Source organism: Plantactinospora soyae (genome assembly GCF_014874095.1).
In the GTDB taxonomy this organism is placed as follows: Bacteria; Actinomycetota; Actinomycetes; order Mycobacteriales; family Micromonosporaceae; genus Plantactinospora; species Plantactinospora soyae.
On record NZ_JADBEB010000001.1, the window covers coordinates 2,528,267 to 2,584,839 of the forward strand.

A 56,573-nucleotide genomic window follows, 5' to 3' on the forward strand; every position below is an offset into this window, starting at 1 on the left:
CAGCTCGTCGGCGAGGAACGACTGTACGGCCGGAGCCAGCCCGACGTCCCGACCGGCCCGTTCGGACAGTCGCCAGCGGTGCTCGATGACCTGCACGAACAGCTCGGCCGGTTCGAGTTTTCCGCGCAGGTGCGGCGGTACGGCCCGGACCACCGGCTCGAAGACCTCGGTCAGCCAGCGGTGCGCGGCCTGCTGCTCGTCGGTCAGGTCGCTCTCCGCCCGGTAGGTGTCCAGGTCGTTGAGCAGTCGCCGGGCCTGGTTCTCCTCGGCGTCCAGTCCGGTCAGCCGGAGCAGCCGGCGGGTGTGGTACCCGGCATCCACCACCTTGGGGCGGACCAGGTAGCGGCCACCGTCCACCAACGACATCGCCACCTCGGCGACGTCGAAGCCGAGGTCGTTGAGGCGACGGATCCGGCCCTCGATGTCGTGCCGGGCCTCCCGCTCAATCTGCTGCTCGTAGGTGATCTCGTGCCACAGTCGTTCGTAGCGCCGGACCACCTCCTCGCAGACCAGCTCGGGATCGATCGAGTCGTGCAACAGCCCGGCGGCCTGGAGGTCCAGCGCCTCGCCGAAGATGTTGACCCGAGCGATCTCCAGGTCCTCGTCCCGCTGCCCGTTGGAGAGTTGGCGATGCAGGGCGCCGGTCTCGGCGTCGACCAGGTACGCGGCGAACGCACCGGCGTCCCGCCGGAACAGGGTGTTGGACAGCGAGCAGTCGCCCCAGAAGAAGCCGGTCAGGTGCATCCGGACGATCAGTGCGGCCAGCGCGTCGAGGAGCCGGTTCATCGTCTCGGGGCGCAGCGTGTGCGAGAAGAGCGCCCGGTAGGGGAGCGAGAACTGGAGGTGCCGGGTGACCAGCACCGGGTCCAGCGGCTCACCGTCCTCGGTCTGCCGGTCCGCCACGATGGCGATCGCCTCCACGGAGGGGAAGTCGATCCGCTCCAGGGCGCGGAGCAGGTCGTACTCCCGCTCGGCCACCCGCTCGCCGGTCTCCTTGACCGCGTACACGGTGCCGGCCAGGCGGACGAAACGCACGATATGCCGCGAGATGCCCTGCGGTAGTGCGACGAGTTGATCGGCGGGCCACTGCTCCAGCGGAGTCGACCAGGGAAGGTCGAGCAGCGCCGGGTCGACGAGGGCCGAGGTGATCCGCACGGAGACAAGCATGCCGGTCCGGGCCGCCGACCGCCGCCTCACGTGTGCGGACACACACCGCCCCGGACCGCCCGGTAGCGTGGGCGGATGCGGCAAACCACGACGGTACGACGCTTCCCGCGACTGCGTCCGGTCCATCCGACCGGCTGGTGGCTGGACGGCGTACTCGTCGCGGCGGTGGTCGGGTTGACGGTCGCGCTCGCCGCCGGCCAACTCCTCGGGTTCGACCTGGCGGTCCGGGACTGGGTCGACGCGCACCGGCCGGATCCGGCGTACTGGGTGGCGCGGGTGTTCAACTCGCTCGGCCAGGGCGGCTGGTTCCTGATGCCGATCGCCTTCGGGCTGGGCGCACTGGTCAGCCTGCGTACCCGATCGGTCCGGCCGCTGCTGGTGCCGGTCGGCGGGTTCGTGCTGACCTCGTTCACCATCGGGCCGATGAAGCTGCTGCTCGACCGGGGCTACCCGCACAACTGGGAGCTGCCACACCCGGAGGAGCTGTTCAGCGATCCGGTGAACGGCACGGCGTACCCGTCCGGGCACGTGGCCAACGCCATCGTCTGGTACGGGGTGATCGCGCTGCTGCTCGCCGCGCTGCTGCGTACGCTCGGCAGGCCGGACGCGCCGGTCGGGGTGTACCGGGCGATCCGGGTCGTACCGCCGGCCATCGTCTTCTGCACCACCACCTACCTCGGCTGGCACTGGATCACCGACTCGGTCGCCGGCCTGCTGCTCGGGCTCTTCCTCGACCGGCTGCTCGCCCGGGTGCCGTGGGACGACGTACCGCTGCCGGCCCTGCCCGGCGGGGTGCAGCGACACGGGGTGTTCACCAGCGACGCCTAGGCTCGGCCGGATGCAGACGTTGGAGCGCCGGCTCGGCGTGACCGACGCCGTTGTGATCGGTCTCGGGTCGATGCTCGGCGCCGGGATCTTCGTGGTCTTCGCCCCGGCGACCGCCGCCGCCGGCAGTGGATCCGGCCTGCTGATCGCGCTCGCCGTCGCCGGCCTGGTCGCCTTCTGCAACGCCACCAGCTCGGCGCGGCTCGCCGCCCGGTACCCGGAGTCCGGCGGCACCTACGTCTACGGGCGGGAACGGCTGGGCCCGTTCGCCGGGTTCCTCGCCGGCTGGGGCTTCGTGGTCGGCAAGACGGCGAGCTGCGCGGCGATGGCGTTGACCATCGGGGCGTACCTGTGGCCGGGGCAGGCCCGGCCGGTCGCGGTGACCGCCGTACTCGCGCTGACCGCCGTCAACCTGCGTGGCGTACAGAAGACGGCCCGGGTGACCCGGTGGCTGGTGGCGGCGACGCTGGCCGTACTCGCCCTGGTGGCGCTGGCCGGGCTGTTCGGCGGGGCGTTCCGGCCGGCCAGGATCGGCAACTCCGTCGGTGCTGACGGTGGCGGTGTTCATCCCGGTGATGTCGACGGGATCGTCCCGGTCGGTGTCCTCACCGCCGCTGGACTGCTCTTCTTCGCCTTCGCCGGGTACGCCCGGATCGCCACCCTCGGCGAGGAGGTACGCGAACCGGAGCGGACCATCCCCCGGGCGGTGCCGATCGCGCTCGGACTGGTGCTGCTGAGCTACCTCGGCCTCGCCGTGGTCGCGCTGTCGGTGCTCGGCCCGGCCCGGCTGGCGTCCTCGACGGCACCGCTGGCCGAGGTGGTGGACGCCGCCGGGCTGCCCGGCCTGGACTGGCTGGTCCGGGCCGGGGCCACGGTCGCGGTCACCGGCGTACTGCTGGCCCTGGTCGCCGGGGTGGGCCGGACCGGGCTGGCGATGGCCCGGCGACGGGACCTGCCCGGTGGGCTGGCGGCGGTGCATCCGACGTACCGGGTGCCGCACCGGGCCGAGCTGGCGGTCGCCGCCGTGGTGATCCTGGTGGTCGCGCTCGGCGACGTACGGGACGCGATCGGCTTCTCCAGCTGCACCGTGCTGGTCTACTACGCGATCACCAACGCGTCGGCGTTGACGCTGCCCCGGGAGTCGGGGCGACGGCTGCCGGGGCGGACGCTGGCCGTCCTCGGCCTGGTCGGCTGCCTACTGCTCGCCGTCGCCCTGCCGATCGGCAGCGTGTTGGCCGGATTCGCCGCGCTCGCCATCGGCGCCCTCGGGTACGCCGCCCGCCGGTTCGTCCGGCACTCGGGGGGCGCCGACGGGTCGCGGTGACGCCGTCGCCCGAGCGGCAGGACATACCCTGGTACGACGTCGACGGTACGACCCCGGGTTGATGTGGAGATCCGGACCTCTTTTCTACAGTCGAGCGTATGAAAAGGGCTCTTGGCGCGGTCGGAATCGTGGTCGGCTTCTATCTGATCGTTCGTGCTCTGGTCGAGCCATTCGTGATCGATATGACCGATCCCGCCACCTACCGGCAGGACTGGGGCGGGCCGAGCCTGGCCGGTGTCCTACTGGTCCACTGCGGTCCGGGCGTCGTCTCCGCAGTGCTGATCGGGCGTGCGGTGCGAACGTGGCGGCGACGCCGGGCGGCACCAGCCGGGCCGGGAAGCTGAGCACAGGCTCAGTCGATGTGGTCATCCGGCGAGGTCTGTAGCAGCCATGCCAGCGGCATCCTCGCCCGCTCCTCGTATCCACCCTGTCCGGTGCGGCGATGCAGGGTGACCGTCTGCGGGCCGTCCCGCTCGACCACCCAGTACTGGGGGACACCCGCTGACGCGTACTCGAGGACCTTTGTCACCGAGTCCATGGCCTCCGAGCCCGGCGAGACGATCTCTATCACGAGCGCGGTATCGGTCACCGTCAACCAAACGGCACGCGGTGGCGGTTTCCGCCAGACGCTCATGTCGGGAATCCGCCCGCCGTCTCCGGACGGGCCGGGGATGCGGAGACCGGCCACCTGTAGCACCTGTTCGGCGGGCCACCCCGCCATGATGAACCAGGCAAAGAGGCGACTGGCGATCATCGCGTGCTCGGAGTCGGGCGGCGGCATGACCGACAGGACCCCCTCGGGGCTGGTCTCGTAGCGGTGACCGTTCGCGTCGGCGGCGTTCATGGCAGCAACGTCGTCGAGCGTCACGACGGCGGGCATGTGCATGCCGACGGCCTCAGCGCTCATGTGCCCATCGTAAGTGACGGCGGGGCTTGAGCTGCTCATCCGACCACCGACGGGTGCGCCGCCACGGCGGCTTCCTGGCGTCGTGCCGGAGCGACCGTTCCCCTGCTCGCGGGCTACCCAAGACGTCGCCATTCCTGGCCGGGGTCGACTCGCTCTCGCGGGGTGGCCGAGGAGTAGGAGCCTCTTGTGAAGGCCTGGCGTTCCTACTCGGCCGCGCTCCGGTCACGGACGTACACGCCACGTCCCTGGTGTCCCTCGACCAGGCCCTCGGCGCGCAGCGTCAGCATGACGGACCGGATGACCTGGGTGGATACGCCGTACTGCGTGCACAACTCGGATGTTGACGGCAGTTTGTCGCCCGGCTTCAGCTCGCCGGACTTGATCCGGTCCCGGATCTCGCTGGCGATCCGCTACCCCGAAAAGGTGTACGCCTACCTGCGCCGGCTCGCCGACGAACTCGATCACCTGGTACGGGCCGAGAGCACCGCCCGCGCCGAGGCCGAGCTCGCCAGCCAGGAGCTACGGCAGTGGCGTATCCGGCACCACCGCTGCTGGTTCGTCGAACCAGGCCGGCGTACGCCCAACCGCGGCCCCTGGTGATCGGGCGCTGTTACTGGGTCGTGGTGATTCCGCCTCCGCACGGTGCCCCGGGCTCGATCGCCGCAGTCTCCCGGTAAGTCCGGATGAACTCGTCGATCCGCTCGTCGTCGGCATCCTCGACCGCGAGCTGGTAACCCCAGGCCTGGAGCGAGATCGGCGTGTTCTGCGCCGGGTGCGGGCTGAGCATCATGTGCGACTGCCCGCGTACCCGCTCGGCGAGGCGCTCCACGCCGGCGGCCGTCAGCCCCGGGGAGTACGTGATCCACACCGCGCCGTGTTCGAGGCTGTGTACGGCGTTCTCGTCCACGATGGGCGCGGTGTAGACATCGCCGTTGCAGTTCTGCCACTGCTGGAAGTGTGGTCCGCCGGCCGGCGGGATCATCGGGTACGAGACCGGCTCCTGGACGTGGTCCGGAGTGAGCGCGCCCGGGTTCGACTCGCGGTAGTTGACCACATCGGACAGATCGGCACCTGCGCCGTTGCTCGACCGGTACCAGACGAGGCCGCCGATCCCGCAGACCAGGAGCAGGAGCAGCGCTGCGGCACCGGCCACGATCCCGATGATCAGCCCGGTACGTCGGGCCGGTACCGATGGCGTGCCAGGGACTCCGGGGGCTCCCGGCGCTCCCGGGTACGGGTAACCCGGCTGACCGTAGCCCGGACTCGGGGCGGGCGGCTGGCCGTACCCCTGCTGGGGCTGGCCGTACCCGGGCTGGGGCTGGCCGTACCCCTGCTGGGGCTGGCCGTACCCGGGCTGGGGCTGGCCGTACCCGGGCTGGGGCTGGCCGTACCCGGGCTGGGGCTGGCCGTACCCGGGTTGCGGTGCTGGCCCGTACCCGGGTTGCGGTTGGCCGTACCCGGGCTGCGGTTGGCCGTAGTCCTGTTGGGGCGGTGCGTAGCCGGGGTGCGGTTGGCCGTACCCGGGGGTGGGCTGGGGTGGAGGCACGTAGCCCGGCTGGGGCGGTAGCGGGCCGGGTGGCGGCGACACCGGCGTCCCGGACTCCTGCGCCGGTGCCGGTGCCGGTGCCGGCGGCGGCGGCGGTTCCGATGGCGGGGCGGGTTGCTGCGGGTTCGGCGGTTCGGGATTGCCCATGTCTGCCTACGCCTCCGGGCCAGGGATCGGGGAGCCTGATCCTATCGAGGCCGGGTGTCGGAGCCGGGGGACGACCACCGCTTTTCCGTCCACCCCGCTGGCGCCCGGCAGACGCCGGGCCTCAGCCGCTGGTAGACCCGATCGTGGCCGATCCGGGCCTGGTTGGACTCCGTCCTCGCGGCCTGACCGGCCCATCCCCCGGCGATCGGGATCCCGCCCCCGACCAGCGGTGCGGCGTCCCCTGGGCAGAGCTGCCCAGGGGACGCCGCAGCATCACAGCGGATCGCCGGTCAGGGCAGGTCGGGCCGGGGGACGTACGTCCAGTTGGCGCCGTCCGGGGAGAGCCAGGCGCTGACCTCGTTGTTGTTGGTCGGGATCGCGTAGCCGCCGCCCGGTAGCGCATAACCCCGGTTGCCGAGCGACGGGCCGACCTTTGTGAAGGTCTGCGCCTGATCGGTGCTCCGGAACGTGGCGGTCGGGCTTTCGATGATCAGCGCCCCGTCGGCGGTCGGCAGCACCGAGAGAGCCGGCCCGTCGAGATCCAGCAACGCCCCGGCCCGCCAGGTCGCCGCACCGTCCGTGCTGACGTGCACCCGTACGCTGTCGCCGCGCTTCTCGGTCGCGTAGACGGTTTCGCCGTCTGCGGTCGCCAACCGAACGTCGTCGAGCCCGCCGGCGCCACCCTCTTCCCCGGCGATCGTCTCGGGAAGCCGGTGCGTGTCCCAGGTCCGCCCGCCGTCCCGGCTGACCATCACGACGAGCCAGCTGTCGAGATCGAAGCTCGTCGGCAGCGGGCTCGGCATGGGGGCGAACTCGACGGCGAGTCTCCAGATGCCGGCGCTGATCGGCACCGTTATTGGCGAGAGGGCCTTCTTTCCCTCAACCAGGCCCGAGGCTTCGCTTCCGGTGCGCACCATGTCGCCGGTCGCCGGGTCGAAGGCTGCCAGAGAATTGTTCTCCGGAAGGAGCGACCAGTCGACAGGCAGCGCGTCGACCTCCCGTACCGTCGGCTGGCGCCAATTGACGCCGCCGTCCGTGCTGGTCCAGTAGGTTGCGGGCGAGTCGGGGTTGCGTCCCAGGCTGTTCCGCGCCACCAGGGTCTTGCCGTGCGCCGCGGCCATCGAGGTGCCCCCCGGCGCGGTAACCAGGCCGGCGGGCATCTTCAGCTTGCGCCAGGTACGTCCACGGTCTGCACTGGTCGCGATCATCCGGGTGCAGTCGGAGCCCTTGCAGTTCTGGTACTCCAGGTAGAGATGGTCGAGGTCACCGGCGATCATCGCGGTCCAGAGCCCGGTGAACGGTGAGTTCCGCTCCGTCGGGTCGTAGTTGCCGGGAGCGACCTCGGCGTAGTTCGGTTGCGGGGCCGGTAGCCGCGAGCCGGGTGCCGGCGGTTGGGTCACCCACGGACCGGCGCCGGCGCTCGGCGTCGGGTTTACCGGTCCAGGTCCACCGCTGCCGGTCAGGGCGATGGTGGTGCCTCCACCGGCGGCGAGTCCGACCGTGACGATGGCGGCCCCGGCCGCGCGGGCGACGCCGCGACGACGGCCGGCTCGCCGCACCACGTCGGCGAAGTGTGGCTTGAAGGCCTGCCGTACGTCGGCGGTGAAGCCCTCGAAGTGGAAGACGCCGGGGTCGACGTCCGCGCGCTCGCGGTCAGGCATGGGTCTTTTCCCTCTCCGTGTCCGTAAGGTGCTCGGCGAGCGCTCGGCGCCCACGGACGAGCCGGGTCTTGACGCTCTCCACGCTGCAACCGAGGACGTTGGCGACCTCGATGACCGGGAGATCTCCGATGTGATGCAGCACGACGGTCTCCCGGATGGCGCGCGGCAGCCGTTGCAGGGCGGCGACGAGCGCGACGTGGTCGGTGGAGATCGCCGGGACCGTGTCGGCCGGCCGGAGCCGGCCCGAGCGGACGACCCGGTCGAACAGCATCCGGCGGCGGTGCCGGGACCGGGCGACGTTCATGGCCACCCGACGCAGCCAGGCCTCCGGATTGGCCACCCCACGCAGTCGGCTCGGCCCGGCCAGCGCCTTGGCGAACGCCTCCTGGACGGCGTCCTGCGCCTCGGCGAAGTCGCCGGTTATCCCATACAGCTGGGCGACCAGTCGACTGGCCGAGGCGGCGTAGATCTCGCGCAGATCCAGTTCCCGGTTCAATGGCACTCCCTGCCTGCGGTCGGTGTCACCAGGTACGACTCCCCGGGGAGCCGTCAGGTGACATCGGCGCCGGCGGACCCGGCGCCACCGTCCGCGACGAGGGCGGCGCTATTCGACCCAGGTACCGGCGCGCATCACCCGGGTCACGTTCAGGTCGTCGTCGAGTACCACCAGGTCGGCCCGCCAGCCGGGCATCAGGGCGCCGACCCGGTCGCCGAGCCCGATCGCCCGAGCCGGCGTGGTGGCGGCCATCCGGCAGGCGTCCACCATCGGAATGCCCGCCGTCACCGCCTGACGCAGCGCGGCATCCATCGTGAGGGTGCTGCCGGCGATCGCCCCCGGTGAGGAGTCCGACGTGGCCAGTCGGACGGTACCGTCGGCGACCACCACCGGCTGTCCACCCAACTCGTACTCGCCGTCCGGCATCCCGGCCGCGGCCATCGCGTCGGTGATCAGCGCGGCCCGGTCGGCACCGGCCACCCCGGCCGCGAAGGCGAGTGTTCCCTGGTGCAGGTGCACCCCGTCGGCGACCAGTTCACAGACCACATTGGGCGAACCGAGCAGTGCGAACACCGGACCCGGCTCCCGGTGGTGCGGGCCGCGCATGCCGTTGAACAGGTGGGTGGCCACGGTCGCGCCGGCAATCACCCCGGCGGTGGTCTCCTCGTACGTGGCGTCGGTGTGGCCGAGCGCCGCCACCACCCGCCGGGAGACGAGGAGTTCGATCGCGGCCAGCGCGCCCGGCAGTTCCGGGGCGAGGGTCACCATCCGGACGGTCCCGTCGCCGAGCGCGAGCAGTTCGGACAGCTCGTCGAGGGACGGGGCACGGAGGAACTCCGGGTTCTGCGCACCGCAGCGCACCGCCGACAGGTACGGCCCCTCGTAGTGGACGCCGGCCAGCACGCCCTCCTTGACCAGCGGGGCGTACGCCGCCGTAGCGTCCCGGATCAGCTCGTACGGCGAACTGACCAGGCTGGCCAACAGGCTGGTGGTGCCGTGGGCGAGATGGAACGCCGCGGCGCCCCGGGCCGAGTCGGCGTCGCCGGTGGTGAAGGTGTGCCCGCCGCCGCCGTGGGTGTGCATGTCCACGAAACCGGGGACGATCCAGTGGCCGTCCCGGATCGACGGGTACTCGGCGACGGCGGAGATCCGTTCGCCGTCGAGTTCCACGCAACCCTGCCGGACGATCCCGGTCGGAGTCACCACCTTGCCAACAACCCGCACGGTCACAGTGTCTCCAGGGTGTCGAGGGCGAGCAGGGCGGCGCCGAGGCAGCCGGCCTCGTCGCCGAGCGCCGCGCGCACCAGTCTGGGTTCGGTCTGGAAGGTCAGGCGCTGCCGTAGGGCGACCCCGAGCGGGTCGAGCAGGTCGGCGCCGGCCTCGGCCAGCCCGCCGCCGAGCACGATGACCTCGGTGTCGTACAGCGCCTGGGCGATGACGAGCCCGTCGGCCAGGGCCTCGATCGTCTCCCGCCACACCCGGCCGGCGGTTACCTCGCCGCCGGTCGCCCGGGTCACCACGTCGGCGGCGGTCGCGGAGATTCCGGCCAGTGCGGTGTAGCGCCGTCCGACGGCGGCTGCCGAGGCCACCGCCTCCAGGCAGCCGACCCGGCCGCAGCCGCAGCGGGGCCCCTCCGGGCGTACGACGATGTGGCCCAGTTCGCCGGCGGCGCCGTGTGCGCCCGCGAAGGCCGACCCGTCGATCACCTGCGCGGCGGCGATTCCGGTACCGATCGCGACGAAGAGCACGTGTCGGGTGCCCCGGCCGGCACCGAGCCGGGCCTCCGCGACCCCGCCGGCCCGTACGTCGTGGCCGAGCGCCGCCGGCAGGCCGAGCCGCGTCTGGACCAGTTCCCGCAGGGGTACGTCCCGGAAGCCCAGGTTCGCCGACCAGACCGCGCTGCCGGTGGTCTCGTCGACCACTCCGGGAACGGCCAGGCCGACCGCGACCGGGGTCAGTCCGCCGGCTCGGGCCTTTCCGACGAGTCCTTCGGCGACGTCGAGGATGGACTCGACCACGGCCGCCGGGCCGCGCTCGGCCCGGGTGTGGTGCCGCTCGGCGAGTTCGGTCGTACCGTCCGGCCGGATCAGGGCGCACTTCATCCCGGTTCCGCCGACGTCGAGCGCGACGACCACCTCGCCGGTCCGCTCACCGCCCCCGGTGACCGGACCGGCGCCGTCGGTGTCCGGTGGGACGGCCTTGGTCACGCCAGCACCACGGACCGGCTCAGGTGCCGGGGCGCGTCCGGGTCCAGCCCGCGTCCGATGGCGAGGGCCACCGCGAAGCGCTGGGCGAGGATCAGGTCGGCCATCGGGTCCAGCGGCGGCCGGCCGGTGGCCCAGCCGCCGATCACCGCGTGTACGCCGTTGGTCCGGCTGTGCACGAACGCCGCCCCGGTCGCCGAGATGTCCTCGGCCAGCCCGTCCGGGATCTCGCCGAACGCCCAGACCACCCGGCCCGGCGCGGCGATCGAGATCGGCCCGTGCCGGTAGTCCATCGCCGGGTACGCCTCGGCCCAGGCGGTGGCCGCCTCGCGGCACTTGAGGGCGGCCTCGTAGGCGATGCCGACGGTCCAGCCCCGGCCGAGGAAGGTGATCTGCTCGACCCGGGCCGGGTCGAACGGCAGCGGGGCGCGCACCGCCACCTCCGCGTCGGCGGCCAGGGCGGTGATGTCGGTGCCGAGGTGGGCCCGGAGCAGCGCGAGGGCGCTGGTCGCGAAGCGGGTCTGCACCACGGACCGTTCGTCGGCGAACGGCATCGCCACGGTGTCCCCGGCGACGGCCACGGCGGGGGAGTCGGGGTCGCCGACGATCACGGTGGTCGGCCGCCGTCCGGCCAGCGCACCGAGTACGTCGAGGACCTCGGTGGTGGTGCCGGACCGGGTGATCGCCACCACCCGGTCGTACCGGCGGTCGAGCGGGAACTCGGAGGCCTGGAAGGCGTCGGTCTCGCCCTGGCCGGCGCGTTCGCGCAGCGTGGCGTACGCCATTGCCATGAACCAGGAGGTACCGCAGCCGATCACCGCGACCCGCTCACCGGGACGGGGTAGCACAGCGGTGGACTCGGCGGCCAGTGCGGCGGCCTGTCGCCAGCATTCGGGCTGACTGCTGATCTCCGCGTCGACGTGCCCCATCGCAGCTCCTCGCGGGCGAAATGTCCCGCACCGACAGGGCACCGCTGGGCGCGGTACGGCCTGCGCAATACGGCTCAATTTGACGGTCTTTCGCGCGCCATTCTGCGCGAAAAACGGTGCTTGTGGCAACCGCGCGCAGCTTCGAGCAGAGTGGAGTTTTGCGGCCGGGCGTTTCGCGCACTATTGTGCACGCAATTCGTCACCGTACGCACCTGGAGGGTTCGCGGTGGACCGGTACGCGAGATGGAACGCCCTGCTCGAACTGCTGACCGACTCGGGCCGGGTCAGCGTGGAGGACGCGGCGGCCCGCCTGGACGTCTCGCAGGCCACCATCCGGCGTGACTTCGACCAGCTCGCCCAACAGCAGATGATCACGCGTACCCGGGGCGGGGCGGTGGCCAACGGCGTCTCGTACGACCTGCCGCTGCGTTACAAGACGGCCAAGCACTCGGCCGAGAAGCAGCGGATCGGCACCGCCGCCGCCGCGCTGGTCTCCCCGGGCACGGTGGTCGGGCTCAACGGCGGCACCACGACCACCGAGGTGGCCCGGGCGCTCGCCGTCCGGCCGGACCTGAACAGCAGCGCCGACGGTGCCCAGCTGACCGTGGTGACGAACGCGCTGAACATCGCCAACGAGTTGCTGGTCCGGTCCCGGATGAAGATCGTGGTGGCCGGCGGGGTGGTCCGGCCGCAGTCGTTCGAGCTGGTCGGCCCGCTGGGCGGGGCCCTGCTCCGCGAGGTCACCCTGGACGTGGCGCTGCTCGGGGTGGACGCCATCGACGTACAGCTCGGTGCGGCGGCGCACCACGAGGGCGAGGCGTCGATGAACAACCTGATGGTCGCCCGCGCGAAGCGGGTCGTCATCATCGCCGACTCGTCCAAGCTCGGCGGGCACGCCTTCGCCCGGATCTGCCCGATCGAGCGGATCGAAACCCTGGTCACCGACTCCGGCGCCGACCCGGCGATCGTGCAGTCGTTCCGGGACGCGGGCCTCACCGTCGTCTGCGCCTGAGGTGTTAGGAAGGGCCCCTTCCTATCGCTTTCTGTAGAAGAAGGGCCCCTTCCTAACACCTCAGACCTCTTTCGACGCGCCGGTAGCGCGTATAACGCGGTAGCACGCAAAGCGGTGGTACGGTGTCGGCGATATCGGACATTAGGAGAGAGGCCGATATGGCTGCCGTACTTGAGATCGAGGGTCTGCAGAAGACCTACCGGAGCAGACGTCGGGGGACCCGGCGTGCGCTGGACGGCTTCGACATGCGGGTCGAGGCGGGCCAGGTGCACGGCTTCCTCGGCCCGAACGGGTCGGGCAAGACCACCACGCTGCGTACCCTGCTCGGGCTGATCCGCCCGAACGGCGGCCGGATGGCGATCCTCGGTCAGGAGGTGCCGGCGGCGCTGCCCAGGGTCGCCCGCCAGGTCGGCGCGATCGTGGAGAGCCCGCAGTTCTTTCCGCACTTCTCCGCCCGGGACACCCTGTCGTTGCTGACCGGTGCCGGCGGGGTACCCGAGCGTCGGGTGACGGAGGTACTGGAACTGGTCGGCCTGCGGGAACGGGCCAAGGACCGGGTCAAGACCTACTCGCTGGGGATGAAGCAGCGGCTCGCCGTCGCCTCCGCCCTGCTGAAGGAGCCGAAGCTCCTGATCCTCGACGAGCCGGCCAACGGGCTCGACCCGGGCGGCATCCGGGAGATGCGTACGCTGATGCGCAACCTCTCCGCCTCGGGGATGACCGTGGTGCTCTCCAGCCACATCCTCGGCGAGGTGCAGCTGATCTGCGACTCCGTCACCATCATCTCGCTGGGACGCCGGGTCGCCTTCGGACCGGTCTCCGCGGTGCTGGCCCAGCACTCCGGTGGTGGGCTGCGGGTCCGGCTGGAGGCGGTCACCGACCTGCCGGTCGCCGCCGACCTGCTCACCCGGTCCGGCGTACGGGTCACTCCGCAGGACGACCACCTGCTGGTGTACGGCGTGGACAAGCCGTCCGCCGTCACCCGTACGCTCGCCGGCGCCGACCTGTTCGTCAGCGAGCTGGCCCCGGTCGAGGTCGACCTGGAGAGCGTCTTCCTGGAACTGACCGGCACCGCTCCGGTACCCGGCCAGCACCGTCAGGTGGACCAGTCCGTGGTGCTCGGCGAACGGACCGGCTCCGCCCCGTCCGACTCGGCCGCCGGGGGGTGGGGGGTGTGAACCTCTACACCACGGAACTGCGCCGGCTCCGCAAGCGGCGGTTCGTCCGCTACCTGACCCTGGCCGGGCTGCTGGTGCTGATCGCCGTCGCGGTCGGCATGTTCTTCACCAACCAGAAGGTCGGGCCCGCCCAGCTCGCCGCGGCGGAACGGGCGGCGGACCGGGAGTACGAGCAGAACCTCACCTTCACCCGGCAGCACCGGGCGGAGTGCGACAAGGCGAAGGCGGCCGGGAACGCCCCCGAGGGTGCGTTCCCCGAGGACTGTTCGCTGATCCAGCCGCCACCCCGGGAGATGTTCCAGGCCCAGTGGCACCTGCCGGCCACCTTCGAGTTCCGCAAGGAGTTCGGGGGCACCGTCACCACGCTCACCGCCGTACTCGCCCTGGTCGCGTTCATCGGCGGTGCCTCCTTCGTGGGCGCCGAGTGGAGTACCGGCGGCATGATGAACCTGCTGCTCTGGCGACCGCAGCGGATCAGGGTGCTGCTGACCAAGCTCGGCGCGCTGCTCTCCGCCGTGTGCGGCGTGACCGTGGTAGCCGCGGCGGTCTGGACGGCGTCGTTCTGGGCGACCGCCACCTACCGGGGCAGCACCGAGCGGATGACCTCCGGGGTCTGGCAGTCGTTCGGCCTGACCGGACTGCGGGGCCTGATCCTGGTACTGGTGGCCGGGGCACTCGGGTTCGGGTTGGCCTCGCTGGGCCGGCACACCGCACTCGCCCTCGGCGGGGTGCTCGGGGTGATGGTGGTCGGGCAGTTCGGCCTGGGCATCGTGCTGGACATGGCCCAGGTCAGGTTCGTCGAGATCTGGCTGCTGCCGACGTACCTGCTGGCCTGGATGAACAAGAAGGTCACGTTGCAGGACTACGACGCCTGCCAGGCGTCGTTCACCGGTGAGTGTCGACCGGCGACGTTCGACGTCACCTGGCAGAGCTCGTCGATCCTGCTCGCCGTCTCCCTGGTGCTGGTGCTCGGGGCCGCGATCTGGTCGATGCGCCGCCGGGACATCACCTGAGCCACGGCGGTATCCGGGGGGGTGGTGGTGTCGGGGGCGGCGGCCGGGGGGCGCCGTCCCCGACTTCCGTCTTCGCGGCGGGTGTCGAGCGGGCGCCCGCGAAGTGGCGGCCGGTGCGGTCTTGACGGGTCGTCGGTAGGCTGGTGAGCCTGTTCGCAGGTCGTGCCATCCAGCCCGGAGGAGCATCATGAGGAACGCCTCTGCTCCGGCCGACGACGAAGCGGGCGGCGCCGCCACCGAGGTCGGCCGCCCGGATCGGGGCAGCTACGTACCGCAGCCCCGCTCGGCACCCGCCGCCGATTCGGACGATGCGCCCGAGGCTCCCGAACCGCCCGCGCCGACGTCGCCCGCCGACCCCGCACTCTCCGATCGGGAGCGGGAGATCCTGGCCTTCGAGCAGCGCTGGTGGAAACACGCGGGTGCGAAGGAACAGGCGATCCGGGACGCTTTCGATATCTCCTCGACCCGGTACTACCAACTCCTCAACGGACTGCTCGACAACCCGGCCGCGCTGGCCGCCGAGCCGATGCTGGTTGCCCGGCTGCGCCGGCTGCGGGCGGCCCGGAGCCGCAACCGCCGCCGCTGAGCAGCCAGAACGCCGGCAACCGGGTCACTTCTCGTAGGTGCGCAGCCCGTTGCCCAGCGAGATGAAGGTGGGCGCCCACTCGCCGATGAAGATCCCCCACCGGTCGGCCCGGTCGATCCCGGCGCTCTCCATCTGTTTCGACAGCATCCAGCTCAGGAACGACAGCCCGATGCTGGCAACGCCGGCCATGTACATGTGGTCGGCCCGCAGGCCCATCCGATGCATGTGCTCCAACATTTGCGTTCCCCCCTCGCGAAAGCTCCCCGCAGCCGACGCTACCGCCCAGCTCAGCCGGGGGGTGCGAGGTTTCCCGGATGCGGTCGACGCGATCGGGCGACCCGGCCGGCGTGACTTGCGGGGGATGCCGACGGGCAGCGCGATTCGGGGTGGACCGGAGGTCGGTTCGCGGTAGACAGGAGGATGACCGACCCGTCACACCGCCGGGAGCCGCCATGACAGTGCCGGGCCTCGACCAGCCGGGACCGGGTCGATGATGCGGGTGTGCTCGGCCTCCGAGCCGGCGCCCGGCCGCCCCGACAACGAGGACCAGGTCTTCCGGTACGGGGAACTGGTCGGCGTACTCGACGGCGCGACGGTGCCGGACGGCTTCGACACCGGCTGCGTACACGGACCGGTCTGGTACGTCCGGCAGCTCGCCGCGCGGATCGGCCTGGCCGCCGCGGACCGTCCCGCCGCCGCGCTGACCGGCAACCTGGCCGCCGCGATTCTGGCGGTACGCGCCGACCACGGCGGCAGGTGCGACCTGGACCATCCGGGAACCCCGTCGGCGACGGTCTGCCTGCTGCGGTACGGCGGGGACCACGTCGACTACCTGGTGCTCTGCGACAGCCCTCTGGTGCTCGATCTCGGCGAGCGGGTACGGGTGATCTCCGACGACCGGTTGCGGACAGCAATGGCCGACCTGCGGCAGAAGGCGCTGACGGTGACCGGTACGGGCGGCGAACCGGACGACCAGGCGACCCGGTTCCGCCGCGCGGTGGCGCTGCAACGGGAGCAGATGAACCAGACGCACGGGTACTGGGTCGCCGCCGCGAATCCCGACGCGGCGTACCACGCGGTCGCCGGCAGCCTGCCGCTGGACGGACCGGACCGGGTCCGCCGGGCCGCGCTGCTCACCGACGGTGCCTCGATCGCGGTCGAGCAGTTCGGCCTCTTCGACTGGCGCGGCCTGCTCGACGTGCTCAGCGAGGCCGGGCCGGGCGAACTGATCCGACGGGTCCGGCTCGCCGAGGCCGGCGACGGCCAGCGCCGTTCCGGCTTCAAGCGGTACGACGACGCGACCGCCGTGCTGTGCGGCTTCGAGGACTGAGCGACTCCGGCCGGTTCGAGGACTGAGCGGCTCCGGCCGGTTCGAGGACTGCGCGACTCCGGCCGGTTCGAGGACTGCGCGACTCCGGCCGACCGGACGGAAACGTGCTGGTGGTTCTCCGGGCGACCAGCGAAGATCGGGTTCGTGTCAGTTCCGCAGCGGCAGGTCCGAGCCTCCTACACCGACGAGACGATCACGGTCTACCAGGCGTACCCGCCGTCGATCGCCCGGCCGGCGCTGGCGAACGACCGCTTCGTGGCGCCGTTCAAGCGGGAGCGGATGACCTGGGTCAAGCCGTCCTTCCTCTGGATGATGTACCGGTGCGGGTGGGCCAGCAAGCCCGATCAGGAGCAGGTGCTGGCGGTCGAGATCAGCCGCACCGGGTTCGAGTGGGCGCTGCGCCGGGCCTGCCTGAGCCACTACGACGCTGACCGGCACGAGAGCCGTACGGCCTGGGCCGGACAGCTCAAGGCAAGTCCGGTACGCGTGCAGTGGGACCCGGAACGCTCGCTGGACCTGCGACCGTTGTCCCACCGGTCGTTGCAGGTCGGCCTGAGCGGCGAGGCCGTCGGGCGGTACGTCGACGAGTGGATCGTCGGCATCGACGACGTCACGCCGACCGCGTACGCGATCCGGGAGCGGCTGCGGGACGGCGACCGGGCTGGCGCCACCGCGCTGCTCCCCGCCGAGCGGCCGTACCCGCTGCCGGCGGAGATCGCGACGAGCATCAGCGCTGGGTGATCGGATCGGCGCGGAACGGCGGCGAGTCTGACCGACGGGACTCTCGCCTGCCGAAAGGCGGCCAGGGCGCTCCGGCCGGGGCTGTCGACGGCACCGCCGGCCTCGGCGGGGAACCGGCCGGCGCCGTTCCGGCACGACCAGCCAGTCGGTCAGGTGGACACCCGGTCGAAAGGCGTGGCCCGAACGGAGCGGGTCTGCCAAACGGGTGGACGCGGCGCCGGCAGGGCGAGAAACATCGGTTCGTGACCCGTGAGGTCCGGCTGACGCCGGTAGACGAGCAGACTCTGGAGCCATTACTGTCGGTAGCGGTCGCCGAGACCGAGCCCGACGAGGTGATGCCGCCGGTCGTTGCTCCGGCCGGCTGGTCGCAGGCCCGGCGCGACGCGTTCCGGGCGTTCCACCGGGAGAACTACGCCGGGTTGGACGGACCGACCGGCAACCTGATGTACGCGATCGTGCAGGACGGCGACGTGGTCGGGATGGCCCGGCTGGGGCGACGCGCCGAACCGGGCACCCTGGAGACCGGACTGTGGCTCGGCAAGTCGACCCGGGGCCAGGGCATCGGACTGATCGCGTTACGCCTGCTGCTCGCCGAGGCGATCCAGGCCGGGGCCCGGAAGGTGGTGGCCGAGACCCGCGCCGACAATGCTCCGGCGCTCAACCTGCTGCGCCGCTGTGGCGCGGTGCTGGGACCGGACGGTACGGGGGTCCGGGCGGAGATCCGGCTCGGGGTCAACGAGGACGTGGCCGGCGCCTGGTGACGACCTCGCCGGACCCGACGGCAGCGGCCGGCTCTCGCCCGTGGTGCGAGTCCATCGGATCCGCTGGATCGGTCCCGCCGCCCGGGTCTGGTAATTTTGATCACGTGCCCGGCGCCGGGGCCCGCCCGCCCGCCGTGATGCGGGGGTGACGGACGTGGACTACCTCGAAATGGCCTGCCGGGTGCTGCTCGGGGTGGTCTTCCTGGTCTCGGCCGCCAGCAAGCTACGGAACCGTTCGGCGTTCGACGCGTTCGCGGTCGGGCTCCGGGACACCGGCCTGGTCTCCGCCGGCAACACCCGACGGATCGGTGTGCTGACGGTCGCGGCCGAGGTCGGGGTGGTGCTGCTGCTGGCGGTTCCGGCGACCGTACCGATCGGCTATCTGCTGGCCGGGGCGCTGCTGGCGGTGTTCGTCGGAGGCATCGGGCTGATGATGCGCCGGGGGGTCGACGCGACCTGCCCGTGTTTCGGGGTGTCGACCACCCGGCTGGGCGGCCGGCAGGTCATCCGCAACGCGGTGCTGCTGGCCATCGCCGGCACCGGCCTGGTCGCGGCGCTGGCCGGGACGGGAGTCGGCTCCGGTGAGTGGGCCGGTCTGCTGCTGGCGGCCGTCACCGGCGCCGTGGTGGCGCTGATCGTCGTACGGCTCGACGACATCGTCGACCTCTTCGCCTCGACCGCCTAGCGGGATCCGCCCCGCTCCGGCGCCAGCCGATGACCGGCCGGGGCTATTGCCGACGGGCCGCCGGACCCAGTCCCGCGAAGACGATGCCGAGGGTACGACGTTGCAGGTCGGCGTCCCAGCCGCCGAGCAGGGCCCCCTGACAGGTGCTGGCGAGCAGCGCCATGACCTCGGGCAGCCGTACCCGGTCGTCGACGGTGCCGGCGTCCTGTGCCTGCCGCAGCAGTCCGTCGACGGCCTGGGCGAAGACCTGCACCACCTCCGGGACCGTGATGCCGGCGCCCGTCGAGGTGATGAGGTCGACCACCGCCTTCTTCGTCGCGGCCTGCTCGACGAGGCGGCGGAAGAACGTGAACAGCGCGGTGCCGGGATCGCCGCTGCGGCCGAGCGCCTCCACCTCCCGGGCGAGCCGTTCGAGCAGGTTCTTCATGATGGCGGTCAGTAGGTCGTTCTTGGTCGGGAAGTGCCGGAACACGGTGCCGATCGCGACCCCGGCCCGGAGCGCCACCTCTTCGGTCGACGCCGACACCCCGTACTCGGCGAAGACCTGCTCGGCGGCGTCGAGGATCCGTACGCGGTTGCGCTGGGCGTCGGCCCGGATCGGTCGGCCGGTGCCGCTGGTGCCGGGCGTCATCCGGACGGGTCTCCTTCGCCAGGTGCACCGGGACCCGTTCGGTCAAGGTGAGTCACAACTCACTCTATCGCCGGACCGGTCCCGCCGAGGTGCTCAGCGCTGCGCCGCGTACGCCGCCAGCCAGGCGACCTGGCTCGGATCCAGCGAGGGCCGGACCCGGCCCCGGGCGGTCGCCACGTGCGCGGCGCTGACCGTGGTCGCCTCCAACGACTCGCGCATCGCCGCGAGCGCCGCCTCCCGGACCAGCGCCGCGCAGTCGGCGGCGGAGAAGCCGTCCAACTCCTCGGCCAGGGCGGCCAGGTCCACCTCGGCGTCGAGCGGTACCGAGCGGGAGGCCGCGCGGAGGATCTCGGCCCGGGCGGCGGCGTCCGGCGGAGGCACGTAGACGCCGCGCTCCAGCCGGCCGGGCCGGAGCAGTGCCGGATCCACCAGATCCGGCCGGTTCGTCGCGCCGATCACCACCACGTTGCGCAGCGGCTCCACCCCGTCGAGTTCGGTGAGCAGGGCGGCGACCACCCGGTCCGTGGTGCCGCCGTCGGTGGCCTGCCCGCGTATCGGGGCCAGCGCGTCAACCTCGTCGAGGAAGACCAGCGTCGGCGCGGCGTCCCGGGCCCGCCGGAAGAGTTCCCGGACCGCCCGCTCGCTCTCACCCACCCACTTCGACAGCAGCTCCGCGCCCTTGACCGACAACACGTTCGCCCGGCCGGTACCGGCCAGCGCGGTGACCAGGAACGTCTTTCCGCAGCCGGGCGGGCCGTAGAGCAGCACCCCGCGCGGCGGCTGCACGCCGAGCCGGGCGAACGTGTCCGGATAGTTCAGCGGCCACAGCACCGACTCGGTCAGCATCTCCTTGACCTCGACCATGTCGCCCACGTCGTCGAGGGTGACGTCGGCCAACTCCAACATCGAGGACTCGGCCATCGAGGTGGGCCGGACCACCTCCAGCGCCGCCGAGAAGTCGGCCATCGCCACCGTGGGGGCGGTCGCCGCCTTCTGGCGCAGGGCGGCGCGTACCCCGGCCTCCCGGGCCAGCGCGGCCAGGTCGGCGGCGACGAATCCCGGCGTACGGGCGGCCACCTCGTCCAGCCGTACGTCCTCGGCGAGCGGCATTCCCCGGGTCAGCACGGTCAACTGCTCCCGGCGCAGGGCGGCGTCCGGCAGCGGTACCGCGATCTCCAGCGAGAGCAGGTCGGGGGCGCGTAACGACGGGTCCACGGACTCCGGGCGGCTCGTCGTGCAGATCACCGCCGTTCCGGTCCGTACCGCCTCGGTGAGCAGTTGGCGGAAGACCGTACCGATCGGTCCGGGAACGTCGCGTGGGGCGAGCGCCTCGACGTCGGAGACCAGCAGCACCGTCGGCGGGCTGTCCCGCACGGACCGGACGGTCTCCCGGAGCCGGCGGGCGGCGGAGTCGTTGGTCAGCGCGGCGAGTTCGGGCGCCCAGAGCGCGGCCACCCGGGCGCCGACCGAACTGGCGACCGCCTGGACCATGGCGGACTTGCCCGAACCGGCGGGCCCGGTGATCAGTATCCCGAGCGACACCGTGGTACCCAGCCGGCCCAGCACCTCACGGTGGTGGAAGCCGAGGTCCAGCAGCTCGGTGAGCTCCTCCGCCTGCGCCCGCAGGCCGGGCAACTCGTCCAGACCCGGTCCCGGGTCCGGTTCCGGTACGGCCGGAGAGCCGGCCCCGGTCGCCGTCCTGACCTCGGCCGGGCCGGTGCCGTGGGTGAGGTGGCCGTCCTGCCAGCCGACCATGGTGTCCATCGTGACGAGTACGGAGACGGTCTGCTCCGAGCCCGGACCGGTCCTCGGGCCGGCGACGCCGTTACCGGTCGCACCGCCCGGTCCGGCCGCGGACTCCGCCGAGGTGACCGTGAGCAGGGTGCTCGTCCACGCGTAGCCGACGGTGTTGGCCAGACTGCGCCGGGCGGCCTCGACCAGGGTCCGGACCGCCGCCTCCGGAAGTACGTCCTGGGGCAGCAGTGAGACGTCGTCGCCCGTGGTCACCATCTTGCCGAGCAGTGCCAGGCGGAGCATCTCCGGCGAGACGGCGGCGGTGATCTCCGCCGGCCCGGTCAGGATCACCCGCCGGGCGGCCACCACGGGGATGGGCGTCACCGTCACCTGGCTGCCGTCCCGGACACCGAGGTTGCCGAGGATCAGGTCGTCGGCGTAGAGCAGCGCCCGGCTGGTGGTCGGCTCCGCCCGCGCCACGATCCCGGCGGTCGTACGGCGCCCGGTGAGCTGCACCGGATCGCCGGGATGCAGACCCAGCGCGGTCAGCACCTCCGGATGTAGCCGGACGATGCCCCGCCGGGCTTCCAGGGCGGCCGGACGCAGGTTGGCCGTGAGCGTGAGATCCGGACCCGTCACCGGCCGAGAGTACCGGCCGGGAGCCAGCCCCGGCGGCAATGGTGCGGCCCGGCCCGTCAGGGCTGGTGGTCGTCCGGGCCGAGCAGGGACGGGTCCCGCCGGATCAGGTCGGCCAGCCGGGCGGCGGCGTCGGGTGCCGGGGGATCCTCCGGTGCTGCCCAACTCGGCACTGTCTTGACCGACATTGGCCATGAATGCGGAGGCTGGCCGGCGGTCGGCAACGCCGGTTCGGCCGCCGGCCGTACCGTCACCGTTCCGTCCACCCAGGCGACGTGCATGGCCGAGATCTTCGGGCCGTCGGCGACCCACATCGTGACCGCCAACGACGGATGCTCGGCGACAACCCGCTGTACGGCCTCGGTCACCTCGTCGACGGGTGACCCGGCCTGGGCCGCCGCCGCCTCCTGGGCCCGCCGTCGCTGCAACGCCTCGCGACGCTCCATTCGTGCGAGTGCGTCGTCCAGTTCGCCCCTCATGGTGTCACCTTCCCCGGCCCAACCGTCGACCGAATTGGCCGGACCGTCGCGGGCTAAGTCTCCCGCTCCCGGATCGCTCGATCCAGCGCCCGATCCAGCACGATCAGTAGGGCATCGCGGACCGAAAGCCGATCGCGGGCGTCAAACTGGACCAATGGGACATGCTCTCCGATCGCCAACGCCCAACGGATCGCGGTGAGATCGTGTGCGATGTGCCCGTCGAACGCGTTGACCGCGACCACGAACGGTAGCCGGGCACGTTCGAAGTAGTCGATGGCGGGGTAGCAGTCGTCGAGCCGGGAACTGTCCACCACCACCAGGGCACCGAGCGCGCCACGGGCCAGGTCGTCCCACATGAAGCCGAAGCGCGACTGACCCGGCGTACCGAAGAGGTAGAGCTTGAGGCTGCGGTCGATGGTGACGCAGCCGAAGTCCATCGCCACGGTGGTGGTCGTCTTGTCGGAGCGGATTCCGGGGTCGTCGACGCCGATCCCGGCAGTGGTCATCTCCGCCTCGGTGGTCAACGGCGCGATCTCGGAGATCGCGCCGACCGTGGTGGTCTTGCCGACGCCGAAGCCACCCGCGATGAGGATCTTCACCGGGATCGGCGCGCTCGAACCGCGTCGCTGTTCGGACCGGGGTGCCGCCACCGGATCGCCGTCCGACTCGCGGGCGTGGCGTGGCTGTGGACGGGCCGGCTGGGGGTATCCGACCGGCGGTGGCATCCGCCCAGCCGGTACGCCATACCCCGTGCCGTAACGGCCGGGCGCACTGTTGGCCAATGGGCCGGCCGGCGGGGACGTCGGCCAGTCAGGAGATCGCACGAAGTCCATCGATCACTCGCATAATGAGGTCGGGGTCGTGGGCATCCTCGACGTCACAGACGTGTACGTCGAGGTGGCCGGCGGCCCGCAGGTCACCGACCAGGATCTTGGTGACGCCGAGGTGCATCCGGAGCCGTGCGGAGATCTCCGCCACGGACATCGGCTCGGCGCACAAGGCGACGATGTCCTGGAGTTCCGAAGCGAGACGGGTGACTGGCAGGTTGGTCCAGGAACTGCCCTCGTATCTGGCGGTGACCTGGGTCTCCAGACTGATCGCCGGATCGACCCCGGACACCCGCCCGGCGGTGAGTACGAACGGACGTAACCCGGTCGGCACCGGGTCGGACACCGGGATCTCCCCGGTGTCGGCCTCCGGCTCGGGCTCCGGCTCCGGCATCGCGGCCCGGAGGTAGGGCCGGATCCGGACCGTCGGCAGCACATCCGGCTCCGGCTCTGGTTCCGGTTCCGGCAGTTCGGTCATGGCACCTCCTCGCTCCGTCCGCGGGCGTATGGCGATGTCCGGCTGAGCGGCCCGGACGCCGCACCACCTCCGATCACGACTGCACGGAGTTCTTCAGCTCGACGATGAGCCGAGGGGTGAGCGCTCCTCCGGCCCGACCCGCGAACAGGGTCATCTCGTACGCGACGGTGCCGAGGTTGGCCGTTCGGTCGGCGACCACCCCCAGTACCGAGCCGCTGCTGATCGCGCTGACCAGCAGGTAACCGTCGGTCATGTCCACCACGACCCGGTTGAGCGCACCCAGGGTGTACCAGTTGGCGGCTCCACTGGCCAGGCTGGTCATCCCGGACACCACCGCGGCGAGTCGTTCGGCGTTGGACCGGTCCTTGATCGACGACATGGCCATCAGCAGGCCGTCGGAGGAAACCGCGATCGCCTCCTGTACGCCGGCCGTGCCGGAGGTGAACGAGTCGAGCAGCCAGTTGAAGGTCCGGGCCTCCTGACTCAGTTCGCCGGTGCCGTTTCCCTGCAGGTCCTGTTCCATGCGGATGAAGGGAGTGCTCATCGTGGTGTTCCCTCTTCGTGGCGGTTGTCTGAACGGACTTCGTTCAGCGCGCGGGCGACGCCGGACTCGAACTGCATGATCAACTCGCGGGCCCGGTCGGGATCGTCCGGCGTGGCGGTCGCGATGTTGGGTGGCGCCGGGACGCTCAGGTTCGCGCCGGGAACCCGCCGGTTGAGTTGCGGCGGAGCGGCACCCGTTCCGGCGCCAGCGGTACCCGGGCCGGCAGGAGCACCCGGTCCGGTGGCACCGGATTCCGCCGTTCCCACTCCGTTGGCGCGGGCTGCCGTCGTCGCCGGCCGCTGGCCAGCCTGTCCCGGCTGGGAGCCACCGGATTCCGGCCGTGCCGGGTCGCCGTGCTCTGGTCGGGCGCCACCCTGGCCGGTCCGGGGGTCACCGTGCTCCGCGCGTACCTCGGTCGGTGCCCGGCGGCTGCTCTCGTACTCCGGGCGGCTGCTCTCGGGCTCCGGCGCCGGTCGCGGAGTGGGCGGCCGGGACTGCTGCTCGCGTTGCGCCCGGCGTACCCCGGCCTCGAACTCCTCGATCAACGCCCGTACCACCGACGGGTCGGCCGGGGTCGGTTCGGGCCGGGTCTTGGGGCCGGTGGCGGGGAGTTGGGCGCCCGGAACCCGCTGGCGCAGCCCTGCGCCTGGGCCGGCGGCCGTCGGTCCCGGGCCGCTGTCGACGGCGCCCGTCGCCGGGCCACCGGCAGCCGGCTGGCCGGGCGCACCGTTGCGCTGGCCGGGGTGACCCGGTCGGTCCGAGCCGTTGGCCGGCCCCCGGGCTTCCGGGTGCTCCGGCGATTCCCCATGGTTGGTGCTGGCCGGTTGGCCCGTGACGTCCGGCCCGGTGCTCTCGGGTGACCGGGTCAGGAAGGCGTTCCAGGGCCGGCCGGAGGCCAGTGACCGGGTCGCCCGACTGATCAGCTCGGCGTCGAAGACCGGCGCGGTCGAGGCCGCCGCCGGCACCAGTTCCGGAATCGGGGCCATCGGCAGCACGTCCGGCCTCGGGGCCAGGCTCGGCCTCGGCGACATGTCCGGCCTCGGTGCGACGTCCGGCCTTGGCACCACGGTCGGCTCCGGTCTCGGCGCCACGGTCGGCCTCAGGATCGGGTTCTCCACCGGGAGCCGGCCCGGCACCAGGGCCATCGGCGGTCCGGCGTCGGGAACGTGGACCGGCCGGACGGGCAGCGGCTGCTGCACCGGTGCCCGGGCCACCACCGGCGCCTCCGGGTGGCGGGTGATCAGCAGTTGGTCGTCGATCTCGACGCCCACGGTCACCCCGCCGCCGGGCGTGGTCGCGGAGAGGGTCACCTGCCAGCCGTGCCGTCGGGCGAGCCGACCGACCACGAACAGTCCGAGTACCTCGGTCGGCACGAGGTCGAGCCGCTCGCGTCGGGTCAACCGGGCGTTCTCCTCGGCCAGCCGCTCCGGTGTCATGCCGATGCCGTGGTCGACCAGGTTGAGCCGTACCCCGCCGGGCATGACCTCGGTGAGCACCGTCACCCGGGTGTGCGGCGGGGAGAAGGCTGTGGCGTTCTCCATGAGTTCGGCCAGGGTGAGGACGAGGTCACCGATGACCCCGGGTGCCACCGCGACATCGAGCCGGACCTGCACGTCGACCCGGGTGTAGTCCTCGATCTCACCGAGTGCCAGCCGGACCACGTCGCCGAGCGGCAGCGGAGCCACGTGCCCGTCCCCGCCGGCCCCGCCGGAGAGCACGACCAGGCTGCTCGCGTTGCGGCGCAGCCGGCTGGAGACGTGGTCGAGCCGGTACAGGTGCTGTAGGCGGCCCGGATCCGTCTCCTGCTGTTCCAGCCGGTCGATCAGCGCGATCTGCCGACCGACCAGATTCTGGGTACGCCGTCCCACGTGCCCGAACATCTGGGCCACGTTGCGCCGGCTGGCGGCCTGCCGCTCGACCAGCCGGGCGGCCGTACCCTGCACCCGTTCGAAGGCCCGGGCCAGGTCGCCGATCTCGTCCCGGCCGCGTACGTCCACCGGGTCGAGCCGGATCGGGTCGGGCGACTCGGACTCGTCGTCGACGATCCGGACCAGTTCCGCCTCGGCGACCCGGGCCATCCGGTCGGCGGAGACGGTCAGCCGGGTCAGCGGCCGGGCGACGGTACGGGCCACGGCCAGGCTCAGCAGCATCATCAGCGCGATGATGAGCAGCACCAGCAGACCCACGGTGTACGCGCCCGCGATCGCCCGCTGACGCTGCTCGGTCACCTCGCTGACCACATCGGTGACGATCTTCTTCTCGATGAACTGGCCGAGGGTGGTCAGCGAGGAGACGGCCGGGAACAGCCGTTCCAGGGAGAGCCCGATCACCGCGCCGGTCGGGTTGAGCGAGCCGACGCTGAGGAACTCGGGGCTGGTCCGGGCCGCCACCGCCCGCTCCACCAGCCCGTACAGCTCGTTCTGGGCCGGTGTGGCGAAGCCACGGAACCGGGCCAGATTAGATTGCAGCCGGGACATGTTGGCCACGTACGCGGTGCCGGCGGAGGGGCTCTTCGTCCCGACGACCAGCACGATCAGGGTGCCGGCGGCGCTGATCCCCTCGTCGGTCCGGAGCACCGCGTCCAGGGCGATCATCTGTCGGCCCTCGGGCGTGTTCGCGTCCGCGCTCCGGACCAGTCGCAACGACTCGATCAGGCTGGTGTGGCTGTACGCGAACCCGTTGACCACCTCGTCCGGGCTGATCCGTCGGGCGAGTACGCCGAGCCGTACGTCGGTGAGCCGCTGCACGGTGCCGAGGGCGGTCTCGATCTCCGGGGTCACATCCTCGCCGAGTTCGGCGCGCAGGTCGGCGAGCCGGTCTCCGACCTGCGCGGTCTGCTTGACCAGTTCGGACCGGCCGACGACGTTCAGCAGGTAGCCGATCGAGAGCAGACGCTCCAGTTGCAACTCCTGCACCAGGGTGCCGACCCGGCCGGCCCGGCGTACGGAGTCCGCGGTGTCGGCCGCCTTCCGGGCCGAGTCGATCCGGTCGACCAGCACCGGTACGGCGAGGCCGATGGTGCTGAGCAGCGGGATGATGACGAGCAGGGCGAGCCTGCCCCGGATCCGCAGCCTACCGAGCAGCATCGGGACGTCCCCAGTGCGCCGGTTGGCCGTCCTGGCCGCCGGGCATGGCCGGATTGGCCTGTCCGGCGGGTACCGGGTCCGGCCAGTCCGGCAGTGGGCTACGCCGGCCCGGGTCGCCAGCGGGGTCCGGCCGGTACGACCGGCGCTCGGGCAGCGGCGACGGTGGCGCCAGCGGTGGTGGTCCGGCCAGCGGTGGCGGTCCGGCCAGCGGTGACCCGAGAACGGGCGGTGGTTCGGCCAGTGGTGGCCCGCCCAGCGGCGGTCCGACCTCGCGGGCCAGGCCGGGGCGGGCCTCGTCGGCCGGGATGATGCCGGGTTCACCGAGGTAGGCGGAGCCGGGCCGGGTCGTCCGGCCGGCGACCAGGGTACCGGCGGCCAGGGCCACGATCATCAGCACCGCGAGTGCGAGCGCGGCGATCGCGATCAGTCCCTGGTCGGTCAGTTCGCCGGCGCGCTCCGCGAGCAGGATGTCCAGCTCGGCCAGGATGATCGTGGAGAGTTCGGCTCCGGACAGGTGTGCCGAGGACCGGGCGGTGCTCACCTGGATCGGGTCCGCACCCCGGGGATCCGAGGTGAGTCCGGCCAGTGTCTCCACCGCGCGCTGGTAGCCGTCGAGCCGCCGGAGCAGGTTGCCGCCCAGGGTCCGGCTCTCGGTGTCCTCGACCGCCACCCGCAGGCCGCTGACCAGGTCGCTCGCGGGTTCGACCACGGCGGCGCGGGCCAGAGCCAGCTGGCCGGCGGTCCGCAGCCGCTCGGACGTCGGACGCTTCGCCGCCATCACGGTGAGGTCGGCGAGGCGACCGGCCGCGACCAGGGCCTCCGGCAGTTCCTCGGCCGCGGCGTCCTGGAGGTGGTACGAATCCGATTCCGGGTCCCGGATCAGGCCGGAACTCTCCCGCACCTTGGCGTAGAGGGCCAACAGCAGGTCGCCGGCCTCGCTGTACGCCGCCGACGCGGTGGCCGGATCCGTCGGGGTGCTGTCCGGCAGCGCCTCGATCTTGGCGCGTATCCCGGCCCAGCGCTCGCTGGTCCGCAGTTCGGCGCCGTACCGGACGTCCACCGCGCTGGTGTTCTCGACCGCACTCCGCAGCGCCTCGCGGGCGCCCGAACGACCCGCCACCGCGCTGGACTGGGCGTCGACCAGGGCGACCGTGACCGGCCCGAGTGCACGAAGGTACTCGATGCCGTGCCGTTCCCGGTCCGCGTACGCCCGCCGCTCGTCGGTGGTCTGCCAGTGCGAGCTGAACAGCACACCGATCGGTACCAGCAGGGCGACCGCGAGGAGCACTCGCAGCACCACACCGGTCCGTTTCGACACGCGCCGAGACCGCTGCGCGGTAACTGTCATCGTCCATCTCCATCGGCGAGGGGTGCGATCTGGTGGAGGGCGTGGGGAGGCCGCCGGTCCCGTCCACCGGACCGGAAAACTAATGGACTTCGGACCCGGACGATCCAGGTCGAGCAGTCAGTTATGCGTCACTTGGGTACAGGTAACGCCCAGTGACCGAAAATGTCACTCGTTGTGCATAGTTGCCTAGGCGCATGTATCGATTAATGGCTGGTGCACCGAAAGATCGGAATTCACGGGATCCGAATATGCTTCGCCGGATACCGCCCCTCCCGGCGCGGACGACCAACCGTCCACACCGAACGGGCCAGCCGGACGGACGTACGGCGGATCTCAGCCAACCCTCAGGCGCCGCGCCGTACGGTGTGCCCATGCCTTCCCGACTGCTGGCGCGGCTGCGCCGTGTCCTGCGCCCGGCCGAGCCGGACCGACCGGACGCCGCCGGCCCGAACCCGCCCGCGCGGCCGTGGCGGGCCCGCCTGACCCGGCGGCGGGTGGTGGCCGGGTCGACCGTGGTGGTGCTGCTCGCGGCGCTGGTCGGCTGGGCGGTCTGGCCGGAACAGCGGTCGTACTCCACAACGGACTCGATGATCACCGTCCGGTCCGGGCCGAACGGGGACCAGCCGGTCGATCTGGATACCACGTTCTACCTGCCGGAGGGGGCGAGTTCGGCCCGGCCGGCCCCGGCGGTGCTGCTGGCGCACGGGTTCGGCGGTACGAAGCGTTCGGTCTCCTCCGACGCGCAGGACCTGGCCGACCTCGGGTACGCCGTGCTGACGTACACCGCCCGGGGGTTCGGGCGCAGCACCGGGCAGATCCACCTGGACAATCCCGACTACGAGGTACGGGACGCCTCCCGGCTGCTCGACTGGCTCGCCCAGCGACCGGACATCCGCAAGGACGCGGCCGGTGACCCCCGGGTGGGCGTCGTCGGCGGCTCGTACGGCGGCGGACTGGCCCTGCTGCTCGCCGCCCAGGACCAGCGGGTGGACGCCATCGTGCCGATGATCACGTGGCACGACCTGGCCCGCTCCTTCCTGCCCGAGTCCACCGGCCGGGAACCGGTCGACGGGGTGTTCAAGAAGGGCTGGGCCGGCATCTTCTTCGGCAGCGGAAGCGGTGGCGGGCTCGGCGGCCTGGGCGCCCCGGGCGGTGCCGGCAACCCGGGCGGAAGTTCCGACGACGAGTCCGGCCCGGACGACGAATCCGGTCCGGAGGGCACCGGGAACGAGCCTCCGGCCGGCCAGGACCCGGTGCTCGGCACGGTGCCGGGGGCGGTACCCGGAGCCACCCCGACCGATCCGGCCTGCGGTCGCTTCGCCGCCGACGTCTGCGCCGCGTACCTGCGGATCGCCACCACCGGCCGGGGCGACCCGGCGGCGGTCGAGCTGCTCCGCCGGTCCAGCCCGGCCGGGGTGCTCGACCGGATCAAGGCGCCCACCCTGCTGGTCCAGGGCGCGGCGGACACCCTCTTCCCGCTCGCCGAGGCCGACGCCAACGCCCGGGGCATCGCGGCGGCCGGCACCCCGGTCCGGGTCGCCTGGTTCACCGGCGGACACGACGGCGGCGAGGGCCCGCAGACCGACCAGGACCGGCTCCGTTTCCTGATGGCCCAGTGGCTCGACCACTACGTCAAGGGTGCCGGCGAGGCGCCGTCGGCCAGCTTCACCTGGTCCCGGATCGCCGGCTTCGACGCGCTGGACCGTGGCCTGGTCGCCACCGGCTTCTCCGTCGCCGACTACCCCGGCGTCGGTGGCGCCGCCACCAGCACCGTCGGGGTCGCCGGGCCGCAGCAGCGGATCGCGAACCCGCCCAACGGAAATCCGGCGGCGATCTCGGCGCTGCCGTTCGCCGGCGGGTTCTCCTCGCTGCTCGACGGCGTGGCCGGTGACCTGCCGGGCCAGCACGCCCGGTTCGAGTCGGCACCGCTGGAGCACGCGGTCGACGTGGTCGGCTCGCCGAGCGTCGCGATCCGGGCCGCCTCGCCGACCGGCGAGGCGGTGCTCTTCGTGAAGCTCTACGACGTCGACCCGACCGGTCCGGCCGCGCTCTCCAACGGCCTGGTCGCCCCGGTACGGCTGACCGGCCTGCCCGCCGACATCGCGGCGGCCGTACCGGTCCGGGTGACCCTGCCGGCGATCGTCCGCCGGATCGAGGCCGGACACCGGCTCCGGATCGTGGTCGCCAGCTCCGACCAGGGCTACGCCACCCCGGCCGAGCCGGTCACCTACACCGTCGCGCTCGGCGGGGCGGGTGGGAACGTCGGGGCGGTTCCGGGCGGTGCCGCCCTGACCGGCGCCGAGGTGTCGCTGCCGACGGTCGACGGCACGCCGATCGCCACCCCGGCGGTGGCCTGGCGCTGGACCCTGGTCGGCCTGCTCGCCGCCATCGTGCTCGGGCTCGTCGTGGTCGTCGCCGTGGTACGCCGCCGGCACCGCCGGCACGACACCTCGATCGTCCCCGGGTACGCCGACACCCCGCTGGTGGTCCGCGAACTACGCAAGGAGTACGCCGACGGCTTCGTCGCGGTCTCCCGGATCGACTTCGAGGTGCACCGGGGTCAGGTGGTCGGCCTGCTGGGGCCGAACGGCGCCGGCAAGACCACCACCCTCCGGGTGCTGATGGGGCTGACCCAGCCGACCGCGGGCGAGATCCACGTCTTCGGCCACCGGCTGGTACCCGGCTCGCCGGTGCTGTCCCGGATCGGCTCCCTGGTCGAGGGACCGGGCTTCCTGCCACATCTGAGCGGGCTGGAGAACCTGCGGGCGTACTGGCGGGCGACGGGTCGGAAGTGGGCGGACGCGCACTTCGACGAGGCGCTGGAGATCGCCGGGCTCGGCGACTCGGTGCACCGCAAGACCCGCAAGTACAGCCACGGAATGCGGCAGCGGTTGGCGATCGCGCAGGCCATGCTCGGCCTGCCGGAGCTGCTGGTGCTGGACGAGCCGACCGACGGGCTCGACCCGCCGCAGATCGCCGAGATGCGCCGGGTGCTGCGCCGGTACGCCACCGACGGTCGGGCCGTACTGGTCTCCAGCCACCTGCTGGCCGAGGTGGAACAGACCTGTACGCACGCGGTCGTCGTACACAAGGGGACGATCGTGGCGTCCGGTCGGGTGGACGAGATCGTCGGCGAGTCCCCGAGCACCCAGTTCGACGTCTCCGACGATGCCGCCGCGCGGGCCGTACTCGACCGGCTGGACGGGGTACGGGTGCTGCCGGACCCGGACGGCGGCCTGGTGGTGGACACCAACGGCACCGCCCGGAGCGAGGTGGTGGCCGAACTGGTCCGGGCCGGTGTCGGGGTCGACCGGGTGGTGCCCCGGCGTCGCCTGGAGGACGCCTTCCTCGCCCTGGTCGGGGAGAACTCTCGGGGAAGCGGGGACCGCTGATGACGACCATCGAGACCAACACCGTCGGTACGCCGGACGCGGCGGGCGGTGCGGCCGGCTACCGGCCCGGGGCCACGCTCTCGATCGCCGCCGAGTGGCGCCGGCAGGCCTCGCGGCGGCGTACCCAGCTCGCGCTGGGGTTCATGGTGCTGCTGCCACTGGTCATCCTGGTCGCCTTCCAGTTCGAGAGTTCCGGGGACGACGACAACGGCGGGGGCGAGTTCGGCAGCCTGATCGAGATGGCCACCACCGGCGGGCTCAACTTCACCCTCTTCTCGCTGCTCGTCTCGTCGTCGTTCCTGCTGGTCGTCGTGGTGGCGCTGTTCTGCGGCGACACGGTGGCGAGCGAGGCGAGCTGGGGAAGCCTGCGTTACCTGCTGGCCGTACCGGTGCCCCGGGCCCGGCTGCTGACGGTGAAGCTGGTGGTCGCGCTGGCGTACTCGCTGCTGGCCCTGCTGCTGCTCGCCGGCACCGCCATGCTCGCCGGCACCCTCCGGTACGGCTGGGAGCCGCTGAGCAGCACGGTGGCGGCGCAGATCCCGGCCGGGGAGGGGTTGCTACGGCTGCTCGGCATCCTCGGCTACCTGGCGGTCGTACTGCTGGTGGTGGCCGGCCTGGCGTTCCTGCTGTCGGTGACCACGGACGCGGCGCTGGGCGCGGTCGGCGGGGCCGTGCTGCTCTGGATCCTGTCCAGCATCCTGGACCAGATCACCGCGCTCGGGGTGCTCCGGGACTTCCTGCCGACGCACTACAGCCAGGCCTGGCTGGGCCTGCTCTCCACTCCGGTGCAGACCGACGACATCGTCAAGGGCGCCATCTCGGCGATCTGCTACGCCACCGTCTTCTGGTCGCTCGCCTTCTGGCGCTTCACCCGCAAGGACGTCGTCTCCTGACCCCCACCGGCCCGGGGACGCGGCTCGCGCCCCACATGCGGACGTGCCGGGGCCGGCTGGAGACCGACCCCGGCACCTGACCACTCAGGCGGTGAGGGGCGATCCGGTCTCCAGCAGGGTCTTCAGGTCGCTGAGCACGAACGGCCAACCACCACCGGTACCGGGCAGGTCGCCGGCGAGCAGGGCGGCGGTGTTCGGGGCGCCGGTGACGTCGTGCGTGACGGTGAGCGTGACCAGGCCGCGTTCGTCCTGGGCGATGTCGTAGCTGAGCCGGGTCGGGCTCTCGGTCGCCATGCTGGGGTCGCCCGTCATCCGCCAGGTCAGCGCCAGTCGGGTGCCCGGTTGGGCCTCGATGACCTCGCCCTCGATGATGACGGTGCGGACGTCCGGGCCGACCCACGCCTCACTGGCGTAGCCGCGGTAGACGCCGCCGGGCCGCGCCTCGATGTCGATGCGGCCGCCGTAGCCGTAGCGCTGGGTCCACTCCGACTCGGTCAACGCGGCCCAGATCTGTTCCGGGCTGGCCTTGAGATAGACCCGGTGGGTCTGGACGGTCGTCTCCCGCAAGGTGTCGGTCATGATCACTCCTTGGTCCGGAGGCACCCGCCGTGCCGGGTGCCGCTCCTGACCTGACCCTCCACCGCGCAGCGGCGGGGCACATCCGTGGCCGACACGGATCCGGCCACTGACCGCGCTCCGGTCGACGAGCACGGATCGCGGCTCGGTGCCGGCTACCTCCCGCCGACGGGTGGCGGCTTCCCACCGACGGGTGGCGGCTTCCCGCTGGCCGGTGGCGGCGGCAGCCCCAGCGACTCGAGTTCGGCCCGCCCCTCGGGCTCGCGGCCCGGCAGGAGCAGCAACGTGTACGCGTGCTCGGCCCGGGCACCGATCCGCCGGAAACCGGCCAGCGAGGCGGCGAGCGCGTCGACGTCGCCGTGCAACCGGCCCCTGGCCCGGGTCAGGCAGGCATCAGACCACGCGTTCCCGGCCGTCGTCCGGTCGGCGACCGAGATCCGTTCCACCGCATCCGGCAGCCCGGCGACGACCGCCAACTCCGCACCCGCGGCACAGGCGTACGTGTCGTACCGGTACGAGTGGAAGTCGCCGAAGGCCCGGTCGACCAGCCTCGACGCGTCGGCGAACTGATTGAGGTGGACGGCGGTACGGCACTGGGCGAAGACCACCGACGGAAGTCGCGACACGTCGACGCTGGGGCCACCTGGGAACTCCGCGAGGCGACGACGCCAGAGTAGGAGATTCTCGCGGTGGTGGCGCAGCCCGTAGCCGAGTACCGCGGACGCCGCGACGCTCACCATGTAGCCGACCGGCGGGCGTCCGGCCCGCTGCCAACCGTCCCACAGCACGTTGGCATGCCCCAGCGCCTCGTCGATACCGCCCGTGAGCAGCAGCGCCGGTACGAGGGTGCTCACGGCGTAGTAGGAGCGGTTGCCGAAAAGGTCGTCCTGCACCATCTGCCGCGCCAGATCCAGCGCGCTGGGCAGGTCACCGGCCCGCAGTGCGGAGGTGGCCGCCATCTGGAAGATGTCGTCGATCTCCGGTGCCGCTCGCGGGTCGGTGCGGTCGAGTGTCGGCAGCAGGCCCAACCGCTCCTGGCTGATCCGGTATGCCTCCGCCGGCCTGCCCGTCTGCGCCGCCGCACTGCCCAGTGCATCGAGGCCCGCGCTGACCAGCACCGGGTCACCGCTGTTCCGGGCCACCTCCGCTGCGGTACGGGCGAGCACGGGATCGGCGTCGAATCTGCGGCTGGAGACGTTCCACGCCGCGGCGACGGCGATGGCGGCGGCGACGGCGGGATCACCGGGGTCGCCGACGGCACGGGCCTCGTCGAGCAGGCCGCCCAGGCGCTCGTGGGAGATGTCGCTGGCGATGCGGCCGTCGCAGCGGTTGACGAGTTCGACCAGCCGGGCCAGCGTGATCGCCATGGCATTGCCGTCGCCGGCGGCCTCGGCGCGTCGGGCGGAGGCGAGCAGCAGGTCGACGACCCGTGCTCCCGATGCCATGCCGATCATCGCGCAGTCCGCCGCGCTACGCAGATCCAGCGCCGCATCGGCAGGTCCGGGCGCCCGCTCGGCCGCCTGGAGGTAGTAGCTCACCGAGTCCGCCAGGAACCGGCGCGCGTACGTGAGCCGGCCGAGCGCGCGCGCCAACCGGTGGCACGTGGTGCCGGAGGCGGACGGACAGATCAGCAGCGCGGCGCGCAGGTCGTCGGCGAGGGCGTCGAAGTCGTCCCGCCACTCGTCGCCCAGCCGCTCGACCAGTTTCCCGGCCGCCGTGGACGCCCAGTCCAGATAGCGGTCGAACACCTCGGCCCGGCCCTGGTCGGCGTCCAACAGCTCCCGCGCGAACGCCCGTACGGTGCCCAACAGCCGCCATCGACCCGCGTCGCGCTGGTGCGTCACCAGGCTCTTGTCCACCAGCCGGCCGAGCAGATCCGCGGTCTCGGCCAGGCTGTCCCCGCCCGACACGACCATGGCCGCGCCGAGGTCGAAGCCACCGGCGAACACGGCAAGACGCCGGAACAGCACCTGTTCGACGTCGTCGAGCAGGCCGTAACTCCAGTTGAGTACCGCGCGCAACGAGCGGTGCCGTTGGTCGGCATCCCGGCCGCCGGACAACATCCGCAGCGGATCCTGCAGGGCGGCGAGCAGACCGGCGGCGCCGAGCGACGCGCTGCGCGCGGCGGCGAGTTCGATCGCCAACGGCAGGTTGTCCAGGCGTACGCAGAGTTCCCCGACCACCACCGGGTCGTCGGCGGCGGAGCCGGCCGCACCAGCGCGATCGTCGAAGAGTTCCCGGCCGTCGGAATCCGGCAGCGGCAGCACCGGCACCACCCGCTCCCCGGGCGCGCCCAGGCGCTCGCGACTGGTGGCGACGATGGACACGCCCGGACAGCCGGACAGGATCCGCTCGGCGAACACCGCGACCGCGTCGAGCAGGTGCTCGCAGTTGTCCAGCACCAGCAGCGACCGGCTCTCGCCGAGCCACATCACGATGGCCTCGGTCAGCGGCTGCCGGGGACTCGGGGTGACACCCAGCGCGGCGGCCACCGCCTGGGCCACGAAGCCGTCCCGTACCGGGACGAGATCGACGAAGGCACCGCCGTCCGGGAACCGCGGCGCGGCCTCGGCGGCGAGTTCGACGGCGAGTCGGCTCTTGCCGACTCCACCCGTTCCGACCAGCATCACCAGCCGGGTGTCCGGCAGCGCGGCCAGCACCGAGTCCCGCTCCTGCCGGCGGCCGACAAACCTGGTACGCGGCACCGGCAGAGCCGCGACACCACCGGTACGCCGGGGCGGCGTCGCAGCGCGGGCGGCAGCGAACGCCGACAGGGCCCGGCGGTCGGCGACGCCGCACTTGCGCAGCAACGACGACACGTGGCTTTCCACGGTACGGACGGAGATGAACAGCCGCGCGGCGATCTCGGCGTTGGTGCACCGTTCACCGAGCAGCGCGAGCACCTCCGCCTCGCGTGCCGAGATGTCGACTTCCCCTGACGCCGTCACGGGCCCATCCTCGCCCATCGGGCCCGGTTGCCGGTGCGCCGGAGGTACGGCCACCGCCCGGCCCGCCGTACCCCCGGTCAGAGCTTCTGGTCCCGGCTGGCCATCCCGGCCGGAGCGGCGGCGAGCGCGGCGTGGATCGCCTCGACCAGGGCGAGCGCCGACTCCTCGGTCAGCTCGACCGCGACCCGGGCGGCCGGCCCGGCGGCCGGGTTCAGGAAGTCGATGTTGAGGGTGTGGGCGTACGGGGCGTGCGTCGGGTGGTCCACGTAGACGGTGGCGTCGCTGACCGGGAACCAGCCGCCGGCGCCCTTCCCGCTTCCCTCGACCTCTCGCCGCACGGTGACGTAGGTGCACATGCCGACCTCCTCAGGCGCCGAGTTGGCGGTCGAAGAACTCGCGGACCCGCTGCCAGCCCTCGGTCGCGGCGAGCGGCCGGTAGCTGGGCCGGTCCACGGCGAAGAAGCCGTGTCCGGCGTCGGGGTAGCTGTGGAACTCGTGTGGCTTGCCCAGCCGGGTCAGCTCTCCAGCCAACTCCGCCACCTGGGCGGGAGAGGGGTACTGGTCGTCCGCGCCGAACATGCCGAGCAGCGGGCAGGAGAGCGAGCCCGCCTGGTCCAGCAGCGGTGTCACGGCCAGCGGGAAGTTCTCCGGCGGGTTGCCGACGACGAACGCGCCGTAGCAGTCGACGGCGGCGTCCAGCGGCAGCCGGCAGGCGGCCAGGAACGCCTGCCGCCCACCGGAGCAGTACCCGATCACCCCGACCTTGCCGTTCGAGGCGGGGAGCCCGCGCAGGTGGTCGGCCGCGCCGCCGACGTCACCGACCAGCCGGTCATCGGGTACGCCGCCAGCGGCCCGAGCCGTGGCCGCCGCGTCGTCGGGGCTGGCGCCCGGCGCCTCCCGGCTGTAGAGGTTGGGGCAGATGGCCGCGTACCCGTAGCTGGCCAGTCGCCGGGTGATCTCCTTGGTCGACTCGTCGTACCCGGGCATGTGGTGGATCACCACCACGCCCCCGCGCGGCTCCGAGCCGACCGGCTGGGCCAGGTACGCCTCGATCTCGTCCCCGCCCGCCCCGGTGATCCGGACCGTTCCGGCCTGCATCGCGTCCCGCAACGTCGTGCTCCCGTCTCCTCCACCGGCCAGGGACCTTCGGCGACCGGACCGGCGCGCTGTCGTCGACGGTCCTGCCCTGGTCCGGCACGATCGTTAGCCTAAGGCAACGATCCACGGCCGGGATGCCGGCTCCCGGCGACGGCCTCACCCTCGCCGTGCCCGTCCCCGTCCCGTCCCCGTCTCGGGCCCGGAGCCGGTCGGGATATTGGTCACAGCGGGCGAGTGCCCGGGACAGCGGGATGGTCGGACCCGTAGACTGGCCGGACAACTTCATACCTCATCCAGAGGGGCTGAGGGATACGGCCCGATGACGCCCCGGCAACCACTCCACCGCGGAGCAGGTGCCAAATCCGTCCCCGCCGCGCCGTGCGGTCCCGGGAAAGATGAGAGGACGGCCATCGCCATGACGTCGATCATCGACGCGACCCCCAGTCAGACCACCGAGGTCACCCCCAGCCCCGCCCGCGCGCTGGTCTGTCGCGGCTGCGGATCCGAGTACCCGCTCGTCGCCCAGCATGCCTGCTTCGAGTGTTTCGGCCCGCTGGAGGTCGGCTACGACACCGAGGCACTGGCCCGGGTCACCCGGGCCGACATCGAGGCCGGCCCGCAGAACCTGTGGCGGTACGCCGCCCTGCTGCCGACCGGCCAGGACCCGGCCACCCGGGTCACCCTCGACCCCGGCCTCACCCCGCTGGTTCCGGCCCCCGGCCTCGCCGCCGAGCTGGGCATCCGGGCGCCGCTCTGGGTCAAGGACGACAGCGCCAACCCCACCCACTCGTTCAAGGACCGGGTTGTCTCGGTGGCGCTGACCGCCGCCCGGGAGCTCGGCTTCACCCGGTTCGCCTGCGCCTCGACCGGCAACCTGGCGAACTCGGTCGCCGCGCACGCGGCCCGGGCCGGGGTGCCGTCGATCGTCTTCATCCCCGGCGACCTGGAACTGGGCAAGGTGGTCACCACCGCCGTCTACGGCGGGGACGTGGTCGCGATCGACGGGTCGTACGACGACGTGAACCGGCTCTGCGGCGAACTGGTGGAGACCGACGAGTTCGAGGACACCGCGTTCGTCAACGTCAACGTCCGGCCGTACTACGCCGAGGGCTCGAAGACCCTGGGGTACGAGGTCGCCGAGCAGTTGGGTTGGCGGATTCCGGAGCAGGTGGTCATCCCGATGGCCAGCGGCGAACTGCTCACCAAGATTGACAAGGCGTTCAGCGAACTGGTCGAGATCGGCCTGGTCGAGGCCCCGGCCAACGGCTGGAAGGTCTTCGGCGCCCAGTCGGCGGGCTGCAACCCGATCGCCACGGCGCTGCACGCCGGCACCGACGTGATCACCCCGGTCCGGCCGACCGGCATCGCGAAGTCGCTCAACATCGGCGACCCGGCCGCCGGCCTCTACGCCCTGGAGGCGGTACGCCGGACCGGCGGCTGGATGGAGTACGCCGACGACGAGGAGATCCGGTCGGGGATCCGACAGTTGGCCCGGACCACCGGCGTGTTCGCCGAGACGGCCGGCGGGGTCACCGTGGCCGTACTGGCGAAGCTGGTGGCGAGCGGTCGGCTGGATCCGGACGCCGAGACGGTCGTCTACAACACCGGCGAGGGCCTCAAGACCCTCGACGCGGTGGCGGCCCAGGTCGGCCCGACGTACCGGGTCAAGCCGTCGCTGCGCGCGGTCCGCGACGCCGGCCTGCTCGGCTGAGTCGGCCCCTTCCCGCCGGACTCCACATTCTCAAGCGCGACGTCCCGGTCACCGTCCGGAACCGATGGTGACCGGGCGCGGCAGTGTGCGCGCCGTACGCGCATCTGCGGGCCACGGTCCACGACAGTGGTACGAATGCGGCCTGTAGCTGGGGATTTGCCACCGGTGACGAAAACACGCGGAAGAGGACTTGACGACTGCATCTGCAGGACGCAAGATGCTCCGTGCGGGAGGACGCACCGCCGTAGACTTTTTAAGCTCTTACGACCCAGCGCCGGAGGCGTTGTGCGGGCGTCCTCCCGACCAAATTCTTTCGACCGGGCCGACGCCCATCGGCCCGATGGACTCAACGACGATCCACCCGTTCGGGTGACGGTGCCCGCGATAATCGGTCGCGCCGGACCGGTACACCCGGCACTCTCGACGCCATGGACATCGTCGTCACCCCCCTGCACCTCGCCGCCGCGGACGGGGACGCCGCAGCAGAGCGGGCGTACGCGATCGAGGCCGCCTGTCGCGCGTTCGAGCAGCCGGACATGCCGCCGCTGTCCCGGCAGCGCTTCTTCGGCGGGCTGAGGCATCCGTGGCCGGGTGACGAGGAGCGGCACGCGCTGGCCTATCTCGACGGTGTGCCGGTCGGCCGTCTGGCGCTCACCCTGCCCCAGCTGGAGAACCGGGAGAACGCCCAGGTCGTCCTCATGGTGCACCCCGAGCACCGCCGTCGCGGCGTCGGCCGGGCCCTTCACGACTACGCCGTCGGGTTGCTCCGGGAGCAGAGCCGCAAGCGGATGATCGGTGAGACGGCCAGTATGGATCCCGCCGCCGGTCGGGGCGCGCCCGGCGACGCGTTCGCCGCCGCGATGGGGGCGCACCCGGCGCTCGCCGACGTACGCCGCCGGCTCGACCTGACCACGCTGGACGAGCCGGAGCTGGACCGGCTGTTGACCGCCGGCCTGACCCGCGCCGAGGGCTACTCGATCGTGCGCTGGCACGGGCGCGTCCCGGACGAGTACGCGGCGGACGTGGCCTACCTGGACAGCCGGCTGATCGAGGACGCGCCGATCGGCGACCTCACCTGGGAGGCGGCCAAACCGGACGTCGACCGGCTGCGCGGCATAGAAGCGGCACTCGACGCGCGGGGGCTGCGCTTCTACAACTGCGGCGCCCGCGACGACGCGACCGGCCGGCTGGTGGCCTGGACGGCGATCAGCCTCACCGGGGACTGCGACTGGCACGCCTTCCAGCAGATCACCCTGGTCGAACCGCGGCACCGCGGCCACCGCCTGGGCATCGTCATCAAGATCGAGAACCTTCGGTACGCGCGGACGCACGAGCCGGCGCTGCGGGTCGTCGACACGTACAACGCGGCGGTGAACGAGTACATGATCTCGATCAACGAGGCGCTCGGCTTCCAGGCGGTCGCCGGACTTAACAGCTGGCAGGCGACCATCTGAGTCGACCGGGCGGCGACTGGGACCGGTCCGGCGGGTGCGGCATGATGGCGGGATGACGGAGACCCCGCACCCCTTCTTCGCCCGGCACGCCGACACCCTGGAGCGTGCGCTGACCGCGATCACCGAGCGCGCCTACTGGTCCGCCTATCCCGAGTCGCCCAGCCCCCGGGTGTACGGCGAAACCGCCGCCGCCGAGGGCGAGGCCGCCTTCCGGGCGTACCTCGACGGGAAGTTCCCGCTCGACCAGCCCGGCACCGGCGACTGGGTGGCCACCGAGGCGAGCCCGTTCGGCATCGACCTCGGGGTGACGTACCCGCACGCCGACCCCGACGTGCTGCTGGCCGCAGCCGCGGCCGCGCTGCCCGGCTGGCGCGACGCCGGCCCGCAGACCCGGGTCGGCGTCTGTCTGGAGATCCTGGCCCGGCTGCACGCGCACATCTTCGAGCTGGCCAACGCGGTGCACGCGACCAGCGGGCAGGCGTTCGTGATGGCCTTCCAGGCCGGCGGCGCACACGCCCTGGACCGGGCGCTCGAATCGCTCGCCTACGCGTACCGGGAGATGACCCGGCAGCCGGCGACCGCGTCCTGGGAGAAGCCGGCCGGCAAGGGCGACCCGCTGCGGATGACCAAGACCTTCCACGTGGTGCCGCGTGGCGTGGCGCTGGCGATCGGCTGCAACACCTTCCCGACCTGGAACACCTACCCCGGCCTGTTCGCCTCGCTGGTCACCGGCAACCCGGTCGTGGTCAAGCCGCACCCCCGGGCCGTGCTGCCGCTCGCCATCACCGTCCGGTACGCCCGCGAGGTGCTGGCCGAGGCCGGGTTCGACCCGAACCTGATGCTGCTCGCCGCCGAGGCGCCCGGCGAGGGCCTCGCCTCCACCCTGGCGCTGCGGCCCGAGGTCAGGATCGTCGACTTCACCGGCTCCACCGAGTACGGCGACTGGCTCGAGGCCAACGCCCGGCAGGCCGCCGTCTACACCGAGAAGGCCGGGGTCAACGCGATCGTGGTCGACTCGACCGACGACTTCGCGGGAATGTGCCGCAACATCGGCTTCTCGCTGACCCTCTACAGCGGACAGATGTGCACCACCCCGCAGAACATCCTGGTGCCGGCCGGCGGAATCGACACCGACCAGGGACACAAGAGCTTCGACGAGGTCGCCGCCGGCATCGCCGGGGTGGTCGGGAAGCTCACCGGCGACCCGGCCCGCGCGGTCGAGCTGATCGGCGCGATCGTCAACGACGGCGTACTGGCCCGGCTCGACGAGGTTGCCGGGGTCGGCGAGCAGATCCTGCCGTCCCGCTCCGTCGAGCACCCCACCTACCCCGGTGCGGTGGTCCGGACCCCGCTGATCGCGAAGCTCGGCGCGGACGCCGTCGGCACGTACGGGCGGGAGTGGCTCGGCCCGATCTCGTTCGTCATCTCGACCGACTCCACCCCGCACAGCCTGGCCCTGCTCCGCCAGACGGTCGGCGAACGCGGCGCCCTCACCGCCGCCGTCTACTCCACCGACGACGCGGTCCTCGACGCCGCCGAGACGGCGGCGATCGAAACCGGAGTACACCTGTCCTGCAACCTGACCGGCGGCGTCTTCGTCAACCAGTCGGCCGCGTTCTCCGACTTCCACGGCAGCGGCGCCAACCCGGCCGCGAACGCGGCCCTCACCGACGGCGCGTACGTCGCCAACCGGTTCCGCGTGGTCCAGGCCCGCCGCCACAGCTGAAGTGAAAGGAAGGGCCCCTTCTTATCGTTTTCTGTAGAAGAAGGGGCCCTTCCTAACCGGTCCTCAGGTGGTGCGGCGCATCTGTAGTTCGCGGAGCGCGGGCACGATCGGATGTGCCACCCGTACGCCCGTGTCGACGAAACCGAGCCGCTCGTAGGCCCGTACGGCCCGGTCGTTGCCGACCACGACCTCCAGCAGTAGTTCCCTGCGGCCGGCGGCGCTGGACCAGGCGGCCACCTCGTCGATCAGGGCGGCCAGTAGTCCACTGCCCCGCCACGAGGGAGTGAGGTAGACGGCGAAGACGACGCTGACGCCCGGCTGGCCGTACGCCGCCTGTCCACCGGCGTGGCCGACGATCCGCCCGTCGACCTCGGCGATGAACGCCGCACTGCGGTGACCGGACGACATCCCGGCGACCCGGGCGGCTACCTCGGCGTGTGGCCGGGCCGCCGCGTCGGCGAGGGTCTCCAGGAAGGCCAGCGGCGAGTCGGCGAGCATCTCCAGTCGGATGGCCCGGAACCGGGCCGCGTCGGTGACTCGTACCCGGCGGATCGTGGGAAGGCCGGCCCTGGCGGCCGCGCTCGCCGCCGCCGTTCCGGATGCCGGACGGTCGCCGGACCGGTCCGCTCCGTCGGCCGGGTTCGGCGTCGCCAGCTCCGGGGACCCCGGACCCGGCGCTGTCCGGTTCGGAGCTGTCGGGTCCGGCGGGTTCGACGCTGTCCCGTTCGAAGCTGTCGGGTTCGGTGAATTCGACGCTGTCCCGTTCGGAGCTGTCGGGCTCGCCGGGTTCGCCCGGGACGGGCCGGTGGGTCGACCGAGCGCGGCGTTGGTGGCGGTCTGCGGGATGGGTGCCGGCACGTTCGCCATGGTCGCACGCCGTACGCCGCCCCGTTCCGCCGGGTAACCGGGCCTTTTCCGGTTCTGATCGGCGTCTGCCGGGTCGGGTAACGATGGCCGCCAATGGGAGCCGGTGCGGAATCGGGCGCCCGGTTGTCGGCCTCATGACCGTTTTAGCCTAGTGCGCTGCCGCCCGGCCTTGGTGTACCGTGCGGGTTCGGCCGCTTGATTCGTTCGATCCCTCAATTGCGTGACACCGTGGCGAAAACGGGTCGGCGGCCCCGGCAGGCGTACGTCGACGCCGGGGCTCTGTCAGCTCCGGCGCGACCGGAGTAAGGAAGTGCACCGTGGCGCAGGGCACCGTGAAGTGGTTCAACAGCGAAAAGGGCTACGGCTTCATCGCGGTCGATGGTGGACAGGACGTCTTCGTCCACTTCTCCGCGATCGAGATGGACGGCTACAAGGCGCTTGACGACGGTCAGCGCGTCGAGTTCGAGATCGCTCAGGGTCAGAAGGGCCCGCAGGCGGAAAAGGTTCGCCTGATCGCCTGATCGTCGGCGTTCCACCGGCCCGATGCGGGCTTGGAGTTCGTACTCCCGCTCGACCGGGTCCCTCTCCTGATGTGCCGGGAGTTCAGCCCTTGACCGATCGGCGGCTGTCCTCGTCGTCTCATCGGGCTGCAAGATCGGGATCTGCCCCCTTTCCCGCTCCTGCCTGAGGAGAGTTCGTGGTCGAACCGCCGCCAGTTGGCCAGCCCGATTCTGATGCCGGTTCAGGGGCCCGCCCCGGCGAGCAACCGGAACCGGCCGAGCCGAATCGTCCGGTCTGGGCCGGTCAACCGCCCGAGCCAGGTCAACCGGCCCAGTCCGGTAAGCCGCCCGAGCCCGCTAACCCGCCGGAGCCGGGTCAATCGGCCCAGTCCGGTAGCCCGCCCGGGCCGGATCAATCGAGCCAGCCGGGCCGCCCAGTTCCGCGGGTGCATCCGGGATACCCGGGCCAGCCGGGATACCCGGGCCAGGCCGTTGATCCCGGCCAGCAAACCTATCCAGATCTGCCGGTCTACCCGGGGCAACTCGTCTATCCGGGTCAGCCGGGCTATCCGGGTCAGCCCGGGTACCCCGGCTATCCCGGCCCGGTGCCGGGGGCCGGTCCCGGGTACTGGCCTGCGCCGGGTTACCCGGATCCGCGCGACCCGCTCGTTCCGCCGCCCGGCGCGGGGATCGGCGCGTGGTGGGAGCGGTGCTGGTCGGTGGCCCGGCGAGGTTGGCGACCGCTGTCGTTGATCCTGCTGATCACCCAGGTGCTGCCGCTGGTGGTCGTAACCCTGGCGATGGTGCCCTTCCAGCCGGATCCGACGCTCCTCGAGCCCACCGTCGGGTCGACCGGCGAGCCGGCGCCGGGAGCCGTCGGAGAGTTCCTGGGAACGTTTCTCGTCTTCATGGTGGTCGTACTCGCGGTCGTGCTCGTCGCCGGCCTGGTGCAGAGCATGGGCTGGGCGGCCGCCGTGTGGGTGATCGTCCGGCAGGCCTCCGGCGAGCCCGCTCCCCTCGGCCCCGCCTTCCGGTACGGCCTGCGCCGGGCGTTGGGGCTCTGGGGCTGGTACCTGCTCAGCAGCTTGATCATCACGGCCGGCGTCTGCGCCTGCCTCGTACCCGCTCTCTACCTCGGCCTGGCCGTGAGCCTCGCCGGTCCGATCTACCTGTTCGAGCGGCGCAATCCGGTCGGGCGCTCGTTCCAGATGGTCCACGCCCGGTTCGTGATGGTCCTCGGTCGGGTCGCGATCGTGGTGGGCGTGCTGCTCGGCGGGAGCCTGGTGGTGGCTGTGCTACAGAATCTCGGGATGCTCGCCGTGGGGATCGGGCCGACGGAGGTGGTGGGCCTCTCCGTCGGGTACGTGGTGATCACCGTGGTCGGTGCCGTGCTGAGCCTGCCGGTCCAACTCGCACAGGTCATCGGGATCCTGCTCACGTACACCGAGCAGCGGGGTCAGGAGGCGCCGGTGAACACCGCGCGACTGGCCGCCGAACTCTCCTGACGGTCCCCGAGCGGCTTGCACTCGGCAGGGGAGAGTGCTAAACAAGTGATTGGCACTCGCGCGCCGCGAGTGCCAAAGGTCGGGGCGGTTAGGGCCACGGTCGCGGGTCTGGGAGACAGACCGGCGGCAGTCGGCCGGTCGTCGCGGGCTGTCCGGCCCGGCCGGCGGACGTCACTGTCGCACAACGCGACGGAGTCGATCAGGCGCCCTCGGGCGCCCGACGACCCCGCCGCCAGTGCCGTAGTGACGTCCGAAGGTGCGTAATCAGGCGGCAGGTTCGGGGTCGGCAAGGCCCCGGCGGCCGTGAGTGTCCAGGAGGACAACGCCGTATGGCCAAGATGATCGCGTTCGACGAGGAGGCGCGCCGTGGCCTCGAGCGGGGCATGAACACCCTCGCCGACGCCGTAAAGGTGACGCTGGGCCCGAAGGGCCGCAACGTCGTGCTCGAGAAGAAGTGGGGCGCTCCCACCATCACCAACGATGGTGTGAGCATCGCCAAGGAGATCGAGCTCGAGGACCCGTACGAGAAGATCGGCGCTGAGCTGGTCAAGGAGGTCGCGAAGAAGACCGACGACGTGGCCGGCGACGGCACGACGACGGCGACCGTCCTGGCCCAGGCGCTGGTCCGCGAAGGCCTGCGCAACGTCGCGGCCGGCGCGAACCCGATGGCCCTGAAGCGGGGCATCGAGGCCGCGGTCACGAGCGTCTCGGAGGAGCTGAGCAAGCTCGCCAAGGACGTCGAGACCAAGGAGCAGATCGCCTCCACCGCCTCCATCTCCGCCGGTGACAACACCGTCGGCGAGATCATCGCCGAGGCGATGGACAAGGTCGGCAAGGAAGGCGTCATCACCGTCGAGGAGAGCAACACCTTCGGGCTCGAGCTGGAGCTGACCGAGGGTATGCGCTTCGACAAGGGTTACATCTCGGGGTACTTCATGACCGACCCCGACCGGATGGAGGCCGTCCTCGACGACCCCTACATCCTGATCGTCAACAGCAAGATCTCGACGGTCAAGGACCTGCTGCCGATCCTCGAGAAGGTCATGCAGTCGGGCAAGCCGCTGGTCATCATCGCCGAGGACGTCGAGGGCGAGGCCCTGGCGACCCTGGTCGTGAACAAGGTCCGGGGCACCTTCAAGTCCGTCGCCGTCAAGGCGCCGGGCTTCGGTGACCGCCGCAAGGCCATGCTGGGCGACATCGCCATCCTCACCGGTGGCCAGCCGATCAGCGAAGAGGTCGGCCTCAAGCTCGACGCCGCCGGCCTCGACCTGCTGGGCCGTGCCCGCAAGGTCGTGGTGACCAAGGACGAGACCACCATCGTCGACGGTTCCGGCGACGCCGACCAGATCAACGGTCGGGTCAACCAGATCCGCGCCGAGATCGAGAAGAGCGACTCCGACTACGACCGCGAGAAGCTGCAGGAGCGCCTGGCCAAGCTGGCCGGCGGCGTTGCGGTGATCAAGGTCGGCGCGGCCACCGAGGTCGAGCTGAAGGAGCGCAAGCACCGGATCGAGGACGCGGTGCGTAACGCGAAGGCCGCCGTCGAGGAGGGCATTGTCCCCGGTGGTGGTGTCGCGCTGGTTCAGGCTGGCAAGACCGCCTTCGACAAGCTGGACCTCGCCGGTGACGAGGCTACCGGCGCGCAGATCGTCAAGATCGCGCTGGACGCCCCGCTGCGGCAGATCGCCGTCAACGCCGGCCTCGAGGGTGGCGTCGTGGTCGAGAAGGTCCGCAACCTGGAGGCCGGCCACGGCCTCAACGCGGCCAACGGTGAGTACGTCGACCTGCTCAAGGCCGGCATCATCGACCCGGCCAAGGTGACCCGTTCGGCGCTGCAGAACGCGGCGTCGATCGCGGCCCTGTTCCTGACCACCGAAGCTGTGGTGGCGGACAAGCCGGAGAAGAACCCGGCCCCGGCGGCTGCGCCGGGCGGCGGGGACATGGACTTCTGAGTCCAGTCTTCACGTCTGGAAGGGGCGGGCCGCGCGAGCGGTCCGCCCCTTTCTCATGTCGTCATGCGTCGCTGGTTGCGCCGCTTTTCGGCCCGGCTGAACGGTTCTCGGATCTGTACCGGGGCGTCTACCAACTCGATGGGCTCGTCGAGGGACACGTCCTTGATTTCGTCCATTTCAGCCCGCTGGGCGGCATCACCGTAGTCGAGCCGGGACACCGGTGCCGGTGGTGGCAGATCTCCGAGCGGTGCCGAAGTGATCGAGTGGAGATCGTCAACTGGTTCGTCGTCCTTCGCCATGACTGCCTCCTTCTCCCCAAACGGTAGGAGGCTTCCGGCCAATGGCACGGGAAAATGGCGCTGTTTCGATTCAAACCGCCGACAGGTGACCGGAGCTGCTTTCGATACCGGACTGGAGCTGTTTGCGGTAGAGGAAGAACACCCGCTCGATCCAGGCACCCGCACCTCGGGCGTAGAACGGGATCGGGCCGACCCAGCCGATCTGCGCGCGCCGGTGTCCCGCCGCCCGCTGGTCGCGCAGGCAGCGGCGGAGCAGCACGCTCCCGATCCCCAGGCCCTGGGCGCTCGGCGCGGTGCCCATCGGCCCGAACCAGCTCGGCCGGGACGAGCCGTACGCGGCGAAGCCGAGCAGTTCCACCGGCCCACCGCCAGCGGGCGTACGGAGGGCGAGGTGGCAGCCGGCGCCCTCGCGGTCGATCGAGTGCAGCAGCTCGGCGTCCCAACTGCCGCCGAAGGTGGTCCGGGCGAACTCGATCAGCGCCGGAGCGTCGTCCGGGACCGCCCGGCGTACCGTCACGCCCTGGTCGGCCAGTCGTCGTTCGGCGGCGTCGGTGGACCGCAGCGCGGGAGAGGACTCGGCGGACAGGTCGGCGGTCATGTTCCAGGCGGTACCCTCCGGCTCGTAACCGAGCGCCAGCGCCGCGCAGATCGCCGGGGTGTACCGGACGTCGATGCCGGGCCACACGTAGTGCGGGGCGTTGCCGGCGAGCCGTACCTGGGTGGCGCCGAGACCGGCGAGCGCGTTCTCGACCCGCAGCAGCAGCCCGCGCCCGAGGCCCCGGCGCCGCTGGTCCGGATGAACCGCCAGGAGGTCGAGGTGGCCGACGGTGGGATCCCGGTACGCCAGCGAGCCGAGCGCCACTCCGGCCGGTACGCCGGCGCGGAGCGCGACGAACCCGACGGTACGGCGCCGGGACGTCGACCCGGGCGGGGGAGTGTCGTCCCGCAACCGGTCCACGATGGCCACCGCCTCGGCGGCGTCGTCGGGCAGGTCCAACGCCTCCCGGCACAACTGCACCACGGCGGGTAGCTGGTCGTCGGTCAGCTCGACGATCGAGAACTCGGCATGCACGAGCGCCGACCCTAGGTCATCTTCCGGCCGATGGCGAGACGGGGAGCCCGCCGATCAGCCGCGTACCGCCTGCTGGGCGGCCCGCACCGCGGCGTACGCGTCGACCAGGCCGGCCCCGGTGATGTTGCGTTCGGACCCGCACCGGTCGGCGTCGTTCCCGGATCGGAAGGTCGGCTCGGCCGGCGTCGCGCTCTCCCGCAGGATCCGGCGGGTGGTCTCCAGGTCGCCGACGAGCGCGGGGTTCGCCGACCACATCAACGCCACCACGCCGGCCAGGTGCGGGGTCGCCATCGAGGTGCCGCTCTGCCTGCCGTACCCGCCGCCGGGCAGGGCCGACAGCACGGCGACGCCGGGCGCGACCACGTCCGGCTTGCCGGCCCCACCGGCCGCCGGACCACGGCTGGAGAAGTCGGCGACCCGGCGCTGCCGGTCCACCGCCCCCACGGTGAACACCTCCGGGTACGGCGCGGGCGCGGTGTCGATCGATCCGCAGAACGGGCCGGTGTTACCGGCGGCGGCGACGAAGAAGACACCGGCGGCGGCGAAGGCGTCGGCGGCCGGCCGCAGGGTGTCCCGGGCGCAGCCCTCGATCTCCGGGCAGCCCCACGAGTTGGTCAGCACCTGCGGCGCCCGCTCCGGCCGTCCGGCCCGGAACGGGTCGGCACCGGGCGGGAACGGCGCGAGCATGAACTGTAGGCAGTCCAGGTAGTGCGCGGGGTTGCCCAGGTTCCGGTCGAGGTTCACGCAGCCGACCCAGCGGGCACCCGGGGCCACGCCGACGTTCCGGCCGCCGACGGCGGTGGCCAGGGTGTGCGTGCCGTGGCCGCCCTGGTCGACGGGGGAGCGGGAGCCGTTCCACGGGTCGAACCAGGAGTCGTCACCGCCCCGGAATCCGGCGGAGAGCGCGGGATGGCTGCCGTCCACACCGGAGTCCGAGCCACCCACGACGACTCCCGAGCCGTCCACCCCGAGCTGGGACCAGACCCGGTCGGCGCCGATCAGGCTCAGGTTCCATCCCGGTACGGCCGGCGCCGGGTCGGTCCCCCGGGCCGGGGAGCCGGCGGCGGGCAGTGCCCGTAACCGCTGGCTGACCCGTACCTGGGCCACGTCGTCACGCCCGGCCAGCCAGGCGCGTACGGCCGTACCGCCGTCCACCTCCAGCGCGTTGACCAGGTAGTACGGCGTGTAGTTCAGCCTGAGCCGGTCCAGGTCCCGGCGCAGTCCGGCCTGGGACCGCTCGGCGGTGGCGACGAGCCGGCCGTACACCTCGCGGGCTCGGGACTCCCGGCCGGCGGAACCGGTACCGGCGCCGGTCATCCCGGTCAGGTCCGCCTGCTCCCGCAGCACCACGAACAGCCGCTCGCCCTGCCAGCCGGGTGAGCCGAGGCCGACGTACACCCCGGCGGAGGCGAGCAGCAGGCCGGCGGCGACCGCCCCGGCCACCAGCCGGCGGGGGACGGGTGCGCCGACCCGGCCGAAGCCGAAGCCGTACCCGAGGCCGAGCAGCACCGCGACGGCCAGCGAGCCGGTGGCGGCGACCGCGACCCAGAACGGCACGTCCCGGGTGGTGGTGAGCAGGATCGTGATCTCCTCCGGATCCACCAGGATCAGCGGCCCGGCGGCGGCGATCCCGACCAGCCAGCCGACTGCGGCGGTCCCGCCGAACCACGGTCCTGCGGCCAGTTCGGCCGCCGGCCTGGCGCTGCGGAGCACGGGTCGGGAACCGGGCCGCAGGGCGGCGATCGCGAAGCCGGCCGGGGGGAGTACGAGCAGCGCGGCGAGCTGTACGCCCGGTTGGCCGATCCCACCCGCCAGGAGAGCCAGGGTCACCCCGGCGACCAGACCGCCGACCAGGACCAGACGGGCCCCGCCGACCGGTCGGTCCGGCGCCTGTCCCGCCGGCCCGGCCCCGCCCGGCCGCTCGTAGCCGGCCCAGAACGATCCGTCCAGAATGGTGGCGGCCAGCCAGCCGACAGCCGCCGCCGCGAGCAGTCCGAACGCCGTCTCCAGCAGCCCACCCAGCGCGCCCACCCAGAGCCAGGGCAACAGCAGGGCGAGCCCGCCGGCCACGGCCAGGGCGATGGTGGCCGGCTCGGTACGGGCCTGCGCCGCCCGGGGGTCACGGCGCCGGACTCGGGCGGCACGCCACCGGATCAGTACGGCGGCCAGCGCGGCTGACGCCGCCAGGGCGGCCAGGTACACCTCGGGCAGCGGCAGCGGAATCGCCCGGAGCAGACCGAACGCGCCGAGCACGATCGCGCCGAGCAGCCAGGCCCGCCCGGCGGCCCGTACCCCGGGGGATCGGGGCAGGACGGCGAGCAGTGCGGCGGGCACCCCGACCAGCAGCGTGCTCACCACTGCGGTGGCCGGCCAGGTCCAGGCCGGCTGGTCGAGCCCGGAAACGAGCAGGACCTGTTCGACGAGCCAGACGATGGTCTGCGTGCCGACCGTCACCAGCACGGCCCAGACTCCGACGAACGCGGCGGCGACCACCGGCCAGGGGCCGCTCGGCGGCGCCGGTCGCGGCGGCCATGGCGGCCACGGCGGCCCCGCCGGCGGCGGGGTCGGGTAGGCGGGGCCGACCGACGGTGGCACCTTTTCCGGACCGGCCGGTGCCGGCAGCGGTTGCGCCAGCCCGGGTGGCGGCGGTGGTGGCGGTTGCGCCAGCCCGGGTGGCGGCGGTGGTGGCGGTTGCGCCGGGCCGGGTGGCGGCACGGACGGCTCGTCGGGTGGCGGCGGCGGACCATCCTGCATGCCCCGAACAGTACGACGCCGGTCGGCGAACCGTGGACCCTCCGCTTCGCGGATCAGGCGTCGGCCTCGGGTTCGTCGACGGGAGCGTTGCGCAGCCGTGCCACCAGTTGCTCCAGCGCGGTGACCTCCGCGCGCAGGGCGGCCCGGCCCTGCCGGGTCAGCCGGAGCCAGGTGCAGGGACGGCGGCCCTCGTAGCCCTTGATCACCTGTAACAGCTCGGCCTGCTCCAGGATCCGCAGGTGTCGGTTGAGGTTGCCGTCGGTCAGCCCGAGTTCGTCCCGCAACGTGCCGAACTTGCACTCCCGGGTCTCGCTCAGCACGGTGAGGATGCCGAGTCGGACCCGCTGGTGGACGGTGTCGTCGAGGGCCAGCGCCGGATGTGTCGGCACCGGCTTCGGGTCAGGCACGACGGAGCCGCCGGGCCCGCGTACCGCGCACCACGGCGAAGACCACGAGCGGCAGCGCCATCAGCCCAAGATAGTGACCGGGCCGGAGTGCGAGCTGGCCGCCGTACGTGCTCGCACCGCCGGTGAGGAGTCCGGCGACCCAGCCCGGGATGTGACCCAGTAGGAAGCTGCCGCAGAGCCAGGTCGTGAGCAGGGTGATCCAGAGCCCGGCGGCGGCCAGGCTCGGGCTGCGTTCGGCCCAGGCGAGCGCGAGAACGGCGGCAGCCACCGGCAGTAGCGGGGTGAGCAGCCCCTGCCACGACCACGCGGAGAAGTCGGCGGTCATGGCGTCGGACGCGATTTCCGTCTTCGGTACGGCGGCGACGACGGCGAGCAGCAGCAGTACGCCGAGTCCGGTGCCGGCGAAGAGCGGCCAGGCCACCCGTACGCCCAGTTGGCGTGCTCGCCAGGCGTACCAGGCGGCGGTGGCGGCGAACAGCAGCGGACTCTGCATTGCAAAGCTTATGGGTACCTGTCAAGGAAGCGCGACCCCCTGGACGGCCCGGCCGGCTCCGGGAACGCCCCTGTCAGGAAGTCGCCAATGCCAAGAGATGGCTGGTGCCCCGGGGGCCCCGATCGAAGCCGGAGCCCGCCGGCCGCACCGGAACCAGCGGTACAGCTACCGTGGACGGGTGCGTGACCCCAGCGTTTCCCGGAACACCGCCAGCCGGCTCTCGCCGTCCCGCCGCACCGCCGACCTGCGTCGGCTGCGCGGCGAACGGTTCGACGTGCTCGTCATCGGGGGTGGCGTGACCGGCGCCGGCGCCGCCCTCGACGCGGCCTCCCGTGGCCTCAAGGTGGCTCTCGTCGAGGCTCGCGACTACGCGTCCGGCACCTCCAGCCGGTCCAGCAAGCTGATCCACGGCGGTCTGCGCTACCTGGAGCAGTTGGAGTTCGGCCTGGTCCACGAGGCGTTGACCGAGCGTGGCCTGCTGGCCACCCGACTCGCGCCCCACCTGGTCCGCCCGGTACCGATCCTGGTCCCGCTGCCGCCCGGCGGCGGACCCACCGGGCTACCCGGCCGGGCCTGGCGACGGTCCTACTACGGCGCCGGAGTCGCCGCCTACGACGCCTTCGCCGGGGTCTTCGGCGGCGGGCGCGGCATGCCGCTGCACCGCCACCTCAGCCGGGAGGGCGCCCGCCGGATGTTCCCGAGCCTGCGCGCCGACGCGATCGCCGGAGCCATCCGCTACTACGACGGCCAGGTCGACGACGCCCGCCTGGTGGTCACCCTCGCCCGCACGGCGGCCAGCCTGGGCGCGGCGATGGTGACCAGCGCCCGGGTCGTCGGACTGACCCGGCAGGCCCGCGAGGTGACCGGGGTACGGGTCCGGGACATGGAGGCGCCGCCCGGGTCACCGGACGCCGAGTTCGAGGTACGGGCCCGCACCGTCATCGCCGCCACCGGCGTGTGGAGCGACGACATGGCGGAGCTGCTCGGCGACGTCGGAGTACGCCGGGGACTGCGGGTACGCGCCTCCAAGGGCGTGCACGTGGTGGTGCCCCGTTCGGCGATCACCGGCGAGGCCGGGCTGATCCTGCGTACGCCCAGTTCGGTGCTGTTCGTGATTCCCTGGGGCGGGCACTGGATCATCGGCACCACCGACACCGACTGGCGGCTCGACCGGGCCCACCCGGCGGCCTCGGCCCGGGACATCGACTACCTGCTCGACCAGGTCAACACCGTACTGGACCGGCCGCTGAGCACCGAGGACATCGAGGGTGTCTACGCCGGGCTGCGCCCGCTGCTCTCCGGCGAGGCCGACTCGACCTCGAAGCTGTCCCGGGAACACGCGGTCTACGAGCCGATGCTCGGACTGCTGCTGGTGGCCGGTGGCAAGTACACCACCTACCGGGTGATGGCCGCCGACGTGGTCGACCGGGCGGCTCGGCGGCTCGGCGGGGTACGCCAGTCGCGTACCGCCGACCTGCCACTGCTCGGCGCGGACGGGTACGGCGCGCTGTGGCGGGACCGGGCCGACCTGGCCCGCCGGCACGGGATCCAGGCCGGCGTGGTCGAACACCTGCTGGAGCGGTACGGCAACCTCACCAACCACCTGCTCGGGATGGTCGACGCCGACCCGCTGCTCGGATCGCCGCTGGCCGGGGCACCGGAGTACCTGGCCGCCGAGGTGGCGTACGCGGCCCGGGCCGAGGGCGCGCTGCACCTCGACGACGTGCTGACCCGGCGTACCCGGATCTCCTTCGAAACCCCGCACCGGGGGGTGGAATCGGCGGGACACGCGGCCGAGATCATGGGCCGGGTGCTCGGCTGGGACGCCACGGTACGGGCCCGCGAGGTCGAGCACTACCTGGCCCGGGTGGAGGCGGAACGGCAGTCACAGCGGATGCCCGACGACGCCACCGCCGACGCGGCCCGGGTCGGTGCCCCCGACGTACGCGGCTTCGCCGCCGACCGGAGTGCCGAGGCCGGGATGGGCGGGGTGGAACTGCCCGGCTGACCCGGCTCGGCGACGCCGCTGTCCGGGCCGCTCGCCGGGCCGCCTGGGTCGGTCGCCGGGCCGCCGGGCCGGGCGGTTGGACCGGTCAGAGGACCTTGCCGGGGTTGAGCAGGCCGATCGGGTCGAGCGCCTCCTTGATCGCCCGGTGCACCCGCACGCCGACCGGCCCGATCTCCCGGGCCAGCCAGTCCCGCTTCAGCAGCCCCACGCCGTGCTCGCCGGTGCAGGTGCCGCCGAGGGAGAGGCCGAGTTCCATGATCGCGTCGAAGGCCAGTCGCCCACGTTCCAGACTGGCCGGATCGGCCCGGTCGACCACGATGTTCGGGTGCATGTTGCCGTCCCCGGCGTGCCCGACCACGCCGATCGGGATGTCGTACTCGTCGGCGATCCGGGCCACGCCGTCGAGCAGCGCGGCGAGTGCGGTCCGGGGTACGGCCACGTCGTCGATGATCAGCCCACCGTTGCCACCCGGGTAGGTCTCGGCGGCGAACCGTTCCATCGCCGGATGGGCCAGCCGGCGGGCCTGGAGCAGCGCGGCGGCCTCCGCCGCGTCGGTGGCGGCGAAGACCTCGTCGGCACCGCTCGCCGTACAGACCTCGGCCACTCTCGCCAGGTCGGCGGCGGCCCGGGGACCGGTGTCGGCGGCGGCCAGCAGCAGCGCACCGGCATCGGTACGCAGCCCCATCGGCCGGTACGCCTCGATCGCGCCGAGATGGGTCCGGTCCAGCAACTCCAGCAGGCTCGGGCTGAGCCCCTGTGCGGAGATCCCGGCCACCGCCTGCCCGGCAGCGGTGGTGGACGGGAAGACCGCCACCAGGGTCAACGACTCCTCGGCGGCCGGGCGCAACGACACGGTCACCTCGGTGATCACGCCGAGAGTGCCCTCCGAGCCGACGAACAGCCGGGTCAGGTCGTACCCGGCGACCCCCTTCGCGGTACGCCGTCCGGTACGCAGCACCTCGCCGGTGGCGAGTACCACCTCCAGGCCGATCACGTACTCGGTGGTGACGCCGTACTTCACGCAGCACATCCCGCCCGCGTTGGTCGCCACGTTGCCGCCGATGGTGGACGACTCCCAGGAGCCGGGATCGGGCGGGTACCGCAGGCCGTGCTTGGCGACCTCGGCGGCGAGGGCGGCGTTGACCACGCCCGGCTGGACCACCGCGATCCGGTTGACCGGATCCACCTCCAGGATCTCGTCCATCGCCACCGTGGAGAGCAGCACGGCGCCGTCGACCGCGTTGGCGGCCCCGGCCAGCCCGGTCCGGGCGCCCTGCGGAACCACCGGGACACCGTGGGTGGCCGCGGTCCGGAGTACGGCGACCACCTCGGCGGTGTCGCGCGGCCGTACCACCACCGCGGGCATCCCGGCGGCGCAGAGGTCCGCCTCGTCGCGCTGGTGGCCGCGGAGCAGGTCGGGGTCGGTCAGCACGGCAGACTCGCCGAGCACGGCCCGCAGGTCGTCGAGAAGATCCGGCATGGTTGGCAGGCTATCCGCCGGACGAGTACGTCGACCACGGCGCCTCAGGCGTTAGGAAGGGCCCCTTCTTATACAAAAAGCGATAAGAAGGGGCCCTTCCTTCGTCGGGTTCGGGAGGTTCGGAAGAGGGTAGTCCCCGCCATGCGCTCCGTCCGGGACACCATGGCCAGAACGCCCGTGGAGGTCGATCGGGAGCGTATCGCCAGGCTGGCGCAGGAGGCCAAGAAGCGGTCCCGGGCCACCGTGCGGGACCGGTGGCACGCCGTGCAGTTCAATCTGGTGCTCGCGCTCCAGGCCGGGGTCGCGGCGGCGCTGGCCTGGGTCGGCTCGCACGAACTGCTGGGCAATCCGTCGCCGGTCTTCGCACCGATCTCCGCGATCGGCACGCTCGCCTCCTCGGTCGGCCAGCGGTTCCGCCGGACCATCGAGCTGATCATCGGGGTGGCGGTCGGCATCGGCCTCGGCGACGCACTGGTCTTCGCCGCCGGCACCGGGCCCTGGCAGCTCGGCGTGATCGTCTTTCTGTCGATCGTGGTCACCATCTTCCTCGGCGGCGGCCCGGCGGTGGTGACCCAGGCGGCGGCGACCGCGGTGCTGATCGTGACCGTGACCCCGGCGTCGATGGAGAACATCGAGTCACCCCGGGTCATCGACGCGCTGATCGGCGGCTTCGCCGGGCTGGTGGTGCTCGCCCTGGTGCTGCCGCTCAACCCGCTCCGGGTGGTGGACCGGGCGGCCCGACCCGCGCTCGGCCGGCTCACCGAGGAGTTGAGCGAGACCGCCGAGGCGCTCAAGTCCCGGAACGCCTCCCGGGCCCAGGCCGCCCTGGACCGGCTGCGTCAGGTGGAGGACCACCTCCAGGGCTTCACCGAGGCGCTGGAGGGTGGGCGGGAGACCTCCATCCTGGCGCCGGTGCGCTGGCACCGCCGGGGAGCGCTCACCCAGTACGTGGAGAGCGCCGAGTACATCGAGCACGCCGTACACAACAGCGGAACCCTGATCCGGCGGGCGGTCACCGCGCTGGAGGACGAGGAACCGGTGCCGGAGGAGATGTCGGCCGCGGTGGCTCTGCTGGCCGAGTCGGTACGACTGCTGCGCAAGGATCTCGGCCTCGGCGTACGGCCGGAGGCCGCCCGTGAGCAGGCGCTACAGGCGATCGGCCA

General features: G+C 72.2%; 52 protein-coding genes and 1 riboswitch (2 of these 53 running past the window's edge). Of the genes, 23 read left to right on the forward strand and 29 right to left on the reverse strand.

Features of this window, described 5'->3' with window-relative positions; all coding sequences use genetic code 11:
• Positions 1-1,209: the 5' portion of a DUF4032 domain-containing protein gene (locus H4W31_RS11275; protein ID WP_404825578.1), read on the reverse strand. It extends 48 nt beyond the left edge of the window; only the first 1,209 of its 1,257 coding nucleotides appear in the window; it begins with the start codon at positions 1,207-1,209; its stop codon lies off the left edge, out of view.
• 33 nt (positions 1,210-1,242) lie between these two features.
• Here H4W31_RS11275 and H4W31_RS11280 point away from each other — a divergent pair, with 33 nt between their 5' ends.
• The 3 genes from H4W31_RS11280 to H4W31_RS11290 all read left to right on the forward strand — a co-directional run bounded on the left by H4W31_RS11280 (position 1,243) and on the right by H4W31_RS11290 (position 3,660).
• Complete coding sequence (locus H4W31_RS11280) at positions 1,243-1,995, forward strand: phosphatase PAP2 family protein (RefSeq protein WP_192766612.1); 753 nt, start codon at positions 1,243-1,245, stop codon at positions 1,993-1,995.
• 10 nt (positions 1,996-2,005) lie between these two features.
• Positions 2,006-3,316, forward strand: coding sequence for an APC family permease (locus tag H4W31_RS11285; RefSeq protein ID WP_192766613.1), 1,311 nt, complete (start codon positions 2,006-2,008; stop codon positions 3,314-3,316).
• A 98-nt stretch (positions 3,317-3,414) separates the two neighbouring features.
• Positions 3,415-3,660, forward strand: coding sequence for a hypothetical protein (locus H4W31_RS11290; RefSeq protein WP_192766614.1), 246 nt, complete (start codon positions 3,415-3,417; stop codon positions 3,658-3,660).
• An 8-nt stretch (positions 3,661-3,668) separates the two neighbouring features.
• Here H4W31_RS11290 and H4W31_RS11295 read toward each other — a convergent pair whose 3' ends face one another.
• Complete coding sequence (locus H4W31_RS11295) at positions 3,669-4,262, reverse strand: Uma2 family endonuclease (protein WP_225945481.1); 594 nt, start codon at positions 4,260-4,262, stop codon at positions 3,669-3,671.
• A gap of 164 nt (positions 4,263-4,426) precedes the next feature.
• Positions 4,427-4,606 (reverse strand): winged helix-turn-helix domain-containing protein, encoded by a 180-nt coding sequence (locus H4W31_RS11300; RefSeq protein ID WP_318783727.1) that lies wholly within the window; start codon positions 4,604-4,606, stop codon positions 4,427-4,429.
• On the opposite strand from H4W31_RS11300, the gene H4W31_RS42665 reads away from it, so the two are divergent.
• Positions 4,521-4,823 carry a hypothetical protein gene (locus H4W31_RS42665; protein WP_225945482.1) on the forward strand — a complete coding sequence of 101 codons (303 nt, stop codon included), beginning with the start codon at positions 4,521-4,523 and terminating at the stop codon, positions 4,821-4,823. The genes H4W31_RS11300 and H4W31_RS42665 overlap by 86 nt on opposite strands.
• 10 nt (positions 4,824-4,833) lie before the next feature.
• Here H4W31_RS42665 and H4W31_RS42670 read toward each other — a convergent pair whose 3' ends face one another.
• The 6 genes from H4W31_RS42670 to H4W31_RS11330 all read right to left on the reverse strand — a co-directional run bounded on the left by H4W31_RS42670 (position 4,834) and on the right by H4W31_RS11330 (position 11,206).
• A complete protein-coding gene (locus H4W31_RS42670) occupies positions 4,834-5,916 on the reverse strand; it encodes a DUF3105 domain-containing protein (RefSeq protein WP_225945483.1) in 1,083 nt (360 codons plus the stop codon).
• Positions 5,917-6,206: 290 nt separating this feature from the next.
• The gene (locus tag H4W31_RS11310) at positions 6,207-7,577 is read right to left on the reverse strand and encodes a sialidase family protein (protein ID WP_192766615.1); all 1,371 of its coding nucleotides are present in this window, start codon (positions 7,575-7,577) and stop codon (positions 6,207-6,209) included.
• Positions 7,570-8,073: a sigma-70 family RNA polymerase sigma factor gene (locus H4W31_RS11315; RefSeq protein WP_192766616.1), complete on the reverse strand. Its 504-nt coding sequence runs from the start codon at positions 8,071-8,073 to the stop codon at positions 7,570-7,572. Before H4W31_RS11315 ends, H4W31_RS11310 begins: the two co-directional genes overlap by 8 nt.
• Before the next feature lie 108 nt (positions 8,074-8,181).
• Positions 8,182-9,303, reverse strand: coding sequence for an N-acetylglucosamine-6-phosphate deacetylase (gene nagA / locus H4W31_RS11320; RefSeq protein ID WP_192766617.1), 1,122 nt, complete (start codon positions 9,301-9,303; stop codon positions 8,182-8,184).
• A complete protein-coding gene (locus tag H4W31_RS11325) occupies positions 9,300-10,208 on the reverse strand; it encodes an ROK family protein (RefSeq protein ID WP_318783728.1) in 909 nt (302 codons plus the stop codon). Before H4W31_RS11325 ends, nagA begins: the two co-directional genes overlap by 4 nt.
• Positions 10,209-10,276: 68 nt before the next feature.
• Positions 10,277-11,206: an SIS domain-containing protein gene (locus H4W31_RS11330; RefSeq protein WP_192766618.1), complete on the reverse strand. Its 930-nt coding sequence runs from the start codon at positions 11,204-11,206 to the stop codon at positions 10,277-10,279.
• Positions 11,207-11,432: 226 nt separating this feature from the next.
• Here H4W31_RS11330 and H4W31_RS11335 point away from each other — a divergent pair, with 226 nt between their 5' ends.
• The 4 genes from H4W31_RS11335 (at position 11,433) to H4W31_RS11350 (ending at position 14,995) form a co-directional block, all read left to right on the forward strand.
• A complete protein-coding gene (locus H4W31_RS11335) occupies positions 11,433-12,218 on the forward strand; it encodes a DeoR/GlpR family DNA-binding transcription regulator (RefSeq protein WP_192766619.1) in 786 nt (261 codons plus the stop codon).
• A gap of 158 nt (positions 12,219-12,376) precedes the next feature.
• A complete protein-coding gene (locus H4W31_RS11340) occupies positions 12,377-13,396 on the forward strand; it encodes an ATP-binding cassette domain-containing protein (protein ID WP_192766620.1) in 1,020 nt (339 codons plus the stop codon).
• The gene (locus tag H4W31_RS11345; RefSeq protein ID WP_192766621.1) at positions 13,393-14,409 is read left to right on the forward strand and encodes an ABC transporter permease subunit; all 1,017 of its coding nucleotides are present in this window, start codon (positions 13,393-13,395) and stop codon (positions 14,407-14,409) included. The genes H4W31_RS11340 and H4W31_RS11345 overlap by 4 nt, the downstream gene beginning before the upstream one ends.
• Positions 14,410-14,596: 187 nt before the next feature.
• On the forward strand, positions 14,597-14,995 hold the full coding sequence (locus H4W31_RS11350; protein ID WP_192766622.1) for a DUF3263 domain-containing protein: 399 nt from the start codon (positions 14,597-14,599) through the stop codon (positions 14,993-14,995).
• A 24-nt stretch (positions 14,996-15,019) separates the two neighbouring features.
• Here H4W31_RS11350 and H4W31_RS11355 read toward each other — a convergent pair whose 3' ends face one another.
• Positions 15,020-15,232, reverse strand: coding sequence for a hypothetical protein (locus H4W31_RS11355; RefSeq protein ID WP_192766623.1), 213 nt, complete (start codon positions 15,230-15,232; stop codon positions 15,020-15,022).
• 253 nt (positions 15,233-15,485) lie between these two features.
• On the opposite strand from H4W31_RS11355, the gene H4W31_RS11360 reads away from it, so the two are divergent.
• The 4 genes from H4W31_RS11360 to H4W31_RS11375 all read left to right on the forward strand — a co-directional run bounded on the left by H4W31_RS11360 (position 15,486) and on the right by H4W31_RS11375 (position 18,512).
• A complete protein-coding gene (locus H4W31_RS11360) occupies positions 15,486-16,325 on the forward strand; it encodes a hypothetical protein (protein ID WP_225945484.1) in 840 nt (279 codons plus the stop codon).
• 144 nt (positions 16,326-16,469) lie between these two features.
• Positions 16,470-17,066, forward strand: coding sequence for a DUF4291 domain-containing protein (locus H4W31_RS11365; RefSeq protein WP_192766624.1), 597 nt, complete (start codon positions 16,470-16,472; stop codon positions 17,064-17,066).
• Between the two features lie 242 nt (positions 17,067-17,308).
• Entirely contained in the window at positions 17,309-17,827 is a 519-nt protein-coding gene (locus H4W31_RS11370; RefSeq protein WP_192766625.1) for a GNAT family N-acetyltransferase, read from the forward strand.
• Between the two features lie 154 nt (positions 17,828-17,981).
• Positions 17,982-18,512: a MauE/DoxX family redox-associated membrane protein gene (locus H4W31_RS11375; RefSeq protein ID WP_192766626.1), complete on the forward strand. Its 531-nt coding sequence runs from the start codon at positions 17,982-17,984 to the stop codon at positions 18,510-18,512.
• 43 nt (positions 18,513-18,555) lie between these two features.
• Here H4W31_RS11375 and H4W31_RS11380 read toward each other — a convergent pair whose 3' ends face one another.
• From H4W31_RS11380 to H4W31_RS11415, 8 genes are all read right to left on the reverse strand, one after another.
• The gene (locus H4W31_RS11380; protein WP_192766627.1) at positions 18,556-19,143 is read right to left on the reverse strand and encodes a TetR/AcrR family transcriptional regulator; all 588 of its coding nucleotides are present in this window, start codon (positions 19,141-19,143) and stop codon (positions 18,556-18,558) included.
• A gap of 93 nt (positions 19,144-19,236) precedes the next feature.
• A complete protein-coding gene (locus tag H4W31_RS11385; protein WP_192766628.1) occupies positions 19,237-21,516 on the reverse strand; it encodes an AAA family ATPase in 2,280 nt (759 codons plus the stop codon).
• A gap of 56 nt (positions 21,517-21,572) precedes the next feature.
• Complete coding sequence (locus tag H4W31_RS11390) at positions 21,573-21,992, reverse strand: hypothetical protein (RefSeq protein ID WP_192766629.1); 420 nt, start codon at positions 21,990-21,992, stop codon at positions 21,573-21,575.
• Positions 21,993-22,045: 53 nt separating this feature from the next.
• Positions 22,046-22,825 carry a GTP-binding protein gene (locus H4W31_RS11395; protein ID WP_192766630.1) on the reverse strand — a complete coding sequence of 260 codons (780 nt, stop codon included), beginning with the start codon at positions 22,823-22,825 and terminating at the stop codon, positions 22,046-22,048.
• Positions 22,803-23,297: a DUF742 domain-containing protein gene (locus H4W31_RS11400; RefSeq protein WP_192766631.1), complete on the reverse strand. Its 495-nt coding sequence runs from the start codon at positions 23,295-23,297 to the stop codon at positions 22,803-22,805. Before H4W31_RS11400 ends, H4W31_RS11395 begins: the two co-directional genes overlap by 23 nt.
• A gap of 73 nt (positions 23,298-23,370) precedes the next feature.
• The gene (locus H4W31_RS11405) at positions 23,371-23,841 is read right to left on the reverse strand and encodes a roadblock/LC7 domain-containing protein (protein ID WP_192766632.1); all 471 of its coding nucleotides are present in this window, start codon (positions 23,839-23,841) and stop codon (positions 23,371-23,373) included.
• Entirely contained in the window at positions 23,838-26,927 is a 3,090-nt protein-coding gene (locus H4W31_RS11410) for a sensor histidine kinase (RefSeq protein WP_192766633.1), read from the reverse strand. Before H4W31_RS11410 ends, H4W31_RS11405 begins: the two co-directional genes overlap by 4 nt.
• Positions 26,914-28,245: a hypothetical protein gene (locus tag H4W31_RS11415; protein ID WP_192766634.1), complete on the reverse strand. Its 1,332-nt coding sequence runs from the start codon at positions 28,243-28,245 to the stop codon at positions 26,914-26,916. The genes H4W31_RS11410 and H4W31_RS11415 overlap by 14 nt, the downstream gene beginning before the upstream one ends.
• 401 nt (positions 28,246-28,646) lie before the next feature.
• Here H4W31_RS11415 and H4W31_RS11420 point away from each other — a divergent pair, with 401 nt between their 5' ends.
• Positions 28,647-31,667, forward strand: coding sequence for an alpha/beta fold hydrolase (locus tag H4W31_RS11420; RefSeq protein ID WP_192766635.1), 3,021 nt, complete (start codon positions 28,647-28,649; stop codon positions 31,665-31,667).
• The gene (locus H4W31_RS11425) at positions 31,667-32,560 is read left to right on the forward strand and encodes an ABC transporter permease subunit (RefSeq protein WP_192766636.1); all 894 of its coding nucleotides are present in this window, start codon (positions 31,667-31,669) and stop codon (positions 32,558-32,560) included. The genes H4W31_RS11420 and H4W31_RS11425 overlap by 1 nt, the downstream gene beginning before the upstream one ends.
• A gap of 84 nt (positions 32,561-32,644) precedes the next feature.
• Here H4W31_RS11425 and H4W31_RS11430 read toward each other — a convergent pair whose 3' ends face one another.
• The 4 genes from H4W31_RS11430 to H4W31_RS11445 form a co-directional block, all read right to left on the reverse strand.
• Entirely contained in the window at positions 32,645-33,139 is a 495-nt protein-coding gene (locus H4W31_RS11430) for an SRPBCC domain-containing protein (protein ID WP_192766637.1), read from the reverse strand.
• A gap of 152 nt (positions 33,140-33,291) precedes the next feature.
• Complete coding sequence (locus H4W31_RS11435; RefSeq protein WP_192766638.1) at positions 33,292-36,084, reverse strand: LuxR C-terminal-related transcriptional regulator; 2,793 nt, start codon at positions 36,082-36,084, stop codon at positions 33,292-33,294.
• A 77-nt stretch (positions 36,085-36,161) separates the two neighbouring features.
• On the reverse strand, positions 36,162-36,440 hold the full coding sequence (locus tag H4W31_RS11440; protein ID WP_192766639.1) for a DUF6295 family protein: 279 nt from the start codon (positions 36,438-36,440) through the stop codon (positions 36,162-36,164).
• Between the two features lie 10 nt (positions 36,441-36,450).
• Positions 36,451-37,194, reverse strand: coding sequence for a dienelactone hydrolase family protein (locus H4W31_RS11445; protein WP_192766640.1), 744 nt, complete (start codon positions 37,192-37,194; stop codon positions 36,451-36,453).
• A gap of 274 nt (positions 37,195-37,468) precedes the next feature.
• Positions 37,469-37,584, forward strand: a riboswitch (SAM riboswitch).
• 13 nt (positions 37,585-37,597) lie between these two features.
• Between H4W31_RS11445 and thrC the strand changes: the two genes are divergently transcribed.
• The 3 genes from thrC to paaN all read left to right on the forward strand — a co-directional run bounded on the left by thrC (position 37,598) and on the right by paaN (position 42,073).
• Positions 37,598-38,893: a threonine synthase gene (gene thrC / locus H4W31_RS11450; RefSeq protein ID WP_192766641.1), complete on the forward strand. Its 1,296-nt coding sequence runs from the start codon at positions 37,598-37,600 to the stop codon at positions 38,891-38,893.
• Between the two features lie 428 nt (positions 38,894-39,321).
• Positions 39,322-40,347 (forward strand): GNAT family N-acetyltransferase, encoded by a 1,026-nt coding sequence (locus H4W31_RS11455; protein WP_192766642.1) that lies wholly within the window; start codon positions 39,322-39,324, stop codon positions 40,345-40,347.
• Positions 40,348-40,399: 52 nt separating this feature from the next.
• Complete coding sequence (paaN, locus tag H4W31_RS11460) at positions 40,400-42,073, forward strand: phenylacetic acid degradation protein PaaN (protein ID WP_192766643.1); 1,674 nt, start codon at positions 40,400-40,402, stop codon at positions 42,071-42,073.
• Positions 42,074-42,136: 63 nt separating this feature from the next.
• Here paaN and H4W31_RS11465 read toward each other — a convergent pair whose 3' ends face one another.
• Complete coding sequence (locus tag H4W31_RS11465; RefSeq protein ID WP_318783729.1) at positions 42,137-42,625, reverse strand: GNAT family N-acetyltransferase; 489 nt, start codon at positions 42,623-42,625, stop codon at positions 42,137-42,139.
• Between the two features lies 1 nt (position 42,626).
• Between H4W31_RS11465 and H4W31_RS11470 the strand changes: the two genes are divergently transcribed.
• The 4 genes from H4W31_RS11470 (at position 42,627) to groL (ending at position 46,897) form a co-directional block, all read left to right on the forward strand.
• Positions 42,627-42,977 (forward strand): hypothetical protein, encoded by a 351-nt coding sequence (locus tag H4W31_RS11470; RefSeq protein ID WP_192766645.1) that lies wholly within the window; start codon positions 42,627-42,629, stop codon positions 42,975-42,977.
• A 280-nt stretch (positions 42,978-43,257) separates the two neighbouring features.
• Positions 43,258-43,461 (forward strand): cold-shock protein, encoded by a 204-nt coding sequence (locus H4W31_RS11475; protein ID WP_173040429.1) that lies wholly within the window; start codon positions 43,258-43,260, stop codon positions 43,459-43,461.
• A gap of 425 nt (positions 43,462-43,886) precedes the next feature.
• Positions 43,887-44,945, forward strand: a complete 1,059-nt coding sequence (locus H4W31_RS11480; protein WP_192766646.1) for a hypothetical protein — start codon at positions 43,887-43,889, stop codon at positions 44,943-44,945.
• Between the two features lie 329 nt (positions 44,946-45,274).
• A complete protein-coding gene (groL, locus tag H4W31_RS11485) occupies positions 45,275-46,897 on the forward strand; it encodes a chaperonin GroEL (protein ID WP_192766647.1) in 1,623 nt (540 codons plus the stop codon).
• A gap of 53 nt (positions 46,898-46,950) precedes the next feature.
• Here the strand turns inward: groL and H4W31_RS11490 are convergent, their stop codons facing one another.
• The 5 genes from H4W31_RS11490 to H4W31_RS11510 form a co-directional block, all read right to left on the reverse strand.
• Positions 46,951-47,196 carry a hypothetical protein gene (locus tag H4W31_RS11490; protein ID WP_225945486.1) on the reverse strand — a complete coding sequence of 82 codons (246 nt, stop codon included), beginning with the start codon at positions 47,194-47,196 and terminating at the stop codon, positions 46,951-46,953.
• A 70-nt stretch (positions 47,197-47,266) separates the two neighbouring features.
• Complete coding sequence (locus H4W31_RS11495; RefSeq protein WP_192766648.1) at positions 47,267-48,268, reverse strand: GNAT family N-acetyltransferase; 1,002 nt, start codon at positions 48,266-48,268, stop codon at positions 47,267-47,269.
• 54 nt (positions 48,269-48,322) lie between these two features.
• On the reverse strand, positions 48,323-51,022 hold the full coding sequence (locus H4W31_RS11500; RefSeq protein WP_192766649.1) for a S8 family serine peptidase: 2,700 nt from the start codon (positions 51,020-51,022) through the stop codon (positions 48,323-48,325).
• Positions 51,023-51,075: 53 nt separating this feature from the next.
• Entirely contained in the window at positions 51,076-51,429 is a 354-nt protein-coding gene (locus tag H4W31_RS11505; RefSeq protein WP_192766650.1) for a winged helix-turn-helix domain-containing protein, read from the reverse strand.
• Positions 51,422-51,922, reverse strand: a complete 501-nt coding sequence (locus tag H4W31_RS11510) for a hypothetical protein (protein WP_192766651.1) — start codon at positions 51,920-51,922, stop codon at positions 51,422-51,424. Before H4W31_RS11510 ends, H4W31_RS11505 begins: the two co-directional genes overlap by 8 nt.
• 178 nt (positions 51,923-52,100) lie before the next feature.
• Between H4W31_RS11510 and H4W31_RS11515 the strand changes: the two genes are divergently transcribed.
• The gene (locus H4W31_RS11515) at positions 52,101-53,930 is read left to right on the forward strand and encodes a glycerol-3-phosphate dehydrogenase/oxidase (RefSeq protein WP_318783135.1); all 1,830 of its coding nucleotides are present in this window, start codon (positions 52,101-52,103) and stop codon (positions 53,928-53,930) included.
• Positions 53,931-54,015: 85 nt separating this feature from the next.
• Here H4W31_RS11515 and H4W31_RS11520 read toward each other — a convergent pair whose 3' ends face one another.
• A complete protein-coding gene (locus H4W31_RS11520) occupies positions 54,016-55,410 on the reverse strand; it encodes an FAD-binding oxidoreductase (RefSeq protein WP_192766653.1) in 1,395 nt (464 codons plus the stop codon).
• A 162-nt stretch (positions 55,411-55,572) separates the two neighbouring features.
• Here H4W31_RS11520 and H4W31_RS11525 point away from each other — a divergent pair, with 162 nt between their 5' ends.
• Positions 55,573-56,573: the 5' portion of an FUSC family protein gene (locus tag H4W31_RS11525; protein ID WP_225945487.1), read on the forward strand. 250 nt of this gene lie beyond the right edge of the window; 1,001 of the gene's 1,251 nt are visible here — the first part of the coding sequence; it begins with the start codon at positions 55,573-55,575; the stop codon falls past the right edge of the window.

What these genes read in the sequence shown, in the direction of transcription:
- H4W31_RS11280 (WP_192766612.1), top strand. Translation starts at nt 1,243, where the DNA reads ATGCGGCAAACCACGACGGTACGACGCTTCCCGCGACTGCGTCCGGTC.
- H4W31_RS11285 (WP_192766613.1), top strand. Translation starts at nt 2,006, where the DNA reads ATGCAGACGTTGGAGCGCCGGCTCGGCGTGACCGACGCCGTTGTGATC.
- H4W31_RS11290 (WP_192766614.1), top strand. Translation starts at nt 3,415, where the DNA reads ATGAAAAGGGCTCTTGGCGCGGTCGGAATCGTGGTCGGCTTCTATCTG.
- H4W31_RS11295 (WP_225945481.1), bottom strand. Translation starts at nt 4,262, where the DNA reads ATGAGCAGCTCAAGCCCCGCCGTCACTTACGATGGGCACATGAGCGCT.
- H4W31_RS42665 (WP_225945482.1), top strand. Translation starts at nt 4,521, where the DNA reads ATGACCTGGGTGGATACGCCGTACTGCGTGCACAACTCGGATGTTGAC.
- H4W31_RS42670 (WP_225945483.1), bottom strand. Translation starts at nt 5,916, where the DNA reads ATGGGCAATCCCGAACCGCCGAACCCGCAGCAACCCGCCCCGCCATCG.
- H4W31_RS11310 (WP_192766615.1), bottom strand. Translation starts at nt 7,577, where the DNA reads ATGCCTGACCGCGAGCGCGCGGACGTCGACCCCGGCGTCTTCCACTTC.
- H4W31_RS11330 (WP_192766618.1), bottom strand. Translation starts at nt 11,206, where the DNA reads ATGGGGCACGTCGACGCGGAGATCAGCAGTCAGCCCGAATGCTGGCGA.
- H4W31_RS11340 (WP_192766620.1), top strand. Translation starts at nt 12,377, where the DNA reads ATGGCTGCCGTACTTGAGATCGAGGGTCTGCAGAAGACCTACCGGAGC.
- H4W31_RS11350 (WP_192766622.1), top strand. Translation starts at nt 14,597, where the DNA reads ATGAGGAACGCCTCTGCTCCGGCCGACGACGAAGCGGGCGGCGCCGCC.
- H4W31_RS11355 (WP_192766623.1), bottom strand. Translation starts at nt 15,232, where the DNA reads ATGTTGGAGCACATGCATCGGATGGGCCTGCGGGCCGACCACATGTAC.
- H4W31_RS11360 (WP_225945484.1), top strand. Translation starts at nt 15,486, where the DNA reads ATGATGCGGGTGTGCTCGGCCTCCGAGCCGGCGCCCGGCCGCCCCGAC.
- H4W31_RS11380 (WP_192766627.1), bottom strand. Translation starts at nt 19,143, where the DNA reads ATGACGCCCGGCACCAGCGGCACCGGCCGACCGATCCGGGCCGACGCC.
- H4W31_RS11390 (WP_192766629.1), bottom strand. Translation starts at nt 21,992, where the DNA reads ATGAGGGGCGAACTGGACGACGCACTCGCACGAATGGAGCGTCGCGAG.
- H4W31_RS11395 (WP_192766630.1), bottom strand. Translation starts at nt 22,825, where the DNA reads ATGGACTTCGTGCGATCTCCTGACTGGCCGACGTCCCCGCCGGCCGGC.
- H4W31_RS11400 (WP_192766631.1), bottom strand. Translation starts at nt 23,297, where the DNA reads ATGACCGAACTGCCGGAACCGGAACCAGAGCCGGAGCCGGATGTGCTG.
- H4W31_RS11405 (WP_192766632.1), bottom strand. Translation starts at nt 23,841, where the DNA reads ATGAGCACTCCCTTCATCCGCATGGAACAGGACCTGCAGGGAAACGGC.
- H4W31_RS11410 (WP_192766633.1), bottom strand. Translation starts at nt 26,927, where the DNA reads ATGCTGCTCGGTAGGCTGCGGATCCGGGGCAGGCTCGCCCTGCTCGTC.
- H4W31_RS11420 (WP_192766635.1), top strand. Translation starts at nt 28,647, where the DNA reads ATGCCTTCCCGACTGCTGGCGCGGCTGCGCCGTGTCCTGCGCCCGGCC.
- H4W31_RS11425 (WP_192766636.1), top strand. Translation starts at nt 31,667, where the DNA reads ATGACGACCATCGAGACCAACACCGTCGGTACGCCGGACGCGGCGGGC.
- H4W31_RS11430 (WP_192766637.1), bottom strand. Translation starts at nt 33,139, where the DNA reads ATGACCGACACCTTGCGGGAGACGACCGTCCAGACCCACCGGGTCTAT.
- H4W31_RS11440 (WP_192766639.1), bottom strand. Translation starts at nt 36,440, where the DNA reads ATGTGCACCTACGTCACCGTGCGGCGAGAGGTCGAGGGAAGCGGGAAG.
- thrC (WP_192766641.1), top strand. Translation starts at nt 37,598, where the DNA reads ATGACGTCGATCATCGACGCGACCCCCAGTCAGACCACCGAGGTCACC.
- H4W31_RS11455 (WP_192766642.1), top strand. Translation starts at nt 39,322, where the DNA reads ATGGACATCGTCGTCACCCCCCTGCACCTCGCCGCCGCGGACGGGGAC.
- paaN (WP_192766643.1), top strand. Translation starts at nt 40,400, where the DNA reads ATGACGGAGACCCCGCACCCCTTCTTCGCCCGGCACGCCGACACCCTG.
- groL (WP_192766647.1), top strand. Translation starts at nt 45,275, where the DNA reads ATGGCCAAGATGATCGCGTTCGACGAGGAGGCGCGCCGTGGCCTCGAG.
- H4W31_RS11490 (WP_225945486.1), bottom strand. Translation starts at nt 47,196, where the DNA reads ATGGCGAAGGACGACGAACCAGTTGACGATCTCCACTCGATCACTTCG.
- H4W31_RS11500 (WP_192766649.1), bottom strand. Translation starts at nt 51,022, where the DNA reads ATGCAGGATGGTCCGCCGCCGCCACCCGACGAGCCGTCCGTGCCGCCA.
- H4W31_RS11510 (WP_192766651.1), bottom strand. Translation starts at nt 51,922, where the DNA reads ATGCAGAGTCCGCTGCTGTTCGCCGCCACCGCCGCCTGGTACGCCTGG.
- H4W31_RS11520 (WP_192766653.1), bottom strand. Translation starts at nt 55,410, where the DNA reads ATGCCGGATCTTCTCGACGACCTGCGGGCCGTGCTCGGCGAGTCTGCC.